General features: G+C 73.3%; 51 protein-coding genes and 1 pseudogene (1 of these 52 running past the window's edge). 22 read left to right on the top strand and 30 right to left on the bottom strand.

The annotated features are described in order from the left end of the window. Positions 1-842: 842 nt before the first annotated feature. On the bottom strand, positions 843-1,607 hold the full coding sequence (locus tag I5Q34_RS25665; protein ID WP_199894791.1) for an alpha/beta fold hydrolase: 765 nt from the start codon (positions 1,605-1,607) through the stop codon (positions 843-845). Between the two features lie 145 nt (positions 1,608-1,752). On the opposite strand from I5Q34_RS25665, the gene I5Q34_RS25670 reads away from it, so the two are divergent. The 5 genes and pseudogenes from I5Q34_RS25670 to I5Q34_RS35025 all read left to right on the top strand — a co-directional run bounded on the left by I5Q34_RS25670 (position 1,753) and on the right by I5Q34_RS35025 (position 6,263). Beyond that, positions 1,753-2,658: a LysR substrate-binding domain-containing protein gene (locus I5Q34_RS25670; RefSeq protein ID WP_199894792.1), complete on the top strand. Its 906-nt coding sequence runs from the start codon at positions 1,753-1,755 to the stop codon at positions 2,656-2,658. Positions 2,659-2,714: 56 nt separating this feature from the next. Next, positions 2,715-3,845 (top strand): GDSL-type esterase/lipase family protein, encoded by a 1,131-nt coding sequence (locus tag I5Q34_RS25675; protein WP_199894793.1) that lies wholly within the window; start codon positions 2,715-2,717, stop codon positions 3,843-3,845. 222 nt (positions 3,846-4,067) lie between these two features. Continuing rightward, positions 4,068-5,306, top strand: a complete 1,239-nt coding sequence (locus I5Q34_RS25680; protein ID WP_199894922.1) for a PLP-dependent aminotransferase family protein — start codon at positions 4,068-4,070, stop codon at positions 5,304-5,306. A 26-nt stretch (positions 5,307-5,332) separates the two neighbouring features. Continuing rightward, positions 5,333-5,548, top strand: a pseudogene (locus I5Q34_RS35860) (D-alanine--D-alanine ligase); the annotation flags it as partial. A 118-nt stretch (positions 5,549-5,666) separates the two neighbouring features. Continuing rightward, positions 5,667-6,263 (top strand): ATP-grasp domain-containing protein, encoded by a 597-nt coding sequence (locus tag I5Q34_RS35025; protein ID WP_277965713.1) that lies wholly within the window; start codon positions 5,667-5,669, stop codon positions 6,261-6,263. A gap of 67 nt (positions 6,264-6,330) precedes the next feature. On the opposite strand, the gene I5Q34_RS25690 is transcribed toward I5Q34_RS35025, so the two are convergent. After that, on the bottom strand, positions 6,331-7,800 hold the full coding sequence (locus tag I5Q34_RS25690) for a GntP family permease (protein ID WP_199894794.1): 1,470 nt from the start codon (positions 7,798-7,800) through the stop codon (positions 6,331-6,333). Positions 7,801-8,421: 621 nt separating this feature from the next. Here I5Q34_RS25690 and I5Q34_RS25695 point away from each other — a divergent pair. Further along, positions 8,422-8,997, top strand: coding sequence for an NUDIX hydrolase (locus I5Q34_RS25695; protein WP_199894795.1), 576 nt, complete (start codon positions 8,422-8,424; stop codon positions 8,995-8,997). On the opposite strand, the gene I5Q34_RS25700 is transcribed toward I5Q34_RS25695, so the two are convergent. Beyond that, entirely contained in the window at positions 8,984-9,925 is a 942-nt protein-coding gene (locus I5Q34_RS25700) for a DMT family transporter (RefSeq protein WP_234429547.1), read from the bottom strand. The two genes, I5Q34_RS25695 and I5Q34_RS25700, sit on opposite strands and share 14 nt — an antisense overlap. A gap of 380 nt (positions 9,926-10,305) precedes the next feature. Here I5Q34_RS25700 and I5Q34_RS25705 point away from each other — a divergent pair, with 380 nt between their 5' ends. The 3 genes from I5Q34_RS25705 to I5Q34_RS25715 all read left to right on the top strand — a co-directional run bounded on the left by I5Q34_RS25705 (position 10,306) and on the right by I5Q34_RS25715 (position 12,732). Further along, positions 10,306-11,415 carry a Vms1/Ankzf1 family peptidyl-tRNA hydrolase gene (locus I5Q34_RS25705; RefSeq protein WP_199894796.1) on the top strand — a complete coding sequence of 370 codons (1,110 nt, stop codon included), beginning with the start codon at positions 10,306-10,308 and terminating at the stop codon, positions 11,413-11,415. Between the two features lie 17 nt (positions 11,416-11,432). Continuing rightward, positions 11,433-11,969: a type 1 glutamine amidotransferase domain-containing protein gene (locus I5Q34_RS25710; protein ID WP_199894797.1), complete on the top strand. Its 537-nt coding sequence runs from the start codon at positions 11,433-11,435 to the stop codon at positions 11,967-11,969. Positions 11,970-12,036: 67 nt separating this feature from the next. Continuing rightward, positions 12,037-12,732, top strand: coding sequence for a L,D-transpeptidase (locus I5Q34_RS25715; RefSeq protein WP_374193059.1), 696 nt, complete (start codon positions 12,037-12,039; stop codon positions 12,730-12,732). A 206-nt stretch (positions 12,733-12,938) separates the two neighbouring features. Here I5Q34_RS25715 and I5Q34_RS25720 read toward each other — a convergent pair whose 3' ends face one another. Beyond that, on the bottom strand, positions 12,939-13,133 hold the full coding sequence (locus I5Q34_RS25720; RefSeq protein WP_199894798.1) for a hypothetical protein: 195 nt from the start codon (positions 13,131-13,133) through the stop codon (positions 12,939-12,941). A 266-nt stretch (positions 13,134-13,399) separates the two neighbouring features. Here I5Q34_RS25720 and I5Q34_RS25725 point away from each other — a divergent pair, with 266 nt between their 5' ends. Then, entirely contained in the window at positions 13,400-15,202 is a 1,803-nt protein-coding gene (locus tag I5Q34_RS25725; RefSeq protein WP_277965714.1) for a choice-of-anchor A family protein, read from the top strand. Here the strand turns inward: I5Q34_RS25725 and I5Q34_RS25730 are convergent. The 5 genes from I5Q34_RS25730 to I5Q34_RS25750 form a co-directional block, all read right to left on the bottom strand. Then, a complete protein-coding gene (locus tag I5Q34_RS25730; RefSeq protein WP_199894799.1) occupies positions 15,175-16,545 on the bottom strand; it encodes a NarK/NasA family nitrate transporter in 1,371 nt (456 codons plus the stop codon). The two genes, I5Q34_RS25725 and I5Q34_RS25730, sit on opposite strands and share 28 nt — an antisense overlap. A 21-nt stretch (positions 16,546-16,566) precedes the next feature. Further along, on the bottom strand, positions 16,567-16,929 hold the full coding sequence (gene nirD, locus I5Q34_RS25735; protein WP_199894800.1) for a nitrite reductase small subunit NirD: 363 nt from the start codon (positions 16,927-16,929) through the stop codon (positions 16,567-16,569). After that, positions 16,926-19,490 carry a nitrite reductase large subunit NirB gene (gene nirB / locus I5Q34_RS25740; RefSeq protein WP_199894801.1) on the bottom strand — a complete coding sequence of 855 codons (2,565 nt, stop codon included), beginning with the start codon at positions 19,488-19,490 and terminating at the stop codon, positions 16,926-16,928. Before nirB ends, nirD begins: the two co-directional genes overlap by 4 nt. Before the next feature lie 354 nt (positions 19,491-19,844). Continuing rightward, complete coding sequence (locus I5Q34_RS25745) at positions 19,845-21,035, bottom strand: NAD(P)/FAD-dependent oxidoreductase (RefSeq protein ID WP_199894802.1); 1,191 nt, start codon at positions 21,033-21,035, stop codon at positions 19,845-19,847. Further along, positions 21,032-23,143, bottom strand: coding sequence for a molybdopterin oxidoreductase family protein (locus tag I5Q34_RS25750; RefSeq protein WP_199894803.1), 2,112 nt, complete (start codon positions 23,141-23,143; stop codon positions 21,032-21,034). The genes I5Q34_RS25745 and I5Q34_RS25750 overlap by 4 nt, the downstream gene beginning before the upstream one ends. Positions 23,144-23,333: 190 nt before the next feature. On the opposite strand from I5Q34_RS25750, the gene I5Q34_RS25755 reads away from it, so the two are divergent. Continuing rightward, positions 23,334-24,461 carry a uroporphyrinogen-III synthase gene (locus I5Q34_RS25755; RefSeq protein ID WP_199894804.1) on the top strand — a complete coding sequence of 376 codons (1,128 nt, stop codon included), beginning with the start codon at positions 23,334-23,336 and terminating at the stop codon, positions 24,459-24,461. A gap of 225 nt (positions 24,462-24,686) precedes the next feature. Here the strand turns inward: I5Q34_RS25755 and I5Q34_RS25760 are convergent, their stop codons facing one another. The 6 genes from I5Q34_RS25760 to I5Q34_RS25785 all read right to left on the bottom strand — a co-directional run bounded on the left by I5Q34_RS25760 (position 24,687) and on the right by I5Q34_RS25785 (position 29,707). Further along, entirely contained in the window at positions 24,687-25,682 is a 996-nt protein-coding gene (locus I5Q34_RS25760) for an aldo/keto reductase (protein WP_199894805.1), read from the bottom strand. 170 nt (positions 25,683-25,852) lie between these two features. Beyond that, entirely contained in the window at positions 25,853-26,611 is a 759-nt protein-coding gene (locus tag I5Q34_RS25765; protein ID WP_199894806.1) for an IclR family transcriptional regulator, read from the bottom strand. Between the two features lie 122 nt (positions 26,612-26,733). Then, on the bottom strand, positions 26,734-27,066 hold the full coding sequence (locus I5Q34_RS25770; protein WP_199894807.1) for a putative quinol monooxygenase: 333 nt from the start codon (positions 27,064-27,066) through the stop codon (positions 26,734-26,736). A 52-nt stretch (positions 27,067-27,118) separates the two neighbouring features. Continuing rightward, the gene (locus I5Q34_RS25775; RefSeq protein WP_199894808.1) at positions 27,119-27,952 is read right to left on the bottom strand and encodes an aldo/keto reductase; all 834 of its coding nucleotides are present in this window, start codon (positions 27,950-27,952) and stop codon (positions 27,119-27,121) included. Positions 27,953-28,039: 87 nt separating this feature from the next. Then, complete coding sequence (locus tag I5Q34_RS25780) at positions 28,040-28,606, bottom strand: DJ-1/PfpI family protein (RefSeq protein ID WP_199894809.1); 567 nt, start codon at positions 28,604-28,606, stop codon at positions 28,040-28,042. 210 nt (positions 28,607-28,816) lie between these two features. Then, positions 28,817-29,707, bottom strand: a complete 891-nt coding sequence (locus I5Q34_RS25785) for a glycerophosphodiester phosphodiesterase family protein (RefSeq protein ID WP_199894810.1) — start codon at positions 29,705-29,707, stop codon at positions 28,817-28,819. Between the two features lie 798 nt (positions 29,708-30,505). On the opposite strand from I5Q34_RS25785, the gene I5Q34_RS25790 reads away from it, so the two are divergent. Then, a complete protein-coding gene (locus tag I5Q34_RS25790) occupies positions 30,506-30,826 on the top strand; it encodes a hypothetical protein (protein ID WP_199894811.1) in 321 nt (106 codons plus the stop codon). 89 nt (positions 30,827-30,915) lie between these two features. On the opposite strand, the gene def is transcribed toward I5Q34_RS25790, so the two are convergent. Further along, on the bottom strand, positions 30,916-31,578 hold the full coding sequence (gene def / locus I5Q34_RS25795; RefSeq protein ID WP_199894812.1) for a peptide deformylase: 663 nt from the start codon (positions 31,576-31,578) through the stop codon (positions 30,916-30,918). A gap of 87 nt (positions 31,579-31,665) precedes the next feature. Here def and I5Q34_RS25800 point away from each other — a divergent pair, with 87 nt between their 5' ends. Further along, positions 31,666-32,202 (top strand): winged helix-turn-helix domain-containing protein, encoded by a 537-nt coding sequence (locus I5Q34_RS25800; protein WP_277965715.1) that lies wholly within the window; start codon positions 31,666-31,668, stop codon positions 32,200-32,202. Positions 32,203-32,505: 303 nt separating this feature from the next. On the opposite strand, the gene I5Q34_RS25805 is transcribed toward I5Q34_RS25800, so the two are convergent. Both I5Q34_RS25805 and I5Q34_RS25810 read right to left on the bottom strand, forming a co-directional pair. Then, entirely contained in the window at positions 32,506-33,396 is an 891-nt protein-coding gene (locus I5Q34_RS25805; protein WP_277965716.1) for a DUF1259 domain-containing protein, read from the bottom strand. 250 nt (positions 33,397-33,646) lie between these two features. Further along, the gene (locus I5Q34_RS25810; protein WP_199894815.1) at positions 33,647-34,039 is read right to left on the bottom strand and encodes a hypothetical protein; all 393 of its coding nucleotides are present in this window, start codon (positions 34,037-34,039) and stop codon (positions 33,647-33,649) included. 124 nt (positions 34,040-34,163) lie between these two features. On the opposite strand from I5Q34_RS25810, the gene I5Q34_RS25815 reads away from it, so the two are divergent. Beyond that, the gene (locus I5Q34_RS25815; RefSeq protein ID WP_199894816.1) at positions 34,164-35,114 is read left to right on the top strand and encodes a DUF5995 family protein; all 951 of its coding nucleotides are present in this window, start codon (positions 34,164-34,166) and stop codon (positions 35,112-35,114) included. A gap of 49 nt (positions 35,115-35,163) precedes the next feature. Here I5Q34_RS25815 and I5Q34_RS25820 read toward each other — a convergent pair whose 3' ends face one another. The 3 genes from I5Q34_RS25820 to I5Q34_RS25830 all read right to left on the bottom strand — a co-directional run bounded on the left by I5Q34_RS25820 (position 35,164) and on the right by I5Q34_RS25830 (position 38,124). Then, entirely contained in the window at positions 35,164-35,670 is a 507-nt protein-coding gene (locus tag I5Q34_RS25820; RefSeq protein WP_199894817.1) for a hypothetical protein, read from the bottom strand. A gap of 339 nt (positions 35,671-36,009) precedes the next feature. Further along, a complete protein-coding gene (locus I5Q34_RS25825) occupies positions 36,010-37,284 on the bottom strand; it encodes a hypothetical protein (RefSeq protein ID WP_199894818.1) in 1,275 nt (424 codons plus the stop codon). Between the two features lie 6 nt (positions 37,285-37,290). Further along, the gene (locus tag I5Q34_RS25830) at positions 37,291-38,124 is read right to left on the bottom strand and encodes an alpha/beta fold hydrolase (RefSeq protein ID WP_199894819.1); all 834 of its coding nucleotides are present in this window, start codon (positions 38,122-38,124) and stop codon (positions 37,291-37,293) included. Positions 38,125-38,351: 227 nt separating this feature from the next. Between I5Q34_RS25830 and I5Q34_RS25835 the strand changes: the two genes are divergently transcribed. Next, positions 38,352-38,861: a hypothetical protein gene (locus I5Q34_RS25835; protein WP_199894820.1), complete on the top strand. Its 510-nt coding sequence runs from the start codon at positions 38,352-38,354 to the stop codon at positions 38,859-38,861. Between the two features lie 49 nt (positions 38,862-38,910). Here I5Q34_RS25835 and I5Q34_RS25840 read toward each other — a convergent pair whose 3' ends face one another. The 5 genes from I5Q34_RS25840 to I5Q34_RS25860 form a co-directional block, all read right to left on the bottom strand. Continuing rightward, the gene (locus I5Q34_RS25840) at positions 38,911-40,365 is read right to left on the bottom strand and encodes a glyceraldehyde-3-phosphate dehydrogenase (RefSeq protein WP_199894821.1); all 1,455 of its coding nucleotides are present in this window, start codon (positions 40,363-40,365) and stop codon (positions 38,911-38,913) included. A gap of 235 nt (positions 40,366-40,600) precedes the next feature. Then, complete coding sequence (locus I5Q34_RS25845; RefSeq protein WP_199894822.1) at positions 40,601-41,320, bottom strand: tRNA-dependent cyclodipeptide synthase; 720 nt, start codon at positions 41,318-41,320, stop codon at positions 40,601-40,603. Positions 41,321-41,368: 48 nt separating this feature from the next. Continuing rightward, complete coding sequence (locus I5Q34_RS25850) at positions 41,369-41,695, bottom strand: DUF6092 family protein (protein ID WP_199894823.1); 327 nt, start codon at positions 41,693-41,695, stop codon at positions 41,369-41,371. Further along, complete coding sequence (locus I5Q34_RS25855; RefSeq protein ID WP_277965717.1) at positions 41,655-42,197, bottom strand: nitroreductase family protein; 543 nt, start codon at positions 42,195-42,197, stop codon at positions 41,655-41,657. The genes I5Q34_RS25850 and I5Q34_RS25855 overlap by 41 nt, the downstream gene beginning before the upstream one ends. Before the next feature lie 429 nt (positions 42,198-42,626). Continuing rightward, complete coding sequence (locus I5Q34_RS25860) at positions 42,627-43,904, bottom strand: APC family permease (RefSeq protein ID WP_199894824.1); 1,278 nt, start codon at positions 43,902-43,904, stop codon at positions 42,627-42,629. Between the two features lie 105 nt (positions 43,905-44,009). On the opposite strand from I5Q34_RS25860, the gene I5Q34_RS25865 reads away from it, so the two are divergent. Together I5Q34_RS25865 and I5Q34_RS25870 are read left to right on the top strand one after the other, a co-directional pair. Next, positions 44,010-44,225: a hypothetical protein gene (locus I5Q34_RS25865; protein ID WP_374193060.1), complete on the top strand. Its 216-nt coding sequence runs from the start codon at positions 44,010-44,012 to the stop codon at positions 44,223-44,225. A 123-nt stretch (positions 44,226-44,348) separates the two neighbouring features. Next, a complete protein-coding gene (locus I5Q34_RS25870) occupies positions 44,349-44,747 on the top strand; it encodes an ArsR/SmtB family transcription factor (RefSeq protein ID WP_374193062.1) in 399 nt (132 codons plus the stop codon). An 83-nt stretch (positions 44,748-44,830) separates the two neighbouring features. On the opposite strand, the gene I5Q34_RS25875 is transcribed toward I5Q34_RS25870, so the two are convergent. The 3 genes from I5Q34_RS25875 to I5Q34_RS25885 all read right to left on the bottom strand — a co-directional run bounded on the left by I5Q34_RS25875 (position 44,831) and on the right by I5Q34_RS25885 (position 47,600). After that, the gene (locus I5Q34_RS25875) at positions 44,831-45,868 is read right to left on the bottom strand and encodes a cytochrome P450 (protein WP_307811737.1); all 1,038 of its coding nucleotides are present in this window, start codon (positions 45,866-45,868) and stop codon (positions 44,831-44,833) included. Positions 45,869-46,088: 220 nt separating this feature from the next. Further along, a complete protein-coding gene (locus I5Q34_RS25880) occupies positions 46,089-46,895 on the bottom strand; it encodes a TenA family transcriptional regulator (protein WP_199894828.1) in 807 nt (268 codons plus the stop codon). Positions 46,896-46,976: 81 nt separating this feature from the next. Next, complete coding sequence (locus tag I5Q34_RS25885; protein WP_199894829.1) at positions 46,977-47,600, bottom strand: hypothetical protein; 624 nt, start codon at positions 47,598-47,600, stop codon at positions 46,977-46,979. 281 nt (positions 47,601-47,881) lie between these two features. On the opposite strand from I5Q34_RS25885, the gene I5Q34_RS25890 reads away from it, so the two are divergent. After that, entirely contained in the window at positions 47,882-49,528 is a 1,647-nt protein-coding gene (locus I5Q34_RS25890; protein ID WP_199894830.1) for a methylmalonyl-CoA mutase, read from the top strand. A 7-nt stretch (positions 49,529-49,535) separates the two neighbouring features. Further along, entirely contained in the window at positions 49,536-49,970 is a 435-nt protein-coding gene (locus I5Q34_RS25895) for a cobalamin B12-binding domain-containing protein (protein ID WP_199894831.1), read from the top strand. 110 nt (positions 49,971-50,080) lie between these two features. On the opposite strand, the gene I5Q34_RS25900 is transcribed toward I5Q34_RS25895, so the two are convergent. Further along, positions 50,081-50,221 (bottom strand): hypothetical protein, encoded by a 141-nt coding sequence (locus I5Q34_RS25900; protein WP_234429548.1) that lies wholly within the window; start codon positions 50,219-50,221, stop codon positions 50,081-50,083. A gap of 495 nt (positions 50,222-50,716) precedes the next feature. On the opposite strand from I5Q34_RS25900, the gene I5Q34_RS25905 reads away from it, so the two are divergent. The 3 genes from I5Q34_RS25905 to I5Q34_RS25915 form a co-directional block, all read left to right on the top strand. Beyond that, positions 50,717-51,175 carry a pyridoxamine 5'-phosphate oxidase family protein gene (locus tag I5Q34_RS25905; protein WP_234429549.1) on the top strand — a complete coding sequence of 153 codons (459 nt, stop codon included), beginning with the start codon at positions 50,717-50,719 and terminating at the stop codon, positions 51,173-51,175. Between the two features lie 75 nt (positions 51,176-51,250). After that, positions 51,251-54,349, top strand: coding sequence for an amino acid adenylation domain-containing protein (locus I5Q34_RS25910; protein ID WP_199894834.1), 3,099 nt, complete (start codon positions 51,251-51,253; stop codon positions 54,347-54,349). Then, positions 54,346-55,517, top strand: the 5' portion of a protein-coding gene (locus tag I5Q34_RS25915) for a cytochrome P450 (RefSeq protein ID WP_199894835.1). Its footprint extends 40 nt past the window's final position; the window shows 1,172 of its 1,212 coding nt (coding positions 1-1,172); the start codon lies at positions 54,346-54,348; its stop codon lies beyond the right edge, outside the window. Before I5Q34_RS25910 ends, I5Q34_RS25915 begins: the two co-directional genes overlap by 4 nt.

Genomic DNA, 55,517 nt, shown 5'->3' on the forward strand with positions numbered 1-55,517 from the left:
GGGGGGGGGGGGGGGGGTGGGGGGGCGGGGGGGGGCCCCCGGGCCCCCCCCCAGCGGGGGCACCCCCATTTCCCCGTTCCCCCGGGGCACCCCCCGGGGCCTGTACCGCGGCTGCGCCGCGTTGACCGGGGGCTTCGCCCCCTGGGCCCCCGGCACCGCGCTTCGCGCGGTGGTGCGGGGGCTTCGCCCCCTGCACCCCCACCGGGGCTTCGCCCCTGGCCCCTTTGCGGGGCTGCGCCCCTGCGCCCCGAAGCGCCCTTCGGGCGCTGTCCTCAGACTCCTCGGAGGGGCACCCCCGGACGGGCTGGAGTGCGCGCCCGCACCGGATATCGCCCGCACGGATATCGCCTGCACCGGATGTCCGGCCCGGGCGCGCACTTCAGCCCGTCCGGACGAGCGGCGGAGCCGCGATACGGGGTCCGGGGCGGAGCCCCGAATCCAGCCGGTCTGGGGGTTGCCTCCCTCCGGGGAGCTTGAGGACAAAGCGGCGCAGCCGCTTTGCGGGGCCCGGGGCGAAGCCCCGGCAGGGGTGCAGGGGGGCGGAGCCCCCGCGACGCGCGGCAAAGCCGCTTTGCGGAGTCCGGGGCGGAGCCCCGAAGCGGGGCGCAGGGGCGCAGCCCCGCAAAGGGGCCAGGGGCGAAGCCCCGGCAGGGGTCCAGGAGGCGGAGCCCCCGGCGGGGGCGCAGGGGGCGAAGCCCCCGCACCCCCGCGCGAAGCGCGGTGCCGGGCCGAGGGGCGCACCCCCGGTCAACGCGGCGAAGCCGCATCGCGGGCCCCGGGGCTTGCCCCGGGAGAAACGGTGAAATGGGGGTGCCCCCTCTGGGGGCGGGCCGGGGGCAAACTCACCCCACCAGCAACAGCTCCCGCAGCACCCCGTTGAACTCCCCCACCCGCTCCTGATGCGGCATGTGCGCCGCCCCCGCCACCACCCTCAACTCCGCCCCCGGCGAGAGCTCCGCGCACTCCCGCGAGATCTCCAGCGGAATGTGGCTGAGCTCACCGTGCACATAGTGCACCGGTACCCGCAGCTCCGGCAGGCGCGGCCGCGGGTCGTACGTCACGGCCTCCAGGAAGTGAGCGTCGATGTACACCCCGGAGTCGAGGATCTGACGGACGGTCGAGCGGGCGAGCTCGGCCGGTGCGTCCGGTCCGTACCACTCGGGCACCCATCCCGCGACCGTCCCGGCCCGGTTCGCCGCCAGGCCGTCGAGCAGCGGCTGCACGGGGAAGCCGAGGGACACCCAGTGCGCCGAGCCGTCCACCGACACCGCCCCGCCGACGAGTTCGGGGTGGCGCAGCGCCAGTTCGATCGCGAAGGCGGCGCCTATGGAGGAGCCGACGACCACGGGCCGGTCCAGCCCGAGGACCTCGATCAGCCCGACCAGATCGGCGACCACGGTCGCCATGTCGTTGCCCGGCAAAGGGTGGTCGGAGCGCCCGCACCCCCGCCAGTCGACCGTGACGACCCGGTGGTCGCGGACGAACTCGGGCCGCTGGGCGTCCCAGACGCGTCCGCTCGTCCCGAAGCCGTGCAGGAACAGCAGGGGCCGTCCCGTGCCTTCGTCCTCGTAGTGGAGCCGGGTGCCGTTGACCTCCGCGTACGCCATGGAAGTGCCGCCCTTCGCAAAGTGGGAAGTGGGAAGTGAAAGTGATCTGTCGTGCTGACGGGGTCAGTCCATCGCGACCGCCCCCCGTCGGCCAACGGCCGAACCGCGCCTACACTCATCACCGGAACTGATCAATGGGGTGGGCATGGAGATCCGGCAGCTGGAGTACTTCCTGACGGTGGCCGAGGAGCTGCACTTCGGGCGGGCGGCCGAGCGGCTGCACATCGTGCAGTCGGCGGTGAGTCAGCAGGTGCGCCGGCTGGAGCGCGACCTGGGGGTTCCGCTCTTCGAGCGGACGACCCGCACCGTCTCGCTGACCGAGGGCGGCCGCCGGCTGCTGCCGCACGCCCGTGAGGTGCTGGCGGCGCGGACGCGGGCGCGGGAGGCGGTGGAGGAGCTGCGCGCCGAGCGGGCGGCCACCCTGCGGCTGGGCACGAGCGCCGGGCTCGGCGCCCGGCTGGAGGACATCCTCACCGAATTCGCCCGCCTCGCCCCGCGCGCCCAGCTGGAGCTGGTCACGGCCGCGACCGAGGAGCGGCTCAAGCGGGTGCGCAGCGGGGAGCTGGACGCGACGTTGCTGCGCGGCGACCGCGAGGTGCCGGGTCTGGAGCTGCTCCCCCTGTGGGAGGACGCGCTCATGGTGGCCCTGCCGGCCCGGCACGACCTGGCCGTGCGCGGCACGATCGCCGTGGCGGACCTGGCGGACCTGCCCCTGCGCCTGTCGGGCCGCGAGCGCAATCCGGCCCTGTACGACCTGGTGATGCGCTCGTGCGAGGAGGCCGGTTTCACCCCGGTCATCGGTCCGGAATTCACCACCGCCCAGGACACCTTGGCCTCGGTGGGCTACGGAAAACCGTCCTGGACGGTCTTCTACGCGCCCCACGCGGACCAACTGCCCGTCCCCGGGGTGGTCTTCCGCCCGTTGCGCGACCCCGCTCCGGTCATGCGGGCCTATCTCGCGGTCCGTCCGGATCCGCCGCGCGCCGAGCTGCGCGCGCTGATCGAGGCGTGTCACGCCACCGGGGCGGCATCGCTCGCACACCGGTCCTGACCTGCCCGGATGTGGTTAGAGTCGGCCGGCACACAGGTTCGAGGGAAAGGCGTGTCGTGGACGGGCAGTGGGTGGCGGGGTTCCGCAGCGCGGTGATCAGTCCGTACGAGGAGATCCGGCTCAACGAGCCGCGCGGTTTCCGTGACCAGACGGTACGTCAGGTGCTGCGCATGGCGGGCGGGGGCGAGCGCATACGGGTGCGGCTCTCCAACCGCTACGGCCGTGCGCCGCTGACCGTCGGGGAGGCCCGGGTCGCAGGGCGGGGCGGCCGGGAGGGGACGGCCCTGCGGTTCGGGGGCTCGGGACGGGTGACGGTTCCGCCGGGTGCGGAGGTGGTCAGTGATCCGGCCGGCCTGGCCGTGCGGGCGGGCACCGATCTGCTCCTGAGCCTCTACCTGCCGGAGGAGACGGGCCCGGCCACGTACTCGCACATGCCCATGGAGACGGCGTACGTCGCCGCCGGGAACCGGGCCGGGGCGGCGGAGCTGCCGGGGGCGGAGCGGGTCGAGGCCCGTTTCTACGTGACCGGAGTTGACGTATTCGTCGCGGAGGCGAAGGCGACGAAGGCGCCGGGGATCGCCGTCGCCTTCGGGGACTCGTGGTTCGAGGGCGTCGGCACGACGGTGGGCGCCAACCGGCGGTCCGTGGACGCGCTCAACCGCCGGCTGGAGCGCGGCTGGGTCGTCAACCAGGGCATCGCGGGGAACCGGCTGCTGACCGACGAGATCGGCGAGCACGCCCTGGCGCGCTTCGAGCGGGACGTGGTGTCGGTGCCGGGCGTCACCGACGTCCTGGTGCACTTCGGCATCAACGACCTGGGGCTGCCCGGCATGGCCGGGCTGCCTCCCGCCTCGGCGGACGACCTGATCGCCGGGTTCACCGAACTGGCGCGCCGCGCCCGCGGGGCCGGACTGAGGATCCACGCGGCGACCATCGGCCCGTTCGCGGGTGCGATCTACCCGGGCCACGACACCCCCGAGGGGATGGCCGCGCGGCGCCGGGTCAACGAATGGATCCGGGGCAGCGGCACGTTCGACGCGGTCTTCGACGTCGCGCGCGCCGTGGAGGACCCCGCGCGGCCGGACCACATCCTCCCGGCGTTCGACTCCGGGGACGGCATGCACCTCAACGACGAGGGGGCCCGGGCGATGGCCGGGTCCGTCGACCTCGGCGCGCTCGGGATCTGAGATCGACGAAGGCCGGCCGCACGCACGCTGGTGCGTTCGACCCCCTCCTTCGTCCGTGCGAACCACGCGCGACGGCCGGTGCGCCGAGGGCTCAACTCACTACCGTCCGGAGGGTTTTCGACCTTCACGGTGAGGGAGCCCGGCGTGCAGTCCGATGATTCGCCCGAGAAACGCCCGACGCTCGACCCCTGGCACGGCCACTACGCGGCGCGCGCGGCGGACATGATCGCCAGCGAGGTGCGCGCCCTGTTCGCGGTGGCGTCCCGGCCGGAGGTCGTCTCGCTGGCCGGCGGCATGCCGAACGTGTCGGCGCTGCCGCTGGACACCGTGAGCGCGGTGATGGCCGACCTGGTGACGCGGCAGGGCGCGGTGGCCCTGCAGTACGGGTCGGCACAGGGCGTGGAGTCGCTGCGGGAGAGCGTGTGCGAGGTGATGGCCCTGGAGGGCATCGCCGCGCGCCCGGACGACGTCGTGGTGACGTCCGGCTCGCAGCAGGCGCTGGACCTGGTGGCGAAGGTGTTCCTCGACCCGGGCGACACGGTGGTCACCGAGGCCCCCACGTACGTCACGGCGATCAGCACCTTCGCCGCCTATCAGGCGCGCGTCGCGCACGTGCCGATGGACGGGGACGGCGTCGTCCCCGAGGCGCTGGCGGAGGTCTTCGGCCGGCTGCGGGCCGGGGGCCGCCCGGCGAAGCTGTTCTACACGGTGCCGACGTTCCAGAACCCGGCCGGCGTCACCCTGACCGCCGAGCGGCGCCACCGGGTGCTGGAGGTGTGCCGGCGGGCGGGGGTGCTGGTGCTGGAGGACAACCCATACGGGCTGCTGCGCTACGACGGCGAGCCGGTGCGGGCGCTGCGGGCGGACGCCGGGCGGGACCACGAGGTGGTGTACCTGGGGTCGTTCAGCAAGACCTTCGCGCCCGGGCTGCGGGTGGGCTGGGCACTGGCGCCGTCGGCGGTGCGGGACAAGCTCGTCCTGGCGGCGGAGTCGGCGGTGCTGTCGCAGTCGCCGCTGACGCAGCTGGTGGTGGACCGCTATCTGCGCACGCAGCCGTGGGGCGATCAGTTGAAGGTCTTCCGGGAGATGTACCGGGAGCGGCGCGACGCGATGCTGCGGGCGCTGGCGGAGCACATGCCGCCGGGGACGACGTGGACGGTGCCGGAGGGCGGGTTCTTCGTGTGGGCCACGCTGCCGGAGGGGCTGGACGCGAAGGCGATGCTGCCCCGGGCGGTGTCGGCGCGCGTCGCCTACGTGCCGGGCACCGGGTTCTTCGCCGACGGCGGCGGCCGCGCGCACATGCGCCTGTCGTTCTGCTACCCGCCCCCGGAGCGGATCGCCGAGGGCGTCCGGCGGCTCGGCGACGTCGTCGCCGGGGAGATCGCGCTGCGCGGGACCTTCGGCGTCACCGGCGCCGGGGACGGCCGCGGTCCGCAGTCCCCCGGCGCCGAACTGCCCTGACCGGACGCCCCCTTGGAGGGCCTTGGATGAGTGGTCCCACGTCGGTGCTGGTTCTCGCCGGCGGTCTGTCCGCCGAGCGCGAGGTGTCCCTGCGCTCGGGTTCCCACGTGACCCACGCGCTGCGCGCGGCCGGGGTCGAGGCGCGGCAGCGCGACGCGGACGGCGGTCTGCTGCGCGAACTCGCCGAGGATCCGCCGGATGTGGTGGTGCCGCTGCTGCACGGGGTCGCCGGGGAGGACGGCACGATCCGTGAGGTGCTGGAGCTGGCGGGCGTCCCGTACGTGGGGGCCGGGCCCGCCGCCTGCCGGGCGGCGTTCGACAAGCCCACCGCCAAGGCGGTCTTCGCGGACGCCGGATTCGGTGACGCTGCCGCAGCACGCGTTCCACGACCTGGGCGCCGCGGCCCTGGCCGGACGGGTGGTGGCCCGGCTCGGGCTGCCGCTGTTCGTCAAGCCGCGCGCGGGCGGTTCCGCGCTCGGCGTGGGATTCGTCGAGACCGCGGAGCGGTTGCCGTCGGCGCTGGTGTCCGCGCTCGGCCACCACCCCGACGTACTGATCGAGCGGTACGTCGGCGGCACCGAAGTCGCCGTCGCGGTAGCCGAGTTGGACGACGCTCCGGTGGCCCTGCCGCCGGTGGAGATCGAGACGCGGGGGCTGTACGACTACACGGCCCGGTACACCGCCGGGGCGGTCGCCTTCCACACCCCCGCGCGGCTGCCCGCCCCTCACGCGGACGAGGCCCGGCGGGCGGCCGTGCGCGCCCACCGGGCGCTGGGGCTGCGGCACCTGTCCCGGACGGACGCCATCGTCACCGCCGACGGCGAGGTGTACGTCCTGGAGACGAATCCGGCGCCGGGCATGACGGCCACCAGCTCGTTCCCGGCCGCGCTGGAGGCCACGGGGCATGACCTCGGCCGGTTCTTCGCGGCGCTCGCGGCGCGGGCGGGCGGGGTGTGAGGGTGCCGGGCGGGGAGACGGCCTCCGGCACGGCGTCGTCGGTGAACTCCCCTTCGGGCAGCCGGTCTCAGACGACCGTACTGAGGGCCGCCGCGACCGCGAAGCCGGTCACGGAGAGGACGGACTCCAGGACCGTCCAGGACCTGAGGGTGTCGCGTTCCGAGATGCCGAAGTACTTCGCCACGATCCAGAAGCCGCCGTCGTTGACGTGCGAGGCGAAGATCGAGCCGGCCGAGATGGCGATGATCACCAGGGCGAGGAAGGCCTGGGAGTGGCCGGCGCCCTCGGCCAGCGGGACGGTGATGCCCGCGGTGGCGACGATGGCGACCGTGGCCGAGCCCTGGGCCACGCGCAGGACCAGGGAGATCAGGTAGGCGAGGACGATCACGGGCAGCCCCATGCCGTCGAAGGTGTCCGCCAGGGCGCCGGCGATCCCGGAGCCCTTGAGGACCGCGCCGAAGACACTGCCCGCGCCGACCACGAGGAGGATGTTGCCGACGGGCTTCAGGGAGGAGGTCGAGACCGTCTCCAGGGACTTGCGGGACCAGCCGCGGCGGATGCCGAGCAGGTAGTACGCCATCAGCAGGGCGATCGTCAGGGCCACGAACGGGTTGCCGGAGAACTCGACGACGGAGCGGGGCACCGACGGGTCGAACACGATGGAGGAGAAGGTGGCGGCCAGGATCAGCAGCAGCGGCGTGCCGATGATGACGAGCACGGTGGCGAGGGGGACCGGCTCCTCGCGCGGTGTGACGCCCGCCGACCGCTGTTCGGCGGCGATCGCGGCCCTGGCCTCCTCGGCGGCCTCCACCATGTCCTGGGGAACGGGGACGAAGACGCGCCTGCCGATCCAGTCGGCGTAGACCCAGGCCGCGAGCACGGCGGGGATGCCGCAGACGACGCCCATGACGACGATCCAGCCGAGCGGGACCTCGAACAGGCCGGCCGCGGCGACCGGGCCGGGGTGCGGCGGCAGGAACGCGTGGGTCATCGACAGGGCCGCCAGCAACGGCATCGCGTACAGCAGGATCGATCTGCCCGAGCGCTTGGCGGCGGCGTAGACGATCGGCGCGAGGACGAAGACGCCGACGTCGAAGAAGACGGGGATGCCGAGGATCAGGCCGGTGAGGCCCATGGCGACGGGGGCGCGCTCCTCCCCGAAGAGGCCCAGCAGCCGGCGCGAGAGGACCTCGGCGCCGCCCGACACCTCCAGGATCGCGCCGAGCATCGTGCCCAGCCCGATGATGATCGCGACGTGCCCGAGTATGCCGCCCATCCCGCTCTCGATCATCGAGACGGCGTCGGATTTCTGTACGGTTCCGAAGAGTTCGGTGACCGACAGCCCGGCGGCCAGGCCGACCGCGATCGAGACCGCGAGAAGGGCCACGAACGGCTGCAGCCTGACCTTGATGATCAGGAAGAGCAGGAGGGCGATGCCGAGGACGGCCACGGTCAACAGGCCGCCCGTACCGCCGATGAGGGCAAGCAGGCCGCCGGTGTGGGGAGTTGCTGGAGGCGCAGCAGCGTCGGACGTCATGGGAACTCCATCGTTCGCACGGGAACCCGCCCTGAAGGAGGCGGGAGAAGGGCCGGAACGCTTCCCGCGACCTCGCCCGCAAGGGCGGTACCGCTCCCCCTTTGAACGGCTGCACCCGATCAGCCGGTTACGTTGGGCAGGATGTTAGGCACGTGCAGCAAGAGACGCAACGAACATTGCACATGACGCAATCCCCATGGAGAGCAAGGGAATTGCCGCCACGCCCGCCGCCCGGGCGGGGAGACGGGCGCCTCGGTGGGAACGGGCGCCCGTCCGGGCTCGGCGTCCTCACCGTCACCCGGGTACGGGGAGGTGGCGGGGCCCCCTCGGGGGTTGGGGGCCCCGCCGTGCGACGTGGCTGCCGGCCGCCCCGCGAGGGGGGCGGCCTGCCGATCGTCCGGGCATCGACGACGCGCGCCACCGGTTCAGACAGTACGGGCCGGGGCCGAGGCCGCGCGTCGGGCGGCGGACCGGGACCACATCCGGCTGCGGCCCTGGTCCGCCGGCCCGAGGTAGCTCGTCCTCCGTTTTCCGGGCAGGGAGTGCGGCACGTTTTGCGGGCAGGAGTGCGGCACGGAAATTCGCTGGGGAGCGGCCGTGCCCTTCCCTAGGATGCCCGGCATGATCTCCGCACCCATGTCCGTCACGGACGCCCTCGACTCCTATGCCCCCGGCGGCGACCGTGAGCGTGCCGACGTCGGCCGACTGCGCGCCCTGCTCGCGTCGGCCGACGATCCCTGGCACCGTTCCCTGCCCCTGCACGTCACCGCGTCCGCGGTGATCGTCGATCCGGTGGGCGGGCGGTTCCTGCTGCGGTGGCACGGGCGTCATGGGTCGTGGCTGCTGGTGGGCGGGCACGGCGACCCCGGGGAGAGCGATCCGCTGGGGGTGGCGCTGCGGGAAGGGCTGGAGGAGACGGGGCTGGACGACCTGGCGCCGTGGCCGCGGGCGCGGCTCGCGCACGTGGTGGTCGTCCCGGTGCCGGCGGCGGGGGACGAGCCCGCGCACGAGCACGCGGACCTGCGATTCGTCCTGGCGACGGGGAAGCCCGGGGGGATACGGCCGGAGCACCCGGGGGCGGAGCTGCGCTGGCTGGAGCCGGACGACGCCGTCCGGCTGGCCGCCGAGGAGAATGTGCGCGGGACGCTTTCCCGGGTGCGGCCGCTGCTGAACGACCGCCGGGTCAGCCGGACTTGACGGTTTCGCGCTGCCGCGCCGTCACCTCGGGCGTCGGGCCGGCGACGCGGCGCGGCGGGGTGCGCCGCATGGCGGCGACGGCGACGCCGAGGAGGACGACGAGTCCGCCGAGCCCCGCCATCGGGGTGGGGACGGCGCCGAAGACGGCCGCGTCCAGCGCGAGCGCCGCTACCGGCACGGCGTAGAGCACGAGCGAACTGGTGGACGTGGTGGCCGCCTTGAGGACGCGCGACCAGGTGCAGAAGGCCAGCACCGTGCAGCCGAGGCCGAGCCAGCCGACGGCCGTGAGCTGCTGCCAGCCGGCGTCGGCGGTCTGCCGTGCGGCCCCGGGGGCGAAGAACAGCAGCGGGAGCAGGCCGAAGAGGCTGCCGTAGAAGATGCAGTCCATGCCCGAGTAGCGGCGCAGCAGCGGCTTCTGGAGGACGAAGGACGTCGCCTGGGCCGCGGCGGCGAGGACGATCATCGCCATGCCGGAGTGCGTTCCGCCGCCTCCGCCGCCGGCGGTGGCGACGACCAGGGCGCCGCCGAGGGCGATCAGCAGGCCGATGACGCCCCGCGTGCCGGGGCGTTCGCGCAGGACGAGCATGCCGAGCAGGGTGGCGAAGACGGGCGAGGTGGCGACGAGCATGGCGGCGGTGCCGCCTTCGACATGGCGTTCGCCGGCGTAGAGCAGGAGTTGATAGGCCGTCATGCCGGTGAGGCCGAAGCCGGCCATGCGTGCCAGGTCGGCGCGGCGCAGCCGGCTGATGCGGCCGGTGAACAGGCAGGGCGAGAGGATCGCCATGGCGCACACGAGCCGCAGGACCGCGATGGACGTCGGGGAGTACCCGTCCAGGGCTACGCGGATCGCCGGGAAGGCCGATCCCCAGAGGACCGCCGTCGCGGCCATGAAGGCCCAGGGGGACGCCGTTCGGCGCTCGGCAGCCATGGAAGTACACCGCCCATCGGTAGGAGACGTGCAGAGGCGCAGGAGACCCGGTCGTGCGGGTTCTTGGGCCATCGCCGAAGCTACCGAGGTTCCTTCCATAAGTCGAATAATGTTTTCCATGATAGCCCCAAAGGAACCCTTTGGGGGCCGGTCACGGAAGGGCCGGGGCCGGAGGCCTCGCGGGCGCCCTCCCCTCCTTCGGGCGCCCGCGATCCCCGTCCCTCTCAACTCCCATGATTCCAGAGAGCGTTCGTTCCGTCACTACATGTAATCGCGTTTCCCGGGGCGCGGTTGGCGGGCACGCGCCCCGGCGTGCGCCGCCCTGCCCCATCTGGTCAGCTTGAAGGGTGGGTGGAAACCGCCCGGGAGGAGGAGCCCACATGACCACTGCCACGCGGACCGACACCGGCACGCTGCGCGCCCTGCTGGAGGCGCCCGGCCCCTTCGCGTCCGTCTACTTCGACCGCGAGATACGCCCGCAGCGGACCGAGGAGGCCGGTGCGCGCTGGCGCGAGCTGGCCTCCCGGCTGGCCGGGGAGGGCGCCGACGCGGCGACGGTGGACGCGCTCACCTCCCGCGTCCTGGACTCGCTGCCGGGCACTGGAGTCCTCGCCGCGTTCGCCGCCGGCGGCGAGGTGCGTTACGCCGCCGAACTGCCCGGCGCGCCCCGCGGGGACGTCGCCGAGTTCTCCCCCGTCCCGCACCTGCTGCCGCTGCTGGAGTGGCGCCAGGACCACCCGGCGCACGTGGTCGCGGTCGTCGACCGCACGGGCGCGGACCTCCTGCTGTTCGCGGAGGGCTCGACCGAGCCCGTGCGGCGCACGGTCACCGGCCCCGACGACGAGATCGTCCGCAGCCCCGGCCTGGCCCAGATGCGCTTCCAGCACCGTGCCGAGGACTCGTGGGAACACAACGCGACGGCCGTCGCGCAGGCCCTGGACGCCGCCCTGTCCGAGGTGTCGGCCGGTCTGCTCCTGCTCGCGGGCGACGTGCGGGCCCGGCAGTACGTCACCAAGCACCTGCCCGCCCGGGTGCGCCGCGAGGTGACCGTCGGGCACGTCGGCGGCAGCCGCGGCCCCGGCGGGCCGGCCGACGACGCCACCCGCACGGTCGCCGAGGCGTCCCGCGCCGGCCACGCGCGCACCGCGGAACTCCTGCGGCGGCTGGAGCACGAGCTGGGACCCGGCGGGCACGCGGTCGAAGGGGTCCACGCCACGCTCGACGCGCTGGCCGTCGGCCGCGTCGGCACCCTGACGGTCACCGACGACCCGAACGACCGGCGGACCGCGTGGTTCGGCGACTCGCCCACCGAACTCGCCCAGCGGCGCGACGAGTTGCCGCCCGACGGCGGCGGCGAGCCGCACGAGGGCCGGCTGGCCGACGTCGCGGTCCGGGCCGCCCTGCTCACCGGCGCCGACGTCCGGGTGCTGGAGCCGGGCACGCCGCGGACCCCCGCCCAGGGGACCGGCGGCATCTGCCGCTACACCTGACCAGGGAGGGCACCGGCATGAAGGCGGCATTCCTCATGGCGCCCGAGGGCGTCGAGCAGGTGGAGCTCACCGAGCCGTGGAAGGCGGTGGCGGACACGGGCGGGACGCCCCGGCTGGTCTCCACCCGCCCCGGCCGCGTCCGGGCGTACCACCGCCTCGACAAGGCCGACGCCTTCCCCGTCGACGATGTCGTGGGCGCGTCCTCCGCGGCGGACTACGACGGCCTCGTCCTGCCCGGCGGGGTGGCCAACCCGGACGCCCTGCGCATGGACCGGGCCGCCGTCTCCTTCGTCGCGGACTTCTTCGCCGCGGGCAAGCCCGTCGCGGCGATCTGCCACGCGCCCTGGACGCTGGTGGAGGCGGACGTCGTGCGGGGCAGGACCCTGACCTCGTGGCCGAGCCTGCGCACGGACGTCCGCAACGCGGGCGGCACCTGGGTCGACGAGGAGGTGCACGTCTGCACGGCGGGCCCCGGCACGCTGGTCACCAGCCGGAGGCCGGGCGACCTCAAGGCGTTCTGCGCGGCGCTGCTGAGGGAGTTCGGGACGATCTGACGGCGGACGGCCACCCGTGCGGCCCGCCCGGGGTGCCCCGGGGGCGCGCGCTGTGCAGGTGTCGTACATGCACCTCGGACGCGCGGGACGGTACGGCCTGATGACCGCGGCGCTGCTGCTCGCCGCCGTCCGGTGGGGGCCGCTGGACCCCGCCCCCGCCCGTGCGGCGGCGTGCACCGCCGGCACCGGCCCCTACCAGTGGCAGCTGGAGGCGTTCCTCCACCGGCCGCAGGACGGGCGCCAGTCCCCCGCCGACTGCGCGGCGATCGCGGCCTTCCAGCGCACGGCGGGCGTCCGCCCCGCGGACGGCTTCGCGGGCCTCGCCACCTACCGCGCCGTCCTCCTGGCCCAGGCCCGCCCGAACCCGAACGCGGCGGGCGCCTGCCCCGTTCCCACGCCCGCGCGCAAGGTGGCGTGCGTGGACCTCGACCGGCAGCTGATGTGGGTGCAGCTCGGGCGTGCCGTCCGTTTCGGGCCGGTGGCGGTGCGGACGGGCCGGCTGGGCCAGGAGACGCGGGCGGGATGGCACAAGGTGTACTGGAAGCACATCGACCACGTCTCGACGCTGTACGCCAACGCCCCCATGTCGTATGCCCAGTTCTTCTCGGGCGGGCAGGCCATCCACGGGCGCCCCGGGGAGTTGTACGACGGGGCGGGGTCGGCGGGGTGCGTGAACATGGGCGTGGCGGACGCGAAGGCGCTGTGGGGAGTGTTGCGGGTGGGGGATGCGGTGTACGTGTGGGGGCACAAGCCGGGGACGTAGCGGTCCGGGTGGACGACGGGCAGCACAGCCCTCGGCGGCACCTGCGCCGCCGCCCACCCCAGCGTTCCCGGCCGCATCGCGTGGACCCGCCGGCCGCTCAGCAGTTCACGAGCCGTCGGCCGGGGCCGCCCGGGGAACTCCGGATGGCTTCCCTCCCGCACCATCCGGCTCCGCGAGCGGCATCGCGCCCACGCGACGTGCCCGTACTAGAGGATGGAGATGGGAGAACAGGTGTTGCTGAAGCCGACGAGGTTGTGGGACATCTCGCTGGTGCACGAGCGGCCCTGCCCGCCGCCGCCCCCGCCGGGCCCACCGGACCCCCAGTCGTCGGCCCCGGCGGGGGTGGCGAGCGCCCCGATCATCGCGGCCACCGCGAGCAGGCCGAACGCAAATCGACGCATGACAATTCCCCTTTCTGCAACGAGAGTTGATCGAAAACTCGGCGTTTTGTGCGAGTCCCACCCTGGTTGCCCAGGGCTGTCAGCAGATAAGCGCCTCATCACTCGTTCGGGTGGTACAAAATCGATACTTCGCCGTCATGTTCGGATATATACCGCTCTCCCGCTGAATAGGCCATTCCTTCGCGCGCCGAACCGGGCAATTCATCGACATATGGTCACGACATCTGTGTGACAAACACACTTCGACTCACCCTCGCGAGGACACCGTGCACAGATCCCCGTGGCGTGCCGCGGCCGTCGCCGCCCTGACGGCCCTCGCCGTCGGCGGACCGATGGCCCGGCCCGCCGTCCCGGCGTCCCTCCCCGGCGGCCTCGGCCCCTGCGTGCCGGGGCAGTGCCCGCCCGCGTACCCGCCGGTCGGCAACGGGCCGCTCGCCGGCCGCGACAACGCGGTCAGCATCTTCGTGGGCGGCGACTTCCTCGTGCGCGGCGCCGCCGCCGAGGCGGAGGGACGGGTCGTCACGCCGGGATCGTTCGACATGCACAAGTCCTCGGGCGGCAACCTCTACAACATCGGCCTGGCCGGGGTCGGTTCACGCGTCCCGCCGCCGGACGGGGCGGACTGGCTGACGACCGGCGGATCCGTCACCGTCACCCCGGGACAGCGGCTCGACGCCGAGCGCGGGGTCGTCCGGCACGCGGGTCCCGCGACGGGGACGATCATCGGGCGCGGCGTCGAGGACCCCGGGGCGGCACAGCCGTACGCGGGCCTGCGCGAGGAGCTGACCGCGGCGAGCCGCTGCTACGCGCGCGGCGCCGACGGCCGGGGCCGCCCCGCGACCGGGACGGCGGTCAACAACGGCTCGGAGACCGTGTTCACGGGCGACGGGACGTCACAACTCCAGGTGTTCACCGTCGACTTCGACATCGCGGGGCGCACCGGCGGCCAGGAGAGCGTCCGCTTCGTCAGCATCCCGGACGGCACCACGGTGCTCGTCAACCTCGTCGGCGACGCACGCGTCATCAACACCTACAGCGGCACGCTGACCGACGACAACCCGTTCAACAGGCTGCGCGAGCGGCTGCTGTGGAACATCCCGGACGCGACGCAGGTGGAGCTGAAGGGGACGGGCCAGTTCCAGGGGAGCTTCCTGATCGGTACGCCGTCCAGCGGAACGACGGTGTCGCTGCCGGGCGTCAACGGCCGTTTCCTGACCACCGGTTCACTGACGCACACATCGGCGGCGACGGGTGGTGGCGGGCAGGAGTTCCACAGCTACCCGTTCGACGGCGACCTTCCGGACTGCGCGGTCGCTCCCCCGCCGCCGGCCACCGGCCAGGTCTCGGTCGTCAAGCAGGACGCCGCGACTCACGCCGCCCTGCCGGGGGCCCGCTTCCAGCTGTGGCGGGAGACCAGCGGCGTCCCGGGGCCGCAGACGACCGGGGCGCGCACGGACACCCGGGTCGACGGGCCCTGCACGACCGATGCGGGCGGCGCGTGCCGCGCCACGGTGGAGCCGGGCACGTACTACTGGCAGGAGGTCCAGGCCCCGCCCGGCTACCTGCTCCCGGCCCCGGGCGTCTTCGGTCCGCTGGTCCTGACGCCGCAGAACGCGGGGACGGGCGTGACGGTCACCGCGACGGACGTCCGGCAGCAGGAGCCGCACGGCTCGATCCGCCTGGAGAAGCAGGACACGCGGACCAAACGGCCGCTCCAGGGCGCGGTGTTCGAGCTGTGGCGCGAGACGAACGGGAAGCCGGGGCTCCAGTTCAACGGTCCCGGCGCCGACCGGCGCGTCGAGACCGGCTGCGCCACGGACCCGCAGGGCCGCTGCACCTTCACCAACGTGCCGCCGGGCTCGTACTACCTGCTGGAGACCGCCGTCCCCGAGGGCTACCTGAACCCGAGGAATCCGGCCCTCGGCCCGTACGCGCTCACCGCCGCCGACGCCGCGAAGGGGATCACGGTGAAGGCCGGGAACGTCCCGGGCGAGCACGGGAAAGGCAAGGGCCGGAAGCTGTCCCGCACGACGCGGCCGTCTCACACGGTGTCGGGCCGGCGCAGGTAGACCGCCCAGGTGACCGCCAGGCACAGGACGTACCAGGCGAGGAAGGCCAGGTAGGCCGGCTCGCCGGTGCCGCCGGTCAGGAACGCCTGGCGGAAGGCGACGTTGATCAGCACCCCGCCGAGCGCCCCGACCGCGCCCGCGATGCCCATCAGCGCGTTCGCGTGCTGATGGGCGCGGGACTCGGCGGCCCCGGCGTCCTCGCCCCGCGCGGTCCGCCGGCGGGCCTCGGCCCGGTAGACGGCGGGGATCATCTTGTAGGCCGAGCCGTTGCCGAGGCCGCTGAGGACGAAGAGCAGGACGAAGCCGGTGAGGAACAGCGGCAGGGAGTCCCCCCGGGAGGCCAGCAGGACGAGCCCGGCGCCGGCGGCCATGGCGGTGAAGGTCCAGAAGGTGACGCGGGCGCCGCCCCAGCGGTCGGCGAGGTGCCCGCCCACGGGCCGCGCCAGCGAGCCGAGCAGCGGCCCGAGGAAGGTGAGGGACGCGGCCCGGACGGGCGTCGGGAAGGCGTCCGGGAACTGCACGAGCAGCACCTGCCCGAAGGCGAACCCGAAGCCGATGAACGAGCCGAACGTGCCGATGTAGAGCAGGGAAACCGCCCACGCGTGCCCGTGCCGCACCACCTCGCGCAGCGGCCTCCCGGGGGTGCGCACCCCCGGGAGGTTGTCCATGCGCAGGGCCGCGCCGAGCGCGGCCAGGACGATCAGCGGCACGTAGCCGAGGACGACCAGCCGCGGGTGCCCGGCGCCGGCGGTGGCCAGCACGAGCAGGCCGAGCAACTGCACGGCGGGGACGCCGAGGTTGCCGCCGCCGGCGTTGACGCCGAGGGCGCGGCCCTTGAGACGCTGGGGGTAGAAGGCGTTGATGTTCGCCATGGAGGAGGCGAAGTTCCCGCCGCCGACGCCCGCGACGGCCGACGTGACGACCAACGTGGTGTAGGAGACGCCGGGTTGGAGGACGACGCCGATGAGCGCCGTGGGCACCAGCAGGAGCAGCGCGCTGACCACGGTCCAGGTGCGGCCGCCGAAGACGGTCACGGCGACGGTGTAGGGCAGCCGCAGCGCGGCGCCCACCAGGGTGGGCACGGCCGTCAGCAGGAACTTCCCGGCGGGGTCGATGCCGTACTCCGGTCCGAGGAAGAGCACGAGCACGGACCACAACGACCAGACGGAGAAGCCGATGTGCTCGCACAGGACGGACCAGACGAGGTTGCGGCGGGCGACCCGGGCGCCCGTGGCCGCCCAGAAGAAGGGGTCCTCGGGGCGCCATTCGTCGATGCGGCGGCGGGGGGCGGGGGCGGTCGGGTCCTGGGGCGGTCCGAGGGCGGGGGATGTGGTGGGGTTCATGTGCTCTCTCCCGGTTCGGTTTCAGTGAGCGGTGGTCAAACGCACGGGCCACACGGGCAGTTGGACCGGGTTGCCGTCGGGCCCCTCGGGTTCGTCCGGGCAGCGGCCCGACCGCAGGTCGAACGCCTGCTTGTGCATGGGCGAGATGACCACGGGCGCGCCCTCGCGGGTGCCGAGGAGACCGCGCGAGATCACGTGGGCGCCGCTGAACGGGTCGTGGTTGCCCACCGCGTACACCGTTCCGGCGCGGTCGCGGAAGAGCGCGACCTGCCGGCCGTCGACGAGGGCGGCGGCGCCGCGGCCGGGGACCAGGTCGTCGTAGCGGCACACGGGCGTCCAGCCGGAGCCCACGTCGATCTCGACGGTGAGCACGGCGGCGGTCACCGGGCCACCGCCCCGGTGGGGACCGGCAGGAGTACGGGTGCCGGGCGGATCTGCCCGCGTTCGGTGACGAAGCGCACGGTGGGGTCGGGGGTGCCGGGGGCGTTGACGAACGAGACGAAGCGGCGCAGTCGTTCGGGGTCGTCGAGGGTGGCGCGCCATTCGTCCTCGTAGGTGTCGATGTGACGGGCCATCAGGGCGTCGAGGTCGGCGCAGATGCCGAGCGCGTCGTCGACCAGGACGGACCGCAGGTGGTCGAGGCCGCCTTCCATGCGTTCGATCCAGGGGGCGGTGCGCTCCAGGCGGTCGGCGGTGCTGACGTAGAACATCAGGAAGCGGTCGACGGTGCGGACGAGGGTGTCGTGGTCGGCGTCGGCGAGCAGGAGGCCGGCGTGGCGGGGGGTCATGCCGCCGTTGCCGCCCACGTAGAGGTTCCAGCCGGCGGAGGTGGCGATGACGCCGAAGTCCTTGCCGCGTGCCTCGGCGCATTCGCGGGCGCAACCGCTGACGGCGGCCTTGATCTTGTGCGGGGAGCGCAGTCCCCGGTAGCGCAGTTCGAGTTCGATGGCGAGGGCGACGGAGTCCTGGACGCCGAAGCGGCACCAGTCCGTGCCCACGCAGGACTTCACGGTGCGCAGGGCCTTGCCGTAGGCGTGGCCGGACTCGAAGCCGGCGTCGACGAGGCGGCGCCAGATGTGCGGGAGCTGGTCGACGGTGGCGCCGAACATGTCGATCCGCTGCCCGCCGGTGATCTTGGTGTAGAGGCCGAAGTCGCGGGCGATCTCGCCGATGGTGATGAGTCCCTCGGGGGTGATCTCGCCGGCGGGGATGCGGGGGACGACGGAGTAGGAGCCGTTGCGCTGGAGGTTGGCGAGGAAGTGGTCGTTGGTGTCCTGGAGGGCGGCCTGTTCGCCGTCGAGGATGTGGACGGAGTTGCCCAGGCGGGGGTTGAGGGTGGCGAGGATGGAGGCGACGGCGGGTTTGCAGATGTCGCAGCCGTCGCCGCCGCTGCCGTGCCGGTCGATGAGGCGGGAGAAGGTGGTGATGCCGGTGGTGCGGACGATCTCGAAGAGTTCGGGGCGGGTCTGGGGGAAGTGTTCGCACAGCCCCTTGGCGACGGGCGCGCCGCTCTCGCCCAGCGTGCTGTCGAGGAGCTTGCCGATCAGTCCGGTGCAGGAGCCGCAGCCGGTGCCGGCGTGGGTGCGGCGCTTGACGGCGCGGACGTCCGTGCAGCCCTGCTCGGTGATCGCCTCGCGGATGGTGCCCTTGGTGACGTGGTGGCAGGAGCAGATGAGGGCCTCGTCGGGCAGGGCCGCGGGGCCGGCCGGCGCGCCGGACGCGGCGTCCGGCGGCAGGAGGAGCTGTTCGGGCGGGGTGGTGAGGGGGGCGCCGGCGGCGGCGAGCGGGCGCAGCACGTCGTAGGCGGTGGTGTCGCCGACGAGGACGCCGCCGAGGAGTCGGCCGTCGGGGGTGAGCAGCAGCTTCTTGTAGACGTCGTCGCGGCTGTTGGCGTAGGTCACCTCCAGGGCGTCCTCCCCGGTGGCGTGGGCGTCGCCGAAGCCGGCCACGTCGACGCCGAGGAGCTTGAGGCTGGCGGCGGGGTACGCGCCGGTGAACTCACCGCTGCCGCCGGTGATTTGCCCGGCTGCCGCCTCGGCCATGGCGTAGCCGGGGGCGACGAGGCCGTGCACCTTGCCGTCGCTGGTGAGCGCGCACTCGCCGATGGCGTGGATCCTGGGGTCGGCGGTGCGGCAGCCCTTGTCGACGACGATGCCGCCGCGCTCGCCGACCGGCAGTCCGCAGGCGCGGGCGAGGTCGTCGCGGGGGCGGACGCCGGCGGAGAAGACGACCAGGTCGCAGTCGATCGTCGTGCCGTCGGTGAGGGTCATGCGGCGGACGCCGCCGTCCTCGCCCGCCTCGACGGTGCGGGCGGCGACGCCGGTGTGGACGACGACGCCGAGCTGCTCGATCCTGCGCCGCAGGGCGCTGCCGCCGCCGTCGTCCACCTGGGCGGCCATCAGCCGGGGCGTGAACTCGACGACGTGGGTGACCAGCCCCATGGCGTGCAGCGCGCCGGCCGCCTCCAGTCCGAGGAGTCCGCCGCCGACGACGACACCGGCCTTCGCGTTCTCGGCGCGGGCGCGTACGGCGTTGACGTCGTCGACGGTCCGGTAGACGAAGCACCCGGGCGTGTCGTGCCCTTCGACGGGCGGGACGAAGGGGCGGGAGCCGGTGGCCAGGACGAGCGTGTCGTAGCCGACGGTCGCCCCGGAGCGGGTGGTGACCGTGCGGGCGGCGCGGTCGACGGCGGTGACGGGGTCGCCGAGCCGGAGGTCGATGCCGGGCGCCTCGTCGGCGAACTCGGTTGTCCAGAGGGCGAGTTCCTCCTCCGTGGTGCCGGAGAAGAGGGAGGTGAGGTGGACGCGGTCGTAGGCGGGGCGGGGTTCTTCGGCGAGGACGGTGATGTGGAAGGGGTGGTCGGGGGTGCGGCGGGTGAGTGTCTGGAGGAAGTGCTGGCCGATCATGCCGTGGCCGACGAGGACGAGGCGGGGTTTGCGGGTCATGGGGCGGGTTCCCTTTCGTTGTGGTCGCGTTGGGGTGGGATGGGGTGGGATGGGGGTTGGCCCCGGTCCCTCCCCCAGAGGGGGCACCCCCACTTTCACCGTTTCCGCAGGAGCTGCGCCCCTTCGGAACCCGCGGGGCGGAACCTGGTGCCGACGGAGCACCAGGCGCGCGGTGAGGCGGTCGCGCGGGCCGCGCTCCGCACGGTGGGGCGGGGCTCCGCCCCCGCACCCCGCCGGGGCTCCGCCCCTGGCCCCCGCTCCTGGGGCTCGGCCCCCAGGCCCCTTTCCGGGGCGGAGCCCCGAAGGGTGCACGGGGGCTTGCCCCGGGGAAACGGTGAAAGGGCGGGGTGCGGCTCAACCCCCCGATAACAACAACCGCACAGCATCCCCCTCCACCCCATCCCCCCGAGCCACCACATCCCCCACCTCCCCCACCATCCCCACATCCCCCACCAACACCGCCCCCACCACCACATCCCCCCGCAACACCAACTTCCGATACGTCCCATCCCTCGCATCCGCCAGCACCACCGCCCCCGTCCCCTCCCCCGCCGAGTCCCCGAACGCAGCGACCTCCAACTCCCCCGCGCTCAGCCGCAGATACGGGAGCATGTCACCGCACACCGCCTCCGGTTCCGCGCCCGAGAGCCGCGCGGCCAGCGCGTCCGCCTGGGCCCAGGCCGCCTCGGCCCGGCCGTGGACGGCTCCGCGGTGCTCGGCGCAGTCCCCGATCGCGTACACACCCGGCGCGCTCGCGGCCAGCGCGTCGTCCACGACCACACCGTCCGCGACCTTCAGCCCCGCCGCCCGGGCCAACCCGGTACGGGGCCGGACCCCGCAGGCCAGTACCGCCGCGCCCGCGTCCAGCAGGCTGCCGTCGGCGAGTTCGGCGCCGGTGACGCGTTCGTCGCCGAGGAGCCGTACGACGGGCGCGGCGTGCACGACCACGCCCGCCGCCTCCAGCGCGCGCCGCACCGTCGCGGCCGCCCCCGCGTCCAGGTGCCGGGCCAGCAGCCGGGGCGACCGGTGCGCGAGGTGCACGGTCGTTCCGCGCCCGGCGAGGGCCTGCGCGGCGCCGACGCCGAGGACGCCGCCGCCCACGACGACGACCGTCCGCGCGGTGCGGACGTCGGCGGCGAGCCGCCCGCGGTCGGCGAGGGTCCGCAGCCGGTGGACCCCGGCCCGCGGCAGGGGCCCCGCCAGCTCGGGCAGCACGGGCCCGGCCCCGGTGGCCAGCACCAGCACGTCGTACGGAGCGGTCACGCCGCACGCCGTGCGCAGCGTGCGGGCGGCCACGTCGACGGCGACGACCTCCGTCCCCGTGCTCACCGTCGCCCCGCCCGTCGGCAGCCCGAGTTCCCCGGGCGCGGGCCGTCCCCGCAACGCGCCGGTCAGCAGCGCCCTGTTGTACGGGCCGCACGGCTCGTCCCCGTACAGCGTGACCTCCACACCACCCGGCGGCGCGAGTCCGAGGAGCCGCGAGGCGAAGCGGGCGGCGGCCATGCCGGCCCCGACGACGGCCACGCGCCGTGCGCCGCCGCTCATGCCGCCCCCTCCCCCGCCCGCTCCACGCGTACCGCGCAGACCTTGAACTCGGGCATCCGGGAGACCGGGTCGAGGGCCGGGTTGGTGAGTGTGTTGGCCCGGCCGGGCCCCGGCCAGTGGAAGGGCATGAAGACGGTGTCGGGCCGGATCGTCCCCGTCACCACGGCCGGCGCGACGACCTGCCCGCGCCGGCTGGTGACGGTCACCAACTCCCCGTCGGTGACGCCCAGTCGGGCGGCCAGCCGCGGATGCAGTTCGACGAACGGCCCGGGTGCCGCCCGTTGCAGCTCGGGGGTGCGGCGCGTCTGGGCGCCGCTCTGGTACTGGGCGAGGACCCGCCCGGTGGTGAGCCGCAGCGGGTAGCGCGCGTCCGGCTCCTCGGCGGCGGGCCGGTGGGAGACGTCCGCGAAGCGGGCGCGGCCGTCCGCCGTGGCGAAGCGGTCGAGGAACAGCCGGGGGGTGCCGGGGTGTCCGGGTTCGGGGCAGGGCCAGAAGACGCCGTCCTCGGCCCGGATCCGGGCGTAGCTGATGCCGGAGTAGTCGGCCCGGCCGCCCGCGGACGCGGCGCGGAGCTCGTCGAAGACCTCCTCGGCGGCGTCCGGGAAGCCGCCGTCACGGCCGAGCCGCGCGGCGAGCGCGCGCAGGACGGCGAGGTCCGTCCGCACGCCCGGCGGCGGGTCGACGGCCGCCTGACGCAGGATCACCCGGCCCTCCAGGTTGGTCATCGTGCCGTCCTCCTCGGCCCATTGGGCGGTGGGCAGGACGACGTCGGCGAGTTCGGCGGTCTCGGAGAGGACGACGTCGCAGACGACGAGGTGGCCCAACGCCCTTATGCGTTCGGTGACATGACCGGCGTGCGGGGCGGAGACGACGGGGTTGGACCCCATGAGCAGCAGGGCGCGCACGCCGCCGTCCGTACCGAGCGAGTCGAGGAGCTCGTAGGCGCTGCGCCCGGGCCCGGGAAGGGATTCGGGGTCCACGCCCCACACCCGGGCCACGTGGTCCCGCGCTTCGGGGTCGGTGATGGAGCGGTAGCCGGGCAACTGGTCGGACTTCTGGCCGTGTTCGCGTCCGCCCTGTCCGTTGCCCTGTCCGGTCAGGCAGCCGTATCCGCTGAGGGGGCGGCCGGCGCGGCCGGTGGCGAGGCAGAGGTTGATCCAGGCGCCGACGGTGTCGACGCCCTTGCTGTGCTGCTCGCTGCCGCGCGCCGTGAGGACCATGCCGCCGGTGGCGTCGCAGAACATGGCCACCGCCTGCCGCATCGCGGCCACCGGTACGCCGGTGATGCGTTCGGCCCGTTCGGGCCAGTGGGCCATGGCGGCGGCGCGGGCGTGCGCGTAGCCGGCGGTGCGGGCGGCGACGAACTTCTCGTCCACCCGTCCCTCGGCGATCACCAGGTGGAGGAGGGCGAGGGCGAGCGCGAGGTCCGTGCCGGGGGCCGGACGCAGGTGCAGGTCGGCGTCGTCGGCGGTGCGGGTGCGGCGCGGGTCGACGACGATCAGCCGGCCGCCGGCCTCCCGCTGCTCGCGCAGGTAGCGCAGGGCGGGCGGCATGGTGTCGGCGAGGTTGCTGCCGGCCAGCAGGACGCAGCCGGTCCGCGCGACGTCCTCCAGGGGGAACGGCAGCCCGCGGTCGAGCCCGAAGGCCGCGCGCTGGGCCGTCGCGGCGGACGACATGCAGAACCGGCCGTTGTAGTCGATGTGCGGGGTGCGCAGCGCGACGCGGGCGAACTTGCCGAGCAGGTACGCCTTTTCGTTGGTGAGCCCGCCGCCGCCGAAGACGCCGACGGCGTCGCGCCCGTACCGTTCACCGGTCTCCGCGAACCCGCGCGCGGCCCGGTCGAGCGCCTCGCCCCAGGTCGCCGGGCGCAGGGTGCCGGTGCGCGCGTCGCGCACCAGCGGCTCCGTCAGGCGGGCGGGCCGGGCGAGGACGGCGGCGGCCGAGCGGCCCTTGCCGCACAGGGCTCCCCGGTTGACCGGGAAGTCCGGGCGCTCGCCCACCTCGACGGCGGGCTCGTCCGGGCGCCGCGGCCGGACGGGGTGCAGCCGCATGCCGCACTGGAGCGCGCAGTAGGGGCAGTGGGTGTCCGTGGAGGTCGTTCCCGTCATGCCAGCAGCGTCGGCGGTCCCCGTTACCGTCGTGCGACGCCCGCGTTGCCGCCTCCTCACGTCGTGCACACGCGCGGCCGGGCCTGTTGTGAGGTGGACGACACATGTCCGCACCAGAGCGGTGGCGGAGCTCACGGTCCCGTGATCCTGCCGCAACAGCGCCTTAACGCCGATCCGCGAGCCTCGCATCATGGGAAGTACGACACCGGGACCGCCGCCGCTGACCGGCTTCACCGTGGGCGTGACGGCGGACCGGCGCCGCGACGAACTCGCCGCGCTGCTGCACCGCCGCGGCGCCGAGGTGGTGGTGGCTCCCGCCATGCGCATCGTGCCGCTGGCCGACGACGTCCTGCTGCGCGCGGCCACCGAGGCGTGCCTGGCCGGCGGACTCGACTACGTCGTGGCCACCACGGGCGTCGGCTGGCGCGCCTGGGTCAGCGCGGCGGAGGACTGGGGCGCGGGTGAACCGCTGCTCGCGGCCTGCCGCGGGGCCGTCCTGATCAGCCGCGGCCCCAAGACGACGGGTGCGCTGCGCGCCTGCGGGCTGCGCGAGGGGTACGCCCCCGGCTCGGAGGCCCTCGACGAGGTCCTCGCCTGGCTCCTCGCCCGCGACCTGCGCGGCCGCCGCGTCGCGGTGCAGGAACACGGCGCACCGCTGACGGAGTTCGTCGCGGCGCTGCGCCGGCAGGGGGCCTCCGTCGTGGAGGTCCCCGTCTACCGCTGGGGCCCGCCGGAGGACCCGTACGCCGTGCGCCGCCTCGCGGAGCGGACGCTGCGCCGCGAGGTGCACGCCCTCCCGTTCACCAGCGCCCCCGCCATCGAGGCGTTCCTGGCCGCCGCCGGCCGCGAGGAACTCCTCGCCGCCCTGCGCCACGACGTCCTCCCGGCGTGCATCGGCCCTGTCTGCGCCCGCCCGTTGCTGTCGGCCGGCGTCCCCTGCGTCTGGCCGGACCGGGGCCGTCTGGGGTCCCTCGTCCGCACCCTCACCCGCGAACTGATCCGCCGTCACCGCCGCGAACTGGTCACCCCCGCAGGCCTGTTGACCCTCCAGGGCACCGCAGTCCTCACCACCGACGCCGTCTTCCGTCTCCCCCCGCTCCCCGCCGCCGTCCTCTCCGCCCTGGCCGACCGCCCCGGCGCGGTCCTCAGCCGCGCCGAACTCCTGCGCCGCGCCTGGCCGGGCCCGTCCCGCCGCCGCCCGGACGAACACGCGGTGGAGGCGGCGGTGGGGCGGCTGCGCACGGCGCTGGGGCCGTACGGGCATCTGGTGGGGACGGTGACGAAGCGGGGGTACCGGCTGATGGCGGGGGGCGGGTGACGGGCTCCCCCCTCACGGGAAGCCTTCCGGGGGAGGAGAGGGCGGCTGCCGAAGTGCCTTCGTCCCGGACCGGCTCAGGGCAGGCGATCCGCCCGCGTGGCGCGTTCCGCCGGGGGACGCGGGCCGACACCCGGGTATGCCGGAAGCGGTTCTCCGGTCATGCGCACGCGTTCGGCTGAACTCTCAACTCCCGGGTCATGCAGGCCGATCGCCGGGGAGACCGGCTCACGCCCAGGGCAGCGCGGCGCGGGTGCGCCAGTAGGTCTCCGCCGGCTCGGCGAGCGGGGCGAGCTCGGCCAGGGCGCTCGGCGTGACGCCGACGTCGGCGGCGGCGAGGTTGGAGGTCAGCTGTCCGGGGGTGGCCGCGCCGGAGAGCACGATGTCCGCCCAGGGCTGGGCGGCGGCCGCGGCCAGCGCGACGGCGTCGCACGCGTCGCCGGTGCGGGACGCCACGGCGCGCAGTGCGGCGGTGCCGGGGCCGGTGGCGTTGCGGCCGGCGAGGCGGCCGTTGGCCATGGCCTCCTTCACCACCACCAGCCATCCCGCCGCGTGCGCCTCGGCCAGCGCCGGGGCGGCGGACGGCTCCAGCAGGTTCCAGGTGGCCTGGACGGCGCCGAACAGCGGCCGGCCGTCGACCGTGACCTCCAGCGCGGCGCGGATGGTCCGGGCCTGGCCCGGCCCGCTGGTCGACAGGCCGACCCGGACGCCGTCGGCCGCGAGCTCCGCGAGGCGGGCGTGCAGCGCGGGGTCGGTGAGCGCCGGGCTGTCCGGGGTGACGGAGTGCACCAGGTACACGTTCAAGCGGCGGCCCAGCAGCGCCCTGGTCTCTGCGATCTGACGGTCGAACACCGCCGTCGAATGCTCCTTGACCTCGTGCACGGGCACTCCCGAGACGCGCCAGCCGGCGGTGTAGGTGTAGCCCCACTTGCCGCCCACCACGACGTCGGCCGCGGCCTCGGCCCGGGCCGTCAGCCACTCGGCGAGGAACTCCTCGGCGCGGCCGTAGGAGCGCGCGGTGTCGAAGTAGCGCACTCCCGCCGCGTAGGCGGTGTCGAGCAGTGTGTGCGTCCGCTCGCGCAGGGCCTCGACGGTACGCCCGGCCGGCAGGTCGAGGTCGCGGCCGAGCGTGATGTAGCCGGGCCGCCCGACCGCGGCCGTGCCCAGGCCGAACCGTGTGATCGGCGGGGTGACGGAGCGTTCGGTGACGGGCGTGGCCGACATGACGGGGGTTCCTTTCGGCGGTTCCGGCGGACGAGGAGCGGATGAAGGGCGGATGAAGGGCGGACGAGGAGCGGACGAGGAGAGCGCACTCCACCCGGACAGGACCCTGTCCGCGGGTGCCGACGCCGTACGGTCGAGTCCCGCCGACGATGTCCCGGCCCGCGGCGTCGTCAGCGCCGGTTGGCCTGCGTGGCCTCCTGGGCCGCCTGCCGCACGGTGGTGATCAGCTCCTGCCGGCGGGCGCGGAGGTCGTCCGGGCGGACGCACAGGGAGACCGAGCCGATCACCGTCCCGTCCGCACCCAGCACGGGCGACGCCAGACAGGCCAGCCCTTCCTGGGCCTCTTCGATGTCCAGGGCGACCCCGGTCCTGCGGATCCGGCGCAGTTCCCCGTCGAGTTGCTCGGTGGAGGCGATCGTGCGCGGGGTGAACCGGCGCAGTCCGGGTTCCTCGAGGTAGCGGCGCCGGGCCGCCGCCCCCGTGGAGGCCAGGGCGATCTTGCCGTGCGCCCAGGCGTGGGTGCGCGGATCGACGCCGACGGCGAGGTCGGGGCGTTCCTCGCCGTCGACGGCCACCGTCCTGACGTCCGCGACCAGCAGGCCGTCGCCCTGGAAGGCCACGTAGTTGGCCGAGGCGCGGGCGGCATGCCGCAGGCGCGTCAGCAGCCCGTGGATGCCGTCGTCCAGGCCCATCTGGTTCTGGAACGAGCGGTGCAGGGCGGGTATCCGGTAGCCGAGCGCGTAACCGCCGTCGGTGCGCACCAGGTATCCGCGCTCGGTGAGGGGGGTGAGCAGGGTGTAGACGGTGGACAGGGCGCAGCCGAGGCTGCGGGCCAGTGCCTTCGCCGACACCGGGGCAGCCGCCTGGGCGACGATCTCCAGCACCTCGAGGGTGCGGTCCGCCGCCCGCGGACCGGTCCGACCTGGCATGGCACCTGTTCCTTTCCCTGCCGTTCCCCGCCCTCCAGTGTGCCTGTGTCCGGATCGGGCCGATCACCGGCCCCGGTCGGCGGGGGCCGGTGACCCTCCCCCTCTCCGCCGCGGGGGGGGCGTCAGACCTCGCGCGGAGACAGCTCTCCCATCAGGTCCCAGCCCTGGCGGTCCGGGATCTCGACGCTGACGATCTTCGGCTTCTCGGTGATCGCGTAGGACATGTCCTCCATGGCCTTCTTGAAGTGCGCGGACTCCACGTGGACCCGGCCCGCCTCGGCGTCCCGGAAACCCTCCACGAGGACGAACTCGTTCGGGTCGTCCACGCTGCGGGACCACTCGTAGAACAGGTTGCCGGGCTCGGCCCGCGTGGCCTGGGTGAAGTCGTTGACGAGCTCGAGCCACTGCTCACTGCGCTCGGGACGCACGGGGAACTTGACGGTGATGAAGATCATGATCTTTCTTTCGGCTGGTGGGTGTGAGGTGGGGCTTGGAGGGAAAGCGCGGTCAGCTCGCGTCGAAGGTGTCCGGGTCGGGGCCCAGCCGGGTGCCGTTGTCCAGCGCGGCCAGCGCGGCGAGGTCCTCCTGGTCCAGTGTGAAGCCCAGGACGTCGAAGTTCTCACGGATGCGGGAGGGCGTGGCCGACTTGGGGATGACGACGTTGCCGAGCTGCAGGTGCCAGCGCAGCACGATCTGGGCAGGGGTCCGGCCGTGCTTGGCCGCGATCTTCGCGAGGGCCGGGGCGTCCAGCAGCTTGCCCTGGCCGAGCGGCGACCACGCCTCGGTCACGATGCCCGATTCGGCGTGCAGGGAGCGCAGTTCGGTCTGCTGCAGCCAGGGGTGCAGCTCGATCTGGTTGACGGCCGGAACGGTGTCGGTCTCGGCGATCAGCCTGCGCAGGTGTGCGGGCTGGAAGTTGCTGACGCCGATCGCCCGGGCCCGGCCGCTGCGGGCGATCTCCTCGAACGCGCGCCAGATGGTGAGGTAGTCGTCGCGCATCGGGTGCGGCCAGTGGATCAGGTACAGGTCCACGTGGTCCAGGCCGAGGCGGGCGAGGGAGGCGTCGAACTCGCGCAGGACGAGGTCGCGGGTCCAGGTCGTGCCGGCGCCGTTCCACAGCTTGGTGGTGACGAACACGTCCTCGCGGGGAATGCCGCAGGCGGCCAGGGCGGCGCCGGTGCCCGCCTCGTTGCCGTAGACCGCGGCGGTGTCCACGCTGCGGTAGCCCTCGCGCAGGGCGGTGCCGACGGCCGTGGCCGCGTCCGCGTCGGGGATCTGGAAGACGCCGTAGCCGATCTGCGGCATCGGTACGCCGTTGTTCAGGGTGACGGTCGGGGTCATGATTCCTCTTTCTCGCTGGTGGTCGTCGGTCCCGCCGCCGAACGCAGCGGCTCGTCCGGTGGGCGGCGGGTGCGGCGCGGAGCCGGCTCAGGCCATGGCGGGGACACCGTCTCCCAGCAGTCCCACGAAACAGCGCATCCACTGCGCCTGCGCGTTCCATGCCTGGGCGGAGACCATGCGGCCGTCGAGGACGACGGGCTCGTCCACGAAGGTGCCGGCCCCCGCCTGCACGTCGGGCGCGCAGGCGGGCCAGCAGGTCGTGCGCCGGCCGGCCAGGACGCCGAGAGGGGCGAGCGCGACGGCCGCGTGGGAGATGTGCGCCACCGGCTTGTCCCGGTCGAAGAAGTGGCGCACGATGCGGCGGAAGTCCTCGTCGAGGCGGAGGTACTCCGGGGCGCGGCCGCCGGGGATCACGAGCCCCTCGTAGTCGCCCGGGTCGGTCTCGCCGAAGGCGGCGTCGCCGGGCCAGGTGTGGGCGGGCTTCTCGGTGAAGGTGTCGAACCCGGCGGCACCGTCATGGGCGACGAACTGCAGGCGCTTGCGGGACGGGGCGGCGATGTGCACCTCGTAGCCCTCCTCCTGGAGCCGCCAGTACGGGTGGAGGACCTCCAGGACCTCACCGGCGTCGCCGGTCGTGATCAGAACCTTCGGCATGGTGCGGGCCTCTTGTCCGTGTGGTGACGATGCCGCCCGGGTGAGCCGGCCCCCTCACGGTGCCCGACCGCGGCTCCGCGCGGAAAACGCCCGGCCGTGCCATTCCACTCATGCCGGAATCGGGCCGCCGGGACGGCTCCCTCACCGGGCCCGGGGCCCGGGGCACCGGACACGCGAAGGCTCACCGCTTCCCGGTCGAGGACGGCCCCGTCACCGCCCGAGCGCCCGTGGAGAGTCGGTGAGCACGGCATCGGCGCCCAGCACCGCAGCCGCCCGGTGGTCGGCCCGCGTGTTCACCCCGAACAGGACGACGCGGACGGCTCCCCTGCGGCGGAAGCACAAGATCGCGTCCCGGTCCCACAGAGCGGCGTCCGGCACCGCGCAGGATTCGGCACCGAGGGTCAGGTGCTCGATCACGCGGAGGTCGCGGCGCAGCTCGAAACCCACCCAGGTGCCGGGTCGTGGCGGGTCGGCACAGCACCCGGTCAGGCGGCAGGTCAGCAACCGGCGCCGCGTCCTTTCCCGGCTCTCGAAGGCCCTGGCGCGGGGGTGCCGGCCGGCGGCGGCGAGGACGTCGGCGCGGGTCGAGTAGAAGAGGGTGCGTTCCCAGGCGGGGGTGCCGGACGCCTCGAGCCGGTCCATCGCCCGGGCGACCGCGGCCGCCGGCTGTCGCGGGCGGGGCGACTTCAGGTCCAGGACGACGGGCACGCCCGCGGGCAGGGACCGCAGGGCGGCGTCGAGGCGGGGCAGGCGGAGCCGCGCGTCGGAGGACGACCGGTACGGGCGGTTCCCGCGCCCGTCGCGGAAGGCGTGGCCGGCGTTGAGGCGGGTGACGTCGGCGGCGGTGTGCTCGGCGACCCGGCCACTGCCGTCCGTGAGGGCACGGAGATCGGCGGGCCGGTACAGGACGGGCACGCCGTCCCGGGTGACCTGGACGCTGAGCCACACCATGTCGACGTGCCGTGCGAGGGCCGCGTCGATGGCGGCGAGGGTGTTCTCGGGCATGTCGTACCCGCCGGCCCGGTGGGCGATGACGGCCGGCGCGGGATACGAGGGCCGGCCGATCGCGGCCACCGCTCTGTCGGCAATGTCGTGGTGCATGCGCCGTACCCGTTCCTCGGCCTCATTCTCACTGGTCCCTCTCCAGTCTCGGCGCCGTACGGGCCGGACGGTGCCGGGTGGACAGCCTACGGCGCGGGGGAACCGGTGTCGGACGAGCGGGGGACCCCGTCCCCCTGCCGCCCCGGCGGACACGCCGTCGGGGCGGCAGGGACAACAGTGCGCGGCGATGCGGCCAGCTGGCGTGACAGCGGACGTTGGCGATGACTCCGTCGGCCCGCTCGGGCTGAACACTCATACGGTCACGGGGAGTTGGGCGACGAGCTCGACGCAGTGGCCTTCCCTGGGGGACTGGATGGCGACGGCGCGTTTCCCAGGGGTGAAGTGGCGAGCGGGCCGGCGCGCTCGGCGGGCCTTCGCCGGGCGCGCCCGCCCGGCCCCTCCTCGTACCGACGGCCGTACCGACGGCCGCGCGGCCCGGCTCGCGCGGCGGGCGGACGCCTCCCGCCGGGGCGGGGAAGGGACGGTACATCCGAGCAATACCGCGTCCACAGTGGTCAGTTGGCCAAAGCAGCGATGCGAACGCGTCATATCCCGCAGTCGTCGAACCTTCATCCAGTCGCGCGGTGGCAGACTCGGTCCGCCGTCCCCGGCGGGCAGCCGGTGGACGACCGACTCGGCGAAAGGAGGCCCTCCATGAGGAAGAGGGTCAGCGCACTTCTCGCAGTTGTCACACTCGCCACCCTGACACTCGCCGGCCAGGCCGGCGCCGCACCGTCCGCACACACCTCGGCAAGCGACACAAGAGCCACAAGCGCGGCAAGAATCAAGGCCACTCAGGTGCTCTACGCGCCCGCCGTGCTGGAGCGGGGCCAGTCCTGGAGCTCCGACACGGCCAACCTGGTCATGCAGACCGACGGCAACCTCGTCGTCTACGATGAGTTCGGCCGGGCTCGCTGGAACTCCTCGACCGTCAACCAGGGTTGGCGGGCCGCCTTCCAGACCGACGGCAACTTCGTCGTCTACACCCGCTCCGGCCTCGCGGTCTGGAACTCGAGGACCGCGGGGCACCCGGGCTCCCGGCTCGTCGTCCAGGACGACGGCAACGTCGTGATCTACGACGGCAGCCAGGCCATCTGGAACACCAGAACGGCCCACTGATCCGGGCCGTCGGCGGACCGGCCCCCGGTCTGCCGACGGCTTTACGGGCCGTCCCTACCGAAGGGCGGCCCGGCTGCGGCGAGGCGCCGTCACCCGCTCAACTCGGCCGCCTTGACCGCCCGTCGCGCGAAGACGTCGTCCCGCCGCCCCTCCATCTGCCGCAGCGCGTCCCTGCGGTCCCGCCTGGAGAGCCGGTCGAGGTACGTGTGGCCGACGAGGTGATCGCTCTCGTGCTGCAGGCACCGGGCGAAGTACCCCGTCCCCTCGATGACGAGCGGGTGGCCGTCCTTGTCGAAGCCCCGCACGACGGCGCGGTCGGTGCGGGGAACGTCCATGGTCGCGCCCGGCACGGACAGGCAGCCCTCGGAGTCGTCGACGAGCCGGCGGCTGCCCGGATCGGGCAGGTCCAGGACCGGGTTGACGATGTGGCCGACGTGCCGGATCCCGTCGTCGTCCGGGCAGTCGTAGACGAACAGCCGCAGATCGACGCCGACTTGGTTGGCGGCGAGGCCGGCGCCGTCGGCCACGTGCATCGTCAGGAACATGTCGTCGATCAACGCCGAGAGCTCCGGCGTCCCGAACTCGGTCACCTCCCGGCAGGGCCGGCTCAGGACCTCCTCCCCCACCACGGTGATCCGGCGCACCGAACCGCGTTCCGTCTCCGGCGGCAGCGCCGGATACGCGTCGACGGGACGGCCCTGCAGCCGGACGCGCCGGTCGACCGGACGGGACGGGTCATGACGGACAGCCATCGCTGTCTCCCCCTCTGTTCGCACACATCACTTGCTGTTCGCACACATCACTTGCCAAGCACTTTGCAAACTAGCAGACTTTGCAAAGTGACTGAAGAAGATCTGCGCGAGCACGAGGTCCGTACGGCCCTGCTGGGCCTGCTCGCCGAAGTCGGCACCGTCACGGCGACCGAGGCCGCCGGTCGGCTGGGCTACAGCTCCGGGCTCTGCTCGTTCCACCTGCGGCAGCTCGCGCGCCACGGGTACGTCGAGGAAGCCCCTCACCACGGGGGCCGCGCGCGCCCGTGGCGCCTCAAGCAGCGTTCCACCGAAGCCGAGGCGTCCATGGAGGACGGTTTCGGGGACTGGGCCAGGGGGCTGGAGGACGAGAGCTGGCGGCAGTGGCTGGACCGGCGGGACCAGGAGCCCGACGAGTGGCGCCGCGACGAAGCCTTCAGCGCCATCGCCTACCTCACCCCGGAGGAGATGAGCCGGGTCGCCGAGACGATCCGACGGACGCTCGCCCCGTACCAGGACCGCGAACAACGCCCCCTGGCCCGGCCCGAGGGGGCTCGCCCGGTGGCCCTTATCGCCCGGCTGTTCCCTCTGCTCCCGGACACGAAGTCCAGTGAGGACGAGGACTGAAGCGCTTTGCTCGGATCCGACGGTTCGGCGGCCAGGCTGTGGGCTCGGGACGGATCGCCATGCCGGCCGCGTAATGGTGGGCTCATGACGGTCCGAAGAACAGCGCACCCGAGCAGGCACCCGCGACATGGAGGGCGGCGGCCGTGCCGGTGTCCTCGGAGTGCCGACCGGCCATGCCCCGGTGCCTCCCGGCCGCGCCGGCCGTAGCCCGGTGCCCCGGCGGACGCGTCCCCCGTGTGCCCGGTGCGGCTTCGCGCATACGTGATGGGCCCCTGCGGACCGGACCGCACCGACCCTCCGCCGTCAATCCGGCGAAGCGGGCGAGACATTGGTGTGGCGGATGGCGCTGCGGAGGTGCTTGGCGAGGCGGACCGGGTCGCCGACGGCCCACAGATGGAAGAAGAACAGACGGGGCTGGTCGGTGAGCATGTGGTTGTGGAAGGCCACGATGTCGATCTTTCCGCGCCGCAGGGCCCTGACCGTCGCGGGCACCTCGCGGGCGGTCACGGCGATGTCCCCGTTCACCAGGGCCTTCTTGCGGCTGAGGGGCTGGAAGATCAGGGCGGTGGTGCTGCCGGTCATCCTGGGCAGCACCCGGTCGTGGTCGGCCATGGTCTCGTTGCGGGCGAAGGTGACCTTGTAGACCGAGCCCTGGGCCCGGCCCTCCGCTCCCAAGGCGCGGTCGACGGCCGGACCGTCCAGTCCCAGGGGCACTTTGACGGGCGTGCCCGAGACCTGGGGCGTGCCGGTGACGTCCAGGGCGGCCCGCAGCTTCTTGGCCAGGGCCACCGGGTCCCGGCCCATGGCGTGGACGTGGACCCACTGCAACGCGGGCGTGTGGGCGGGGAGATGCTCGTGCAGGGACGTCTGGTTGATGCCGCGGGCGACCAGGACGTCATGGACCTTCCGCACCTCGGGCTCGGTCAGCGCGAGGTCCCCCATCATCATCGTCTGCCCGTCGGGGTAGCGGACGAAGGACGCGAACGACCCGATCGCCTTGACACGATGTCCCTTGCAGACCACCTTCAGGTCGACCCGGGGGAACCCGATGCCGTAGGCCCGGTTGCTCACGAGCCGGCCCTTGTGACCCAGCACGGCCACCACTCCCCGCCAGTCGGATTCCTTGGTGACCGACGGCCAGACCCGTTCCGGCGGATGGACGTCCGCTTCCGCGGCGTTCGTCGTCAGGAGCACCGACGTGAAGGTGAGCACCCCCGCCAGACACCGCCGGGTCGTAGCCCGCGTCCCCTTGCCCGCACCATCCGGCCGTCCGCCCATTGCGCATACCTCCGTGTCGACTACCACCCATGTCATGTCGCGACCGCGGAAATCGCGATGTGGAGGCAGCCATTCGGAACAGCGGTGTCCCGTGACGTCCCCGGACGGAGCAGCACGGTCTGCGCCGCCGGCCGGGAGGACGTAGGAAGGAAGCCGACGGCCTGGATCACACGGCCGCGCGCCGCCTGCGCAGGGCTGCGGTGCCCATGGCCGCCGCCCCGGCCGGCAGCAGCACCGCGGCTGTGAACGGGAGCCACGGCGTGCCCTCGTCCCGGGACCAGCCGACGATCAGGCCCGTCCACAGAATCGCGGCGGCGGGGAGCAGCAGCCAGTTCGAGACGGTGCCGGCGACGGCGGCCGCGCGGGCCCGGCCGTGCGCCCGCAGCACCTCCCCCACCGCGTACGGGAGGACCAGGAGTTGCAGGGCCGCGACGCCCCAGTCCAGTCCCTCGCCATGGAACCAGTCCACGACGACGCCCACCGCCATGACGGCCATGGCGACGGCGAAGCCCCAGGACACGGCCTTCGTCGCGCCCGATCGTTTCGGAGTCTGTGCCATGCGGGGAGCATACGCATGCCGCTGACCGGCATGGATGCCAGTGCTCCCGCCGGGAAACCCGACCTCGTTGTCCCGACCTCGTTGTACAGGGCCCGATCCCCCCGCCTACGAGGGAGGCCCCCACGTGTTCACGACGCATCTCGCACGGGCGATCGCGATCCCGGTGACGATGACGCTGGTCCTGTGGAGCGGAGGTGCGGCGCGGGCGGACGCGGGTCCGGGCGCGCGGACGGTGGTGTGCCGGGCCGCCCCGGCGGACTGTGCCGGGCAACTGGAGCGGGAGCTCGGCTCGTTCCGCGACCGCCTCGGGTGCGACGCCCGTGCGCCCTTCGCGGCGGTGTACACGTGGGTGCAGACCACGCTGCGGCGTACGGCGCGGGAACGGCCCGGCTACTTCGCCGAACCGTCCTGGGCGGTGCGCGACTTCAACGCCGCCTTCGCCGAACGCTACTTCGGCGCCGTGCGCGCCGGCCGGGACGGGCGCCCGGTGCCGGAGGCGTGGCGGATCGCGTTCGCCGCGGGGCGCGGGGGCGGGACCAACGCCGGGCAGGACGTCCTGCTGGGCTCCAACGCCCACATCCAGCGCGACGCCGCTTACGCGCTGGCCGAAACGGGCCTCGTACGGCCCGGCGGTACGACCCGCAAGGCCGACTACGACAGGGTCCAGTCCGTACTGGACCGTGCGTTCGGGCCCGCGGTGCGGGAGGTCGCCCGCCGCTACGACCCGTTGGCCGGCGCGGCGGAGGAGCGCTGGAATCCGGTCGCGCGCTTCACGGCGCACGAACTGTTCGTGCTGTGGCGCCAAAACGCCTGGTACTACGGCCGGAGTCTGGCCGCCGCCCGTGACGCCGCGGAGTTCCGGGAGGTCTCCCGGACCGTCGAGGCGAACGCGACCGCGTGGGCCACGCTCCTGGCGGCCGTCCAGGTGCCCGGCTACGGACTGGTCCGCGACGCCTACTGCCGCGGCGGCCGGGGCACGGCGGTCCCGGCGCCGACGACGGGCTGGACGCCCCGGCCGCTGCCGGCCCTCCTCGCCCTGGGCCGGCTACCGGTGCCGCCGCATCGTGGCGGCTGAGAGGGCCGCACCACCCGGTGGGGCGGTGCGGCCCGGCGTCAGACGGCGCTCAGTACCCCCGGTACGCCGTGATGTCGGTGGTGTGCGCCTTGCCCTTGACGTCCAGCAGCACCCGCAGCTTGTGGCCGGTGTAGTAGTTGCCGACCGCGCTGTGCTTCTTCCAGTCGCACAGCCGGAAGCCGCTGCTGGCGAGGATCCGGCCGGTGTTCATGTCCTTGATCCGGACCCGGGCCTTGCCCTTGTCCCCGTTGTTCCAGCACTTGAACGTGACCTTCGCGGAGTTCGCGGGCCGGGACTGGGTGTAGTTCTGCGACTCCCACTTCTTGCCGTGCGAGTTGAGGTACGCGGCGGATATCTTCGCCGGCCCCCAGACGCGCTTCCAGGTGGTCTTGACCGCGGTGCTGTCCCCGGAGTCCGTCGTGTGCGCGGCGGCGACGGCGGACGCGGCCGTGGAGCCGGCCGCGCTCGGTGCGGCGGCCATGGCCGGGGTGGCGGCCAGGACGCCGCCGAGGATCGCGGTCGTGGCGGTGAGGGCGATGCGCTTGCGTACGTACATGCTTCGGGTTCCTTCCCCCGCTGTTCGGGACGGGCGGCGCGGGGTGGACCGCGCCGCCCTGTTGCACCACGAACTCTGCTGGGCCACGCCGGCAACTTCCAGCACTCACCGCCCGGTCGGGGCTTCATGGGACGTCCCACGGTCCGACCTGCGGAGACGTCCCGTCCCACGAGGCGTGGGTGGGACGGGAGTGGCGCCAGGACAGCACCGACCGGAACCGCGTGGAGCCCGGCATGCTCCTGATCACCCCGCCCGGCGAGAAGGAGCACTTCATGCTGAAGTGGCCCCACGGCGGCGCCCTGGTGAACCAGTCGGGGGCCACCCACCCCGGCACCTGCGTCAACCCGGTCGGCGTCGGCCGAGCCCGGCGCTGTCGGGCGGGTCTTCCAGAAGCCCGGCGATCACCGCGGGCGCGGGAGGGCCGTCCAGGAGGGCGCGCAACTCCGCCGCGCCGTCCCGCCGCTGCTCCGGCGTGAGGGCGAAATACCGCTCCAGGCGCTCGTTGAACGTACGGCGGAACCGCGCGTAGAGGCCGTCGTCCTCCCTGATCCGTCCGGCGACGGCCACGAGGGCCTCGGTGCCCGCGTGGTCGTCCTCGGGCGGCGCGTGGCCGGGCAGGACGTCCGCGAAACGCCCGGCCAGGCGGCCGAAGAGGGTGTCCACGAGGTGCCGGACGGTGAACGTGTGCGCGTAGTGCTGCTCGTGGAGCCCCAGCGGCAGCCGGCCCAGGAGCGTGGCCTCGTGGAGTGCCGACAGGCCGGGGGCGAGCAGGTAGTGCGGCGTCCTCGCCACGTGGCGCAGCAGCTCGCGCTGCGGCAGGAACCGGCGGTCGACCCGGCGCCCGGCCGCCGTCCGGAGCGTGCGGGCCCGGTGACCGGCGTACGGGCCGCCGCAGAGCAGGACGCCGTCGAGCCGGGGCCAGTCGGCGAGCAGGTCCGGGATCCAGCGGTCGATCAGCCGGAGGTAGTCGTTGTTGGTGTCGAAGTCCAGGAGGAAGTTCCGGAAGCCGCCGGTGTTGATCAGCAGGTCGTAGTCGTGGCCGCGGTCCGGGTCCGGTCCGCCGTCCGCCCGTGCGGCGTACAGGCCTTCCAGGTCGACGAGCGGGCCGGTCAGCCGCATCGCGTGACCCGCGTCGGCGAACTCGGCCATGCGCCGGGGGACGCCGGGGAAGTTCTGGATCACGCTGTGGTCGGCCAGGAAGTGGGCGGCGAGGACGCGTTCGTGGGGCGTGAGGCGGGCCAGGTGCCGGCGGGCCGCCGGGAGGGAGTCGCGCGGGAGGGTCGCGCTCAGCTCGCGGATCCGCGCGAGGGGCTGCCGGTGCCGCCAGAAGCCGAACAGGCAGTCCACCAGGACGACCGGGCGGCGCGCCACGGCCGAGCGCAGGACGAGGTCGGCGTCCATGACGGAGACGACCCGGTCGGCGTCCACCGGCAACGGGCCCGCTCCCCCGCCGTCGTGGAGGGCGTCGAAGGCGGCGGCGTTGCGGCGCGCGAACGCCGCCGAGATGCCGTTCCCCACGAACACCCGTTCATGGCCGGCGAGTTGCCGGGCCACGGCGACGAGTACGGACGCCGGGCCGAAGCCGCAGTTCTGGGCACCCATCAGGATGCGCACGGCGCGTCAGCCGCGTGCGGGCCGGGCGCCGGCCAGGATCGCGCCGAGCCGGGCGGCGAAGGAGGCGGGGTGTTTGGCGTAGCCGGAGTGCCCGCCGGGGAACTCGGCCAGTTCACTGCCGAGCCGCCGCGCCAGCTCGGCCGTCGGCCGGTGCACGGCGTGGTCGCGCGAGTCCAGGCCGCCGGCCATGACGACGCGGTCGGCCACGGCGGCCAGCGCGGTGACGTCGGGCACGCAGCGGGTGGAGGGCCGCATCACATGGGCCAGGAAGAACGCGGTGTTGTCCGCCGCCTCGTCCGCCGCCTCGGGGAGCGCCGGAGCGGGCCTCCCGCTGAAGGCGGCGTTGAGCCTGTCCATGGCCGCCCGCACGCCGTCCCGCCGGTACGTCGCGTACACCTCGTCGAAGAACGCGAACTGCCGCTCCGCATCGGGCAACAGGCCCATGGCGGGCGGCTCGTGGGCGACCGCCAGCCGGGTCCGGCGCGGGTCGCGGACCATGAGCTCCAGGGCGATCAGCCCGCCCGAGCAGCTGCCGAACACCTGCACCGGTTCGCCGTCCCGGGTGAGGTGACCGAGGAGCCGTGCGGCGTCGTCGGCCTGGGTCGCGAGCCATACCGGCCAGGGCTCCGGCGGCGGGGCGTCGAGCGGGCTGCGCGAGATGCCGCGCGGGTCGTAGGTGACGACGCGGTGGCGGGCGGCGAGCGCGTCGGCCGTCCGCCGGAAGACCTCCGCGTCGGAGGCGCCGCCCGGGATGAGCAGCAACAGCGGCCCGCTGCCGCGCACTTCGTGGTAAAGCCTCGCGCCCGGCACCGTCAGCGTGCCGCTCTCCAGCGTGTCCATCGCTCTCCAGGTCGCTCCGGGACAGGGCCGCGTGCGAGGGAAGGCTATGCGCCGGAGGGGCCGCGCGGGTAGGCGTACGACGCCGCAGCGCGCCGTCGTACCGGACCGCGCACCGCCCGTCGCTCCGGCGCGCCTGTCTCCGGGGCGTGCCACCGGGGCAGGGACGTCCCATGATGCCCAGTGCGAGAAGAAGAGCCGCCGTGACGGGGACGGTCGGCGGAAGAACTATGCGTGCGGCCGCTCTGCTGACCGCGGTGGTGCTCGGCGCGGCCGTGCCGGTGCCGGCGTCCGCCCACTCCCGTGACTCCGGTCAACTGCTGTGCCATGGTACGGAGTCCGTCGCCTACCACCCGGGCATTACCCTTCGGCCTCGGCACATCCGCGTGACGGTGGACGGGCGGTTCGGCTCCTGCGCCGGCGGGGGCGGGAAGGTGCGGAGCGGCGGCTACCACGAGGAGTTCACCCTCTTCACGGGCTGCAACAACCTCCTGGACGGGTTCCGGACCAGCCGGACCTACCGCTGGAACACCGGCGACGCCAGCACCGCCGGCATCGCCGGGAGCAGTACGGCCGTGGCCGGCCAGGTGGTCACCCCGGCCGCCGGCACCGTCACTCACGGCCTCTTCCACGGCCGGAAGGTGCTCCAGCTCATTCCCCTGCCGCAGCCGGGGGCACTGCAGTGCCTGGCGGGCGGTGTCACCGGGGCGGCCGGGCCGACGGTGCTGACGGTCCTCTAGGCCGGCGGTCCGGCCCGCCGCGGGGGCGGGCCGGTGCGTTCCGCCGGGGTCAGGCCACCGGTGCGGGGAAGGTCGGGTACTCCACCCCGGAGACGTGCTGGACGACGCGGATGACCTGGCACGAGTAGCCGAACTCGTTGTCGTACCAGAGGTAGAGGATCGCGTTGTCGCCGTCGACCTTGGTGGCGCCCGCGTCGACGATCGAGGCGTGGCGCGAGCCGATGAAGTCGCTGGAGACCGCGTCGGGCGCCGTGGTGAAGTCGATCTGGCGCTTGAGCGGCGAGGTCAGCGACACGTCGCGGAGGTGGTCGAGGACCTCCTCGCGGCTGGTCTCGCGGCCGAGGCGCAGGCTGAGGATGGCGATCGAGACGTCCGGGACCGGGACGCGGATCGAGCTGCCGGTGATCGGCGCCTTGAGGTCGGGCAGCGCCTTGGCGACGGCGGAGGCGGCGCCGGTCTCGGTGATGACCATGTTGAGCGGCGCGGAGCGGCCGCGGCGGTCGGCCTTGTGGTAGTTGTCCAGCAGGTTCTGGTCGTTCGTGAACGAGTGGACGGTCTCCACATGACCGCGCAGGACGCCGTACTCGTCGGCCATCGCCTTCAGCGGCGGGACGATCGCGTTGGTGGTGCAGGACGCGCAGGACAGGATCCGCTCGTCCGGCTTGATCGTGTCGTGGTTGACGCCGTGGACGATGTTGGGGACGTCGCCCTTGCCCGGCGCGGTCAGGACGACCTTGTCGATGCCGGGGCGCAGGTGCTCGGACAGGCCCTCGCGGTCGCGCCACTTGCCGGTGTTGTCGATGAGGATGGCGTTGTCGATGCCGTACGCCGTGTAGTCGACCTCCGACGGGTCGTTGGCGTAGATCACCTTGATCTCGTTGCCGTTGGCGGTGATCGTGCTGTTCGCCTCGTCGACGGTGATCGTGCCCTGGAACTGGCCGTGGATGGAGTCGCGGCGCAGCAGCGAGGCGCGCTTGACGAGATCCTCGTCGGCCCGGCCGCCTCCGCCGCGGACGACGATGGCGCGCAGCCGCAGACCGTTGCCGGAGCCGGACTTCTCGATCAGGAGGCGGGCGACGAGGCGGCCGATGCGGCCGAAGCCGTAGAGGACGACGTCGCGCCCGTCGCCGCGCTCGATCTTGTTGGCGCCGGTGGCGCCGGCGACGGCCCGGGCGGTGAACTCCTCCACCGTGAGGCCGTGGTCGTCGGCCCGGTAGGTGGCGGCGAGCATGCCGATGTCGATCTGGGAGGGGCCGAGGTCGAGCGTGGTGAGGGCCCGCAGGAAGGGCAGCGTCTCGGTGACCGAGAGCTCCTCACCGGCGATCTGGCGGGCGAACCGGTGAGTCTTGAGGATGCTGACGACCGACTTGTTCACCAGGGAGCGGCTGTGGACCAGGACGGTGACGTCCCGCTCCCGGTGCAGCTTCCCGATGACCGGGATCATCGACTCCGCAATTTCCTCGCGGTTCTTCCAGTTGGTGAACGTGTCCTCGTTGACAGTCACAGGGGTATCTCTTTCGAGCTAGGCGGCGCTCACATGCTAACCCCATGCCTTTTCGGCTGTTCAAGCAGTGTGTCCGAGCACACGTGATCAATGTCGGGATCAATGCCGGGCGGGCCCGGGCCGCCGCCGGGCGAGCGCGGTGCGGCCGGTTCCGGTGCACGGAAAGGGGCGCCGGAACCGGCCGGTCCGTGGATGCGCGGCCGGCGGGGCGCTTCGCGGGCCCGCAGGGCCGCTCTCAGACCGTCGCGAGCGCCGGCTCCGCGGGGCGGACGATGACGAACCCCTGGCCGGGGGCCGCGCGGAAACCCTGTGGATCACCCGCGAGGTACTCGCTGATCGGGGTCCTCATGTGGTACAGGACCACCGACGCGGAGACGCCGAAGATGGCCGGGCAGTCGGTGAACAAGGGCGCTTCCGCCTGGACGTAGGCCAGGCCGGCCCGCAGGTGCGCCTCGGTGATGGCGCTGTCGCCACGGTGGGCGACGACCTCCTGCACCATCGCCTCGCAGGTGGCGGTGAACTCCGCGTCCTCCTCGAAGGCGCGGTCCGTCCGCTCCCGCACGGCCCGGTATTCGGGCAGTTCCAGAAGCTCGGACAAGGCCCGCACGCGGAACCGCTCGGCCCGCGGGCCCTGCTTCTCCACCGCCCGCCTGATCCGTCGCCGCGCGTCACGGACGGTGCCCTTCACCGATCTCGCGGCGCTCTCCGGCGTGCGGCCGTCGGCCAACAGCATGTCGTCCAGAGCGGTGTCGACATAGACCACATCGATCTGCCCGTAGTGGTTCCCCGCCCAATCGAGCAGCGCGGTGAGCCGCTCCTGATTGAAATAGCTGTTTCCGGTGCTTATTCCTACGAGGGCGTGTTCCGCCCGCTGCCAGATGCGTTCGCAGTTCTCCCCGAGGGGCTCGGCACGCATTTCGATCCCGGGGGCCTCCGCCAGCACATTCGGCGGCATATCGGTTTCTCCTCTTGGGGGTTCGTGGACCGGGGTTCGTGGATCCACTCAAGAACGCGAGGTGAACGCGGCGTCCTTCACGGTGTCCGCCATCTTCAGGCAGAGTTCGTCGAGGATTTCGGCCATGTCCCTGTCGCCGCCCATGGGGGCGAACATGATGTCGTCCAGGCTCTTGCGCAGCTCGGTGAATCCGGGCGTGCCGCCGCCGGCCCGGTCGAGGATTTCCAGCAGCCGGCGCGCGGCGTCGGCGCAGCGGAAGGCACCGTAGTCCGCGGGCTCGTTGAGCAGCCCCCTGCCGCTGCTCAGCAGGTACGCGGCGAGCAGGGCGATGTCCTCATGCAACCGGTTCTGCGGCACGGTTTCCCCAGACTTCATAGCTGATCACCTCGTTCTTGTCGCGGCGGTCGGAGGGTGTGGGCGGCTCGGCGGGGCGCCCGACGGGGACGAGCAGCACGGGTTCGAGCGGCTCCGGCAGGCCGAGCGTGTGGCGCAGCACCTCCTCGCGGAAGCTGCTCACCGGGCAGCCGCCGAAGCCGAGGGCGTGGGCGGAGAGGAGCAGGTTCTCCACGGCCATGGCCACGCAGAGCTTCGAGGTCTCGTAGATCTTCCGGGACAGCTCGCCGGTGAAGCCGGAGGTCAGCCGCCGGTCGACGCAGGCGACGACGACGAAGGCGGGCGTCCCGATGATGCCGGGGGAAAAGGCCCGCAGCATCCGCACGTTCGCCGGATCGCGGACCACGACGAACGACCACGCCTGTTTGTTGGAGGCGGTGGGTGCGGCGAGCATGCACTCCAGCATCTGGTCGATGAGTTCGTCGTCGATGGGTTCCGGCGCGTAATTCCGGAGGACGGTCCGGGTGCGGATGACGTTCAGCACGTCGGGCAGCGTTTCCGGCAAAGGACTCTTTGGCATCACTTCCCTTTCTCTTGCCACTTTGGGTAACAAGCGCCACTTGTGTACCGCACGGTGACGAGGGGGCTCAAGGAGTCGGGACGACAAGATCCCCGGACCGCATGCGGAATCTCCCCTTCAGTCGAGAAGGGGACGAATGGCCGAACACCCGCTATTGATCCGCGTCTTCAGCGCCCCGAAAACGATGCGCACGGCACGGACCCGGATCTGCGGCGCCTTCGACCGGGGGGTGTGCAGAGACGAACCGGCTTGTCCAGACGGTCTTTTCGGCCAGTCGGGCGCACTTGTTGGACTGCAACCTATCGCCGGAATACACCACTTCGCCCCTTCTCGCCCATCCCCTGTCCCAGAATGTGGGATTGATGACGTCCGGCCCGGAAGGAGTCGTTCCGCCTACCGTTCCGACCGGGCCGCGAGAACGCGCCCGACGCCGTGAGCCGCGGCACCGGCGGCCAGGACCGCCGCGCCCAGGAGCACCGAGGCGGCCGGCAGGGCGAAGGCGAGGGCCAGGCAGCCGGCGAGACCGGCCACCGGAACGACGCGGGGCGGGCGGCCTTCGGCCCGGGTGAGGGTGAGCGCGGCGGCGTTGGCCACGGCGTAGTAGAGCAGCACGCCGAAGGAGGAGAAACCGATCGCACCGCGCACGTCCGCCGTCGCGGCGAGCGCGGCCACCACCGCGCCGACGGCCAGTTCGGCCCGGTGCGGAACCTTGAACCGGGGGTGGACGGCCGACAGGACGTGCGGCAGACGGCGGTCCCGGGCCATGGCCAGGACGGTGCGCGAGACCCCCAGGATCAGGGCGAGCAGCGACCCGAGCGCCGCCACGGCGGCCCCGGCCCGGACGACGGGCACGAGCCCGCCCGCCCCGGCGGCACGGACGGCGTCCGACAACGGCGCCCGTGCGTCGGCCAGTTGCCGGGGCCCGAGCACCGTGAGCACGGCGACGGCGACGAGGGCGTAGACGGCCAGCGCGATGCCGAGCGCGACGGGGACGGCGCGGGGGATCGTACGGGCCGGGTCGCGGACCTCCTCGCCGAGGGTGGCGATGCGCGCGTAGCCGGCGAAGGCGAAGAACAGCAGGCCGGCCGCCTGGAGCACCCCGCCGAAGCCGCCGTCGGCGCCGCCGGCCGGCCGGGCGGCGTCCGAGGCGCCGGAGGACAGGCACGCGACGACGACCGCGGCGAGGACGGCCAGGACCAGGCCCACGATCACGCGGGTGAGGAGCACGGACCTGTGCACCCCGGTGCAGTTCGCCGCGGTCAGCGCGACCACGGCGGCGACCGCGACCGCGTGCTCCTGGCCGGGCCACGCGTACGAGCCGACAGTGAGCGCCATCGCGGCGCAGGAGGCGGTCTTGCCGACGACGAAGGCCCACCCGGCCAGGCAGCCCCAGAAGTCCCCCAGCCGCTCGCGGCCGTAGACGTAGGTGCCGCCGGAGGCCGGGTAACGGGCGGCGAGCCGGGCGGAGGAAGTGGCGTTGCAGTAGGCGACCAGGGCGGCCAGGGCCAGACCGGGCAGCAGCCCGGTACCGGCCGCCCGGGCGGCCGGGGCGAGCACGGCGAAGACCCCCGCGCCGATCATCGACCCCAGCCCGATCACCACCGCGTCGGCCGGGCCCAGCCGCCGGGACAGCCCGTCCGGGGTGCGTGCGGCGGCCGGCGGTCGGTTCATGCGGCGCCCCCTCGGCGGCAGGGTCGTGGGCCTCTCGCTACCCGGCAGACGGTATCCGAAGGGGGCGACGGCGGCGGGCGACGCACGACATATCGACTTTCGGAATTGCAAACTTATGCAACTCTCGGGCCCGGCGTGCTCGCCTTCGCCGTGCACGACCGCCACCCCTACCAGCCCGCCCTGTACCGGGCGTTGGCCGCCGCCCCCGGGAGCGGGCCGGCCATCGTGGCGGCGGTGACCATGGAGCTCGGCGGGACGGCGGTGGTGCGTCCGGACGCGGACGGGCAGGGCAAGGCCGTCTGGATCACCCTGCCCCTGTGAAACGGCCTTCCGTCCCCGGAAGGGGACCGCGGGTGTTCAGAACTTGCAGGAATCTGCAATTGTGGAGGTCACGGGATGTCATGGGAGGCGATCGCGGTCGTCTCCACGAACGGGAAGCAGCGGGTGGAACAGGTGCGCAGGACGAGCGCAGACCATGGGGCCGGGTCCGGCGGCGGGCCGAACGCGCAGGCGGGCACCCCGCTTTACCAGCTCAAGGCCGAGTTCTTCAAAACGCTCGGCCATCCCGCCCGCATCCGCGTCCTGGAGCTGCTCAGTGTCCGGGAGCACGCGGTCGCGGAGATGCTGCCCGAGGTCGGCCTGGAGCCGGCCGCGCTGTCCCAGCAGCTCGCGGTCCTGCGCAAGGCCAACCTCGTCCTCACCCGCCGCGAGGGCTCCAACGTCTTCTACCGCCTCGCCGCCCCCGAGCTCGCCGAGTTGCTGAGGGTCGCCCGGAGCATTCTCTCGGGCGTCCTCCAGGGCCAGGCCGAGCTCCTGGCGGACCTGCGCGCCGCGACGCCTTGAGACCTGCCGCGGGGAGCGGTCTCCTTCGGCGTCCGTTCCGCAGGATCGCAACGGCGCCCGTGGCGGGGAGGAGCTTCGGCAGATCACCCACAACCCACCCGATCCGACACGGGTTCGGTGAAGAAATCCGGTGACGAGGCGCCCGGCCTCAACACGACGAGGAGTTCTTTGTACCCATTGGTGATGAACGACTCCAGGGGTTCCAGGGAGCCCTGAGGGCGAGCCATTCTCATCCGCGGAAAGCGACCGAAAACGGCGGGCAGAGCGACTGCGGCCTCCAAGCGGGCCAGCTTCGCCCCGAGACAGCGATGGACCCCGTACCCGAAGGCGATGTGGTCCCGGCGCGTCGCGCGGGTGATGTCGAACGCCTGGGCATTCGCTCCGTGGCGGTCCGCGTCGTGCCCCGCGGCGGCGTAGGAGACCAGGATGGGATCCCCCCTGCGGATCAGCACGCCGTCCAGGTCGATGTCCTCGGTCGCGTACCGCAGAGGCACATGGGCGATCGGCGCCCTGGCCCGCAGGGTCTCCTCCACGGCGTCGTGCCAGGACGCCCGTCCGCTTCGGATCAGTTCCAGCTGATCCGGATGGGCGAGAAGCGCCGCGATCGAGTTGGCCAGAAGGTTCACGGTGGTTTCGTGCCCGGCACCGATCACCAGGAACAAGGTGTCCACCAACTCCCGTTCCGTCAAGCGGGAACCGTCGCCGCCCTGGACCGCGATCAGCGCGGAGGCCAGATCGTCCGCAGTCCCGGCTCCCCGTTTGGCCGCGACCAGATCGGCCAGGACGGCGTACACCTCTCGTTGGGCGGCCCGGATTTCCCTGACCGTGGCGGATGTGCGCATGAACTCGTCCACGCCGGCGCACAGGGCGGTCCGGCTGCCCTGGGGGACGCCGAAGAGTTCGCAGATGACATGGATCGGCAGGGGGTGGGCGAAATCCGCGCGCAGGTCCGTCTCGTGGCCGGCCGGCACCCTGTCCAGGTCCAGCAGAAGATCTCGGGTGATCGCCTCGATCCGAGGTCTCATGGCCTCCGAACGCCGCGCCGAGAAAGCCCCCGCGACGATTCGGCGAAGCCTGGCGTGCTCGTCCCCGTAGGTGGTCATCATGTTCTTGCCGGCCACCCAGCGGTACAGCGTCCAGTCCGGACCGATCCGGCCGTCGGCGAAGTCCGGCCAGTGCTGCCGGGGATCCTTGGAAACCCGGGAGTCACGCAGCACTTGCTTGACGCAGTCATGGCGTGTCACCGACCAGGCCGTGACGCCACCGGGCAACTCCACGAGTGCGGCGGGCCCTTGTTGCCTCAGCCTGTGGGCCTCGCCTGCCAGGTCACGGCCCTTCGGGTCAAGGACGTGGGGACAACGGGAAGGCACGGTGAACCCGCTCCGCTCCATGCGCACCAGCGGCCGACAACGCCGGAGTCCGGCCCATGGAGTCGACCGCCTCCCGGTAGAGCCGTAGTGAGGTGACGGCGGCGCGGGCCGCCCGCTCCTGCGTCTCCGCGTCGGTGGCCAGCAGTTTGGCGAGTTCCAACGCCTGGCGCGGATGCACGTCGTCGTGCTCGGCGTGCTCCGTCAGCCAGCGCAGGGGGCGAGGATCGTCATGGAAGCGCTTCCGGAGGACGGGCATCATCCGGACGCACATTTCACCGGTCACCCCTTCCATCACATAGTTGACGGCGGTGAACACCTCGGCCGGCGTGCCCTCGTGCGCAGTGGTCCACAGATGCCGGTGCAGCTTTGTCATCTCGGGGCCGGGAACGTGGTTCACGATCTCTTCGTAGGTGGCTCCATGGGCCATGGCCCAGTCGATGTACCACCGGGCATGCCGCGCCTCGGTGCTGATGTTGCCGATCAGCCAGTCACGGGCCGCCAGATCGCCCGTGCGCTGCCCGAAAGTGGTGCGCGCGAGGCAGGCGGCCATGTACTTGGGGAAGGACTCCACGATGCGGAAGGCTTCTCGCAGATAGTGCCGCCACGCCGCGTCGGAGCTCTCGTCCGGCTTCATCGCGAGCAGGAAAGGTGAATTCCGCATCCTGTCCAGCTCGTTCCGCAGGTCGGCCACCATCGCCGCCACCCATGGGACATCGGGGGTCGGGGCGAGATCGGAATCGGTCAGTTCACGGGCCGGAGGGCATGAGGCGTCTGTCATGGGGAGCGTCTCCTTCGCCGGACCTGCTCAAGTCTCTGCAGGTAAGCGGGTGGGAGGAGGGCCGGTACGACCGCTCTCCTCCTAGGCCAGAATCGTGCCCGCGCAGCTGCCGAACAGCGTGCCCTCCTGCGCGCTCCCCGCACCGAAGGCGTCGTTGAGGATCCGGGCGAATTCCGGTGTCAGATTGAGCTGCGCATCCGCGAGCTCCACACCGACCACGGGCGGGACCACGGACGAGACCGTGGGCACCAGTTCGGGCAGGCCGGCGTAGGTGTAGACGGGGGTGCGGACGCCCTCCGGGCTGCTGTTGGTCTTGACGATGTAGGAACTGCCGCCGAGCGGAAGGGTTCCCTCGGGGTCGGAGATCTCCACGAAGTGGCCCTCGGCGTCGGTGAGTCTGAAGCCGCCCTTCACACTGCCGACGACGCTGATGCTCTTGGCCAGCGCCGTGACGTCGCCGATGAGGGCGAGATCGATGTTGACCGTGCCGGTGCCGTCCGTGACGGGATAGGACGTGGCGTCCTTCCCCTCGCTGAGGGCTTTGAACGTCACCCCGGCCTTCTTCCAGACGACACTGCACTGTCCTTCGCCCTGTGCGAAGGGCACGGCCACCGGGACCCTGGCCTGCACGGTCTGAGCGGCGACGACCGTCGCGACGAGCACCGAGGCGCCCACCACGGCTATGGACCTGCGCGACACGGCCACGACGTTCTCCTGCCGTTCGAGTCCGGAATCCCCCTGCCTCAGGCTTCCGGGCACGGGGGACGTGTGCAAGTGAGGCGGGTCAAAGGGATGACGCTACGGAGATGCCCGACCACGTGTGCTCGTCGCAGCCTCGTCCGGGGAAGCGCGCCGCGTCGCGACACGCCCCGTGCGGGTGCACCCGGACGCCCCGGTGAACGGGCGCGAAGGCGCCGGCGGCCTGCATGCTCGGGAGCGGGGCGACACCTGCCCCGACGGAAGAGAAGAAGGGCAGTGCCTCGCCCATGACGAACCGGCAAGCACTCCGCTCCGCCTCACCCGAAGCCCCGGCCCCGGCCCCGGTCTCAGCAGCGGCACCGGGCCGGGCCGCCGCCACCGACAGCGGCATCCTCCTGCAGCCCGTCTACACCGGGGCCCCGGACGGCCGGGACACGTCGCTGCCCGGCGAGCCGCCGTACACCCGCGGCGCCTACCGGACGATGTACCGGGGACGTGGCTGGACGGTACGTCAGCTGGCCGGATACGGAACGGCCGACGACACCAACCGGCGCCTGCGCCTGCTGCTCGCCGAGGGCGCCGCAGCGGTCAACACCGTGTTCGACTACCCCACCAACCGCGGCTACGACAGCGACGACCCGCTCGCGGCCGCCGACGCCGGCCAGGGCGGTGTCGCGATCGACAGCGTCGACGACATGCACCGCCTCTACGCCGGTATCGACCTGGACGAGGTCAGCGTCTCCCTGGTGCTGTCCCACCCGATCGCCGCCGGAACGGTGCTGGCCATGTACCTGGTCGCCGCCGAGGAGCGCGGCCACCGGACCGAGGGCCTGCGCGGCACTCTGCAGAACGACTTCATGATGGAGACGGCGGTCCTCACCGCACCGCACGTCCTCCCGCCGAGCGCGTCGTTCCGGCTGGGCGTCGACGTGGTCGAGTACTGCGCTCAGCACCTGCCGCACTGGTACCCCGTCAGCTTCGCCGGTTACAACTACCGCGAGGCGGGCGCCGACGCGATCCTGGAGGTCGCGCTCGTGGTCGCCAACGCCGTCGCCACCATCGAGGAGATGCGCCGGCGCGGCCACGGCGTCGACTCCTTCGCCCACCGCCTGTCCAGCTTCTTCACGGCCGGCAACGACCTCTTCGAGGAGGTCGCCAAGTTCCGCGCCGCCCGCCGCGTCTACCACCGCGAGGTGGACAGCCGCTTCCGCCCCGCGCGGCCCGCCAGTGCCCGGCTCAAGTTCCATGTGCAGACCTCCGGTTCCCGGCTCACCGCCCAGCAGCCGCTCAACAACATCACCCGGTCCACCGTCCACGCACTCGCCGCCGTCCTCGGCGGAGCGCAGTCCCTGCACGTGAGCGCCTACGACGAGGCCGTCTCGATCCCCTCCGAATCCGCAGCGCTCACCGCCTTGCGCACCCAGCAGATCCTGTTCGCCGAATCGGGAGTGAGCCGCACCGCCGACCCGCTCGCCGGCTCCTATCTCGTGGAGCACCTCACCGACGCCGTCGGCGCCCGGATCGCCGCCGTCCTCGCGGAGATCGACGGGCTCGGCGGCCTGCTCCCGGCCGTCGAGTCCGGCTGGGTGCACCGGCGCCTCACCGACACCGCCTACCGGGACAGCCTCGACGTCGAGTCGGGCCGACGGCAGGTGGTCGGCGTCAACTGCCACGTGAGCGAACCCCACCGGCCGGTTGCCCCGTTCACCGCACCCCGTGCGGCCCGGAGCCAGGGCGAGCGCCTCGCGCGGCTGCGGGCCGCGCGCGACGAAGCGGCGGTCCGGCGCCGGCTCGCCGAACTCGCCGACCGCGCACGGAGCCGGACGAACACCATGCCGGCGCTGGTCAAGGCCGTCGCGGCACGCTGCACACTCGGCGAATGTACCCAGGTCCTCCGTGACGTCTTCGGCAACTGGCAGCAACCCCTGGGATGAGGCTGGAATGAGCACGAGTACGGACGCCCGCGCGCGGACCAAGGTGGTCCTCGTCAAACCCGGGCTCGACTGCCACTACCGCGGCGCGCTCGTCGTCGCCCGCTTCCTGAGCGCCCAGGGTCTGGAGGTCGTCTACGCGGGCAACCAGACCCCCGTCGGCGCCGCCGCGGCCGTCGAGCAGGAAGACGCCCACGTCCTGGGCATCTCCAGTCTCTCCGGCAATCATCTGCACACCGTTCCGGCGATCCTCACCGAGCTGCGCGACCGCGGTCTGCACGACGTCACCGTGGTCGTCGGCGGCATCGTTCCCCATGTCGACCGGCCCGCTCTGCTGCGCGCCGGTGTGAGCGCGGTCTTCGGCCCGGGCGACTCCCTGACCGCCATCGCCGACCACATCCGCACCGCCGCGGCAGCCCTCCCCGACGCCGCCCGGCAGGGCTGACCCGGTGCCCCCGCCCTGGAGAGGACCGATCACTTCGGGGAGTGCTGTCCCGCGTAGAACAGCAGCCACACGGCACCGTCGGCGAAGCGCCGGCTCACCGCCCCGCAGGCTCACCCGGAGTCCGTCGCCGCGTCGGGATCGATGCCGTGCTCACGGGCGATCCGCAGCGCGTCGTCCAACTCGTCCGCGGCAACGGCCTCCTCGTAGGCGTCCCCGGCCTCCTGCGCAGCCGCGAGACGTGAGCGTGCCATCCGGACCCGCTCCAGCGCTGCCTCCGCGAACCCGCCCACACCGCGCCCCCGTTCCGTATGCCATCTAGTGAATTGCAGAACTCTGCAAGTCTAGCCGGGTCCGGGCCGGCGCGCCCCGTCGCCCCCGGGCCAAAGAGGCCGCACACCGGCGCGTGCACAGCGTCACCGAAGCTGACAAGTGGTGATCATCGGCCAAGTCCGCGCGGCCGCCCGGCCGTACCGCCCGGGGCGGTTCCGGAAACGTTTCCGTCCTGATCAACCACCGGTAACGCCCGGTCTCCGACCGGCGCGGACGTCCCTCCCCCGCCCTCCACGGCGCTCCCCAACACGGCTCGAAACATGAGTTTGTGGGGTAATCCGCCGGGGAGTCATGCGTCGTTTCCAAGATTTTTCATGTCGGTGACAGCGCCGCAACAGTGCGTGCCGCCGTCACCACCCCATCACCACTCGTCACCACCGAAAACCGAAACAGGAGCTCAACGCATGCTTCCCGCCATGCCGCACGACGCCCGCGAACGATTCCTCGCCGAGCCGCGCATCGGCGTCCTGGGCGTCACCGACCCCCGGGGCGGTGAGCGCGCGCCCCTGGTCGTACCGGTCTGGTACGGCTACGAGCCCGGGGGCGAGATCGTCATCGAGACGGGACGGGAGACGGTCAAGGCCCGACTGCTGCGCGCCGCCGGGCGGTTCAGCCTCTGCGCGCAGGACGAGCGGCGGCCGTACCGGTACGTCAGCGTCGAGGGCCCGATCACCGCGATCGAGGACCCGATCGACCCGGCCGTGCGCGAGGCCCTGGCCCAGCGGTACCTGGACCCCCAGGAGGCACGCGACTACCTGGTCGGGACCGTGGACCAGCTCAAGGACGACGTCGCCTTCCGCATGCGCCCGCAGCGCTGGCGGAGCGCCGACTTCGCCGCCTTCGCGGCCGACTTCGAAGGGGCCGACGCCGGCTGACCGCCGCGTACCGCACACAGCCGCCCCGACAGCACCGCAGCACCGCAGCACCGCAGCACGAGCGAGAAGGACTTGATGACCGACACCGACGTTTCGTCACGCCCGTTCCCCCGCCCCGCGTCGTTCCCCGTCCCCCCGGCGCCCGGCTACCCCCGGGACCGGCGCATACCCGAGCTGTTCGCGGCGCAGGCGGCCGCCCGGCCCGACGCGCCGGCGGCCCGGCACGGGGAGCGCACCCTCACCTACGGGCAACTCGACGCCCGCTCCGACGCCCTGGCCGCCCGCCTGCTCGCGCGCGGCGTCGAGCCCGGCGACCTGGTCGGCGTGTGCGGCAGCCGCTCGCTGGAGGCGCTGGTCGCGCTGCTGGGCATCCTCAAGGCCGGCTGCGCGTACGTACCGCTCGACGAGGACCTGCCGCCGGCGCGGCTGCGGGCGATGGCCGAGGACGCCGGGCTGCGCGCCGCCGTCACCCTGCCGGGCAGCGAACGCCCGGTGCGCGGGCTGCGCGTGAGCATCGGCCTCGACGGGACCGCCGGGACGAAGGCCCCCGCGGCGAAGGCTCCCGCGGCGACCGGCGACGCTACGCGCGTCACCGGTTCCGCCGCCGACCGGGCCTACGTCGTCTTCACCTCCGGCACGACCGGCCGTCCCAAGCCGGTGGCGATCCCGCACCGGGGCGTGGTCCGCCTCGTCCTCTCCGAGCCCGAACTGCCGCCGCCCGGGCCGGGCGACCGGGTCCTGCACGCCTACGGGCTGTCCTCCGACGCCTCGACGATCGAGATCTGGGGCGCGCTGCTCACCGGCGCGTGCCTGGTGATCGCCGACCGCGAGGAGCTGCTCTCGCCCGCCGCGCTGGAGGAGCTGTTCCGGGCGCACGACGTGACGGTCGCGTACCTGACGACGAGCGTCTTCCACCTGGTCGCCCGCACCCGCCCCGAGGCGCTGGCCGGGCTGCGGTTCGTCTCGGCCGGCGGCGAGGCGATGGACCCGCGGCTGGCGAACGCCGTCCTCGCGGCCTGCCCGGACACCACGGTCGTCAACTTCTACGGCCCGACCGAGAATTCGGTGGTCTCCACCGCCCATGTGCTGCGCCCCCTGCCCGAGGACGCCGCGCACGTCCCCCTGGGCCGCCCGTTCGGCGCCTCCACCTGCCACGTCCTGCGGGCCGACGGCTCGGTCGCGGCGCCCGGCGAGGAGGGCGAGCTGTACGTCGGCGGGGACGGGCTGGCCCTGGGCTACCTCGGTGACGCGCGCCTGACCGCCGAGCGGTTCGTGGCGCTCCCGGCGGTGGAGCCGGGCGGGCCGCTGTACCGGACCGGCGACCGGGCGGTGCGGACGGCCGACGGCCTGCTGGAGTACCGCGGGCGGCTGGACCGCCAGGTGAAGCTGCGCGGCGCGCGCGTCGAACTCGACGAGGTCGAGGCCCGGTTACGGGCCCACCCGGCGGTCGGCGAGGCCGTGGTCGAGGCCGCGGAGGGCGCGCTGACCGCGTACGTCACCGCCGTCGCGCCCGGCCGGCCGCTGCCGCTGCCGGAGCTGCGCGCGTACTGCGCGCAGTGGCTGCCGCCGCAGGCCGTCCCGCTGCTCGTGCCCATGGACAGCTTCCCGGTGACCAGCGGCGGCAAGGTGGACCGCGCGCGTCTGAAGCCCGCGGCACCGGTCGCCGCGGACGAGCCGAGGGCGGAGGGCCTGCTCGGCGCCCTCGCCGAGGTCTGGCAGCAGGTGCTGCGCGTCCGGCCCGCGCCCCGGGACGACTTCTTCCTCCTGGGCGGCGACTCCCTGCTCGCCTCCGAGGCCGTCACCCGCACCCTGGCCGTGCTGGGCCTGGACGCCTCCCTGGGCTCCGGCCTGATCAGGGCGCTGCTGGCCGACCCCAGCCTGGAGGGCTTCGCGGCGGCCGTGACCGCGGCGCGCGGCGGCTCCGCGGCGGCGTCGGAACCGACGGTCGACTTCGCCAAGGAGGCCGGGCTCGGCTTCGACCTCCCGCCCGCCCAGGGCCCGGCCCCGAGCCCCGGCGATCCGCGGAACGTCCTGCTCACGGGCGCCTCGGGGTTCGTCGGCGCCTTCCTCCTGGACCGGCTGCTGCGCTCCACGGCGGCGCGCGTCCACTGCCCCGTACGGGCCTCGGACCGGGCGCACGCCGAGCGCCGGGTGCGCACCGCGCTCGCCCGCTACGGGCTGCACCCGGACGAGGCCGCGTGGCGGCGGGTGGAGTGCTTCCCCGGCGACCTGACCGAGCCCGGGCTGGGCCTGTCGGCGGAGCACGCCGACGAGCTGTCCCGCACCCTCGACCTCGTCCTCCACAACGGCGCCCGGGTCAACTTCCTCTATCCGTACGAGGAGTTGCGCGCGGCGAACGTGGACGGCACCCGGGAGGTCGTGCGGATCGCGGCCCCGCGCCGGGTGCCGGTGCACTTCCTGTCGACCGTCGCCGTCGTCGCCGGGTTCGGCGCGGCCGGGGTGCGCGAGGTGGACGAGGACCTGCCGCTCGCGTACGCCGACGGGCTCACCATGGGTTACGCGGAGAGCAAGTGGGTGGCCGAGGGGGTGCTGCGGCAGGCCGCCGAGCAGGGGCTGCCGGTGGCGGTGTACCGGCCGTACGAGGTGACGGGCGACCGGACGCACGGTACATGCAACACCGAGACGGCCATCTGCTCGCTGTTCAAGACGATCGCCGAGACGGGTCTGGCGCCGGACATCGACCTGCCCATGGACTTCGTCCCGGTGGACCACCTCGCCGAGTCCGTCGTCCGCATCGCCACCCACGAGCCGGCCGACGGGCGCGTCTACCACCTGACCAACCCGCGTCCGGGCATGCTCGCGGACGTCCTGGACCGGATGCGCGCGGCGGGCTTCGCCCTGGAGACGCTGCCGTACGCCGAGTGGGTGGGCGAGCTGGTGCGGCACGTCGCCGCGCATCCGACGAGCGCCACGGCGCCGTTCGTGTCGCTGTGCGTCGACCGCAGCCGCGCGGCGGACATGTCCGTCAAGGAGATGTACCTCAAGGACACCTTCCCGGTTCTGGGGCGGCGCAACGCCGAGGCGGCGCTGGCCGGCAGCGGGCTCGACTGCCCGCCGGTCGACTCCGCCCTGCTGGACCGCTACTTGGAGTATTTCTTCGCCTCCGGCTACCTCCCCCGTCCCGCCGCCGGCTCCCCGCAGGAGAGCGCATGAGTGACCTCGAGACCGTCGTCCCCGTCCCGGAGGTGGAGCCCGGCACCGCCGGTCCGCCGTGCGCGTACGCCCGGCTGCGGGACGAACAGCCCGTCGTCAAGGCGCAGTTGCCCAACGGCGAGACGGGCTGGCTGATCAGCCGGTACGCGGACGTGCGGGCCGCGTTCGCCGATCCGCGGCTGGAGCGTCCGCTGCTGTCGGCCTGGCCTCCCCGCGAGGGTCCGGACGCGCCGCCGCCGTGCCTGCCGACGTTCCTGGAGATGACCGGGGAGCACCACGAGCGGGTGCGCCGCACGGTCCTGCCGCTGTTCGGGCGGCGGCGGCTGGAGTTCATGGGCCCGCGGATCCGGGCCATGGCGGAGGAGCTGGTCGACGCCATGGTCGCCGGGTCGCGGGACGGCACGGCGGACCTGGTCGCCGCGTACGTCGATCCGCTGCCGCTGCGGGTGCTGTGCGAGACCGTCGGTCTGCCGCACGAGGACCGCGACGTGTATCTGCCGCACACCCTCGCCCTGTTGTCCGCCTCGGGGCTGACGATGGACGAGGTGCTGGCGTCGCTGTACGCGCTGCAGGACTACGCGTCGGAGCTCATCTCCCGCAAGGAGCGGGAGGGCGGGGGCGAGGACTACGTCCATCTGCTCCTGGCGGAGAGCCGCCGGCCGGGGAGCGAGCTGACCCGGGACGACGTGGTCAGCTTCGTCGTCACCATGCTGATGGCCGGCTACAAGACCAACATCCAGCACACCGGCAACGCGCTGCTGACCCTGTTCACCCACCCCGAGCAGCTGCGGCGGCTGCGGGACGAACCGGCGGGGACCGGCACGGCGGTGGAGGAGCTGCTGCGGTACGTCCCGCTGATGAACGCCATCAACATCCTGGTGGCGAAGGAGGACTTCACGCTGCACGGGCAGCGGATCCGGGCCGGTGACGCGGTCGTCCCGGTGCCGGCGTCCGCCAACCGCGACCCCGAGGCGTTCGCCGACCCCGACCGCCTCGACCTGACCCGCTCCCCCAACGCGCACGTGGCCTTCGGGCACGGCCCGCACACCTGCACCGGCGGGCACCTGACCCGGCTGCAGCTGTCGACCGCGATCCAGGTGCTGCTGGAGCGGCTGCCGGACATCCGCCTCGCGGTGCCGGCGGAGTCGATCCCCTGGGACGAGTCGAC

Source organism: Streptomyces sp. AV19, from assembly GCF_015999245.1.
Taxonomy (GTDB): domain Bacteria; phylum Actinomycetota; class Actinomycetes; order Streptomycetales; family Streptomycetaceae; genus Streptomyces.

Bases quoted from the DNA above. Each gene is read 5' to 3' on its own strand.
- I5Q34_RS25905 (WP_234429549.1), top strand. From the start codon at position 50,717: ATGCCGCACGACGCCCGCGAACGATTCCTCGCCGAGCCGCGCATCGGC.
- I5Q34_RS25695 (WP_199894795.1), top strand. From the start codon at position 8,422: ATGATCTCCGCACCCATGTCCGTCACGGACGCCCTCGACTCCTATGCC.
- I5Q34_RS25690 (WP_199894794.1), bottom strand. From the start codon at position 7,800: ATGACGTCCGACGCTGCTGCGCCTCCAGCAACTCCCCACACCGGCGGC.
- I5Q34_RS25770 (WP_199894807.1), bottom strand. From the start codon at position 27,066: ATGATCTTCATCACCGTCAAGTTCCCCGTGCGTCCCGAGCGCAGTGAG.
- def (WP_199894812.1), bottom strand. From the start codon at position 31,578: ATGGCTGTCCGTCATGACCCGTCCCGTCCGGTCGACCGGCGCGTCCGG.
- I5Q34_RS25895 (WP_199894831.1), top strand. From the start codon at position 49,536: ATGAGCACGAGTACGGACGCCCGCGCGCGGACCAAGGTGGTCCTCGTC.
- I5Q34_RS25890 (WP_199894830.1), top strand. From the start codon at position 47,882: ATGACGAACCGGCAAGCACTCCGCTCCGCCTCACCCGAAGCCCCGGCC.
- I5Q34_RS25715 (WP_374193059.1), top strand. From the start codon at position 12,037: ATGCACCTCGGACGCGCGGGACGGTACGGCCTGATGACCGCGGCGCTG.
- I5Q34_RS25810 (WP_199894815.1), bottom strand. From the start codon at position 34,039: ATGGCACAGACTCCGAAACGATCGGGCGCGACGAAGGCCGTGTCCTGG.
- I5Q34_RS25835 (WP_199894820.1), top strand. From the start codon at position 38,352: ATGCGTGCGGCCGCTCTGCTGACCGCGGTGGTGCTCGGCGCGGCCGTG.
- I5Q34_RS25880 (WP_199894828.1), bottom strand. From the start codon at position 46,895: ATGACAGACGCCTCATGCCCTCCGGCCCGTGAACTGACCGATTCCGAT.
- I5Q34_RS25700 (WP_234429547.1), bottom strand. From the start codon at position 9,925: ATGGCTGCCGAGCGCCGAACGGCGTCCCCCTGGGCCTTCATGGCCGCG.
- I5Q34_RS25765 (WP_199894806.1), bottom strand. From the start codon at position 26,611: ATGCCAGGTCGGACCGGTCCGCGGGCGGCGGACCGCACCCTCGAGGTG.
- I5Q34_RS25775 (WP_199894808.1), bottom strand. From the start codon at position 27,952: ATGACCCCGACCGTCACCCTGAACAACGGCGTACCGATGCCGCAGATC.
- I5Q34_RS25900 (WP_234429548.1), bottom strand. From the start codon at position 50,221: ATGGCACGCTCACGTCTCGCGGCTGCGCAGGAGGCCGGGGACGCCTAC.
- I5Q34_RS25745 (WP_199894802.1), bottom strand. From the start codon at position 21,035: ATGAGCGGCGGCGCACGGCGCGTGGCCGTCGTCGGGGCCGGCATGGCC.
- I5Q34_RS25670 (WP_199894792.1), top strand. From the start codon at position 1,753: ATGGAGATCCGGCAGCTGGAGTACTTCCTGACGGTGGCCGAGGAGCTG.
- I5Q34_RS25705 (WP_199894796.1), top strand. From the start codon at position 10,306: ATGACCACTGCCACGCGGACCGACACCGGCACGCTGCGCGCCCTGCTG.
- I5Q34_RS25665 (WP_199894791.1), bottom strand. From the start codon at position 1,607: ATGGCGTACGCGGAGGTCAACGGCACCCGGCTCCACTACGAGGACGAA.
- I5Q34_RS25785 (WP_199894810.1), bottom strand. From the start codon at position 29,707: ATGCACCACGACATTGCCGACAGAGCGGTGGCCGCGATCGGCCGGCCC.
- I5Q34_RS25710 (WP_199894797.1), top strand. From the start codon at position 11,433: ATGAAGGCGGCATTCCTCATGGCGCCCGAGGGCGTCGAGCAGGTGGAG.
- I5Q34_RS25760 (WP_199894805.1), bottom strand. From the start codon at position 25,682: ATGTCGGCCACGCCCGTCACCGAACGCTCCGTCACCCCGCCGATCACA.
- I5Q34_RS25860 (WP_199894824.1), bottom strand. From the start codon at position 43,904: ATGAACCGACCGCCGGCCGCCGCACGCACCCCGGACGGGCTGTCCCGG.
- I5Q34_RS25730 (WP_199894799.1), bottom strand. From the start codon at position 16,545: ATGAACCCCACCACATCCCCCGCCCTCGGACCGCCCCAGGACCCGACC.
- I5Q34_RS25680 (WP_199894922.1), top strand. From the start codon at position 4,068: ATGATCGCCAGCGAGGTGCGCGCCCTGTTCGCGGTGGCGTCCCGGCCG.
- I5Q34_RS25780 (WP_199894809.1), bottom strand. From the start codon at position 28,606: ATGCCGAAGGTTCTGATCACGACCGGCGACGCCGGTGAGGTCCTGGAG.
- I5Q34_RS25845 (WP_199894822.1), bottom strand. From the start codon at position 41,320: ATGCCGCCGAATGTGCTGGCGGAGGCCCCCGGGATCGAAATGCGTGCC.
- I5Q34_RS25755 (WP_199894804.1), top strand. From the start codon at position 23,334: ATGGGAAGTACGACACCGGGACCGCCGCCGCTGACCGGCTTCACCGTG.
- I5Q34_RS25910 (WP_199894834.1), top strand. From the start codon at position 51,251: ATGACCGACACCGACGTTTCGTCACGCCCGTTCCCCCGCCCCGCGTCG.
- I5Q34_RS25850 (WP_199894823.1), bottom strand. From the start codon at position 41,695: ATGAAGTCTGGGGAAACCGTGCCGCAGAACCGGTTGCATGAGGACATC.
- I5Q34_RS25830 (WP_199894819.1), bottom strand. From the start codon at position 38,124: ATGGACACGCTGGAGAGCGGCACGCTGACGGTGCCGGGCGCGAGGCTT.
- I5Q34_RS25720 (WP_199894798.1), bottom strand. From the start codon at position 13,133: ATGCGTCGATTTGCGTTCGGCCTGCTCGCGGTGGCCGCGATGATCGGG.
- nirB (WP_199894801.1), bottom strand. From the start codon at position 19,490: ATGACCCGCAAACCCCGCCTCGTCCTCGTCGGCCACGGCATGATCGGC.
- I5Q34_RS25820 (WP_199894817.1), bottom strand. From the start codon at position 35,670: ATGTACGTACGCAAGCGCATCGCCCTCACCGCCACGACCGCGATCCTC.
- I5Q34_RS25750 (WP_199894803.1), bottom strand. From the start codon at position 23,143: ATGACGGGAACGACCTCCACGGACACCCACTGCCCCTACTGCGCGCTC.